Origin of the sequence: Halomonas sp. GXIMD04776 (assembly GCF_049808615.1) — a bacterium.
Lineage (GTDB): Bacteria > Pseudomonadota > Gammaproteobacteria > Pseudomonadales > Halomonadaceae > Modicisalibacter.
Window position 1 is genome coordinate 1 of record NZ_JBNCAN010000015.1, and the last position, 56,160, is coordinate 56,160.

Here is a 56,160-nt window from a genome sequence, read left to right on the forward strand (position 1 = left end):
CGTTCTGAAACCAAAGAACTGATCAAAAAACCATCAAATTAGAGGCTTGGGCGCGGCAACGGCCCGCGCCCTCGGAATCTGGGCGCTGCTGACCAGCCCGGTGCAATATCCGGGCTAGCAGCAGTGCAAGACCGCCGAAGAACTCGCCGCCGCCGGCCAGCAAGGCCATCAGGTAACCCGGCTCGAGGCCCATCGACGCCATTCCTTGTGCAGTGGCTTCCAGACCGTTGCCGCCAAACCAGCCAAACAGTTTCTGGGCGCCATGGGCCATGAAAATAATCCCTGCCGGCACGCGCAAGGCCAGGGGTGCAAAGCTGTCGTTGGTGGAAAGTGTTCTGTTGACCAGTGATGTCTGCATGTCGTATCTCCATGTGTGTTTTGCGATGGAGCCAGGATAGCCCTGGTGCGTGAATGAAAGGGCGCAATTATTGGGACATGAACAACCAATAATTCGATGGGTTGCCCCGATGAACCATCAAACAGGGGATTGGACAGCCGAGAACTGAATCGCCCCTGAGAAAGGGGCGATTCAAGGTGCTTGTTTAAGCTTTTTCCGAAAGGTGCCTGCGCTTTCCCATGCTTGGTCAAGATTTCTCTCGCACGCCCCGCCCCGTCAAACGCTCCCGGTCATGTGGCCGGTCAAGATCGAGCACAGGCCCCTTGGGAACGATGCCGGTAGGGTTGATGGTGCCGTGGCTGTAGTAATAGTGGCGCTTGATATGATCGAGGCTGACGGTCTCCTTGATCCCCGGCCACTGGTACAGCTCGCGCAGGTAGTTCGATAAATTGGGATAGTCCTCGATACGGCGCAGGTTGCATTTGAAGTGGCCGTGATAGACGGCATCGAAGCGCACCAGGGTGGTAAACAGGCGGATATCCGCTTCGGTCAGCCATTCACCGGCCAGGTAGCGCTGCTCGGAAAGCCGGGCTTCCATGCGATCCAGCGCCTCGAACAGGGCAACCACATGCTTCTCGTAAACATCCTGATCGGTGGCGAAACCGGCCTTGTAGACGCCGTTGTTGATATGGTCGTAGACATCGGCGTTGACTGCATCGATGGTCTCGCGCAGATCGTCGGGATAGAAATCGAGACGATTGCCGGTTATCTCGTCGAAGGCACCATTGAAGATCCGCACCAGATCGGCGGACTCATTGTTGAGGATGCGGTTACTCTGCTTGTCCCATAAAACCGGTACCGTGACTCGCCCCGTGTATTCAGGGTTGGTGAGGGTATAAAGCTCACGATGAAATTCCGCCCCGTTGACAGGATCGCCGCTGGAACCCTCATCGACATTGTACGTCCAGCCTTCACCCAGCATCAGCGGACTGACATGAGATGCGCCGATCAGCGAGTCCAGCCCCTTCAGCTTGCGCATGATCAGGGTGCGATGCGCCCAGGGGCACGCCAGTGACACATAAAGATGAAAGCGATCCGCCTCGGCGAGCACGCTCTCCTGGCCCTGCGGCCCCGGCTGCCCGGCTGCCGTCACCCAGTCGCGCAGCTTGGCGGATTCGCGTACGAATTCACCGCCGTGTTTTTTAGTGTCGTACCATTGATCGTGCCATTTGCCATTGATTAACAGGCCCATGATCATTCTCCGTTTGAAAGTTGCCTATGCATTCAGGTGCGATGCACTGATTCAGCGCTACAGGCTGAGCGCTCAATCGAGACCAGGCGCGGGGGATGGGATGGCAAGGGAGGGCAACGCCCTCCCTTGCTCAGGCGGGAGTTAGCTTTTCAGCTTTGCAGCAATTTTGGCCACGTGTTCGCCCTGGAAGCGGGCAATGGTCAGCTCCCGCTCGTCGGGTTGGCGCGAGCCATCACCGCCTGCGATGGTCGAGGCGCCATAGGGTGTGCCCCCACCGACCTGGGAGATATCGAACAGCTCCGGGGTGGCGTAGCCGATCGGCACGAGCACCATGCCGTGGTGCGCGAGGGTCGTCCAGGTGGAGGTAATGGTCATTTCTTCCCCACCGCCGGTGCCGGTGGAGGTAAAGACACTCGCCACCTTGCCGACCAGGCCTCCCTTCGCCCACAGGCCGCCGGTCTGATCCAGGAAGGTGCGCATCTGGCCCGCCATGTTGCCAAAGCGTGTCGGCGTGCCAAAGATAATCGCATCGTATTCCGCAAGCTCTGCGGGCGTGGCCACCGGCGCACCTTGCTCCGTCTTGCCGCCGGCGGATTTGAAGGCTTCGCTATCCATGGTTTCCGGGACGCGTTTGACCGTGACGTCGACCCCTTCCACACCACGTGCACCTTCGGCCACGGTGTTGGCCATGGTTTCGATGTGGCCGTACATGGAATAGTAGAGAACTAGTACTTTGGTCATTTCGGGTTCCTCGTCTGGTGAAGGTCTGCTGTTTTCCGGGCCGCTGAAAAGCCGCGACAGGAAATCGGTAAGTCGTCCCATGCAACAACTCCTTGTATTGTGTACACCAAGATTAGCCGGTCAGGACTCTCTGCCCACAAGAATAACGCCCAGAGCCGGTTGGTTGGCTCTGATTATCAGGACATAACGATCGAAAAAACTGATGTGTTACAGGCCCGTCTTGCCACTCCGGTGCTCGAATCCCGGCTATTGCCTGGCCTGCTTGTAATCACGGCAAACCGTTTGCAGCGCCCGGGCCAGCGCCTGGGTTGCCGGGCCGGCGCTGTCCCGGTTCGCAAAGACCAGATACAGCTCTTCGTGCCGGCTACCGCCCTCGACTAGCGGCAGTGGCTTTAGTATCTCGGCCTCCAGTTCCTTGCGAATATGCTCCACGGGCAACCAGGCAAAGCCCAGCCCCTGGGTGACGAACTGAATCGAGGTCTTGAGCTGGGATACGGTCCAGCGCTCATCCGCGCCCAGCCAGCCTGCGTCCTGGTTGCGCTTGATGCCGGTATCGCGAACCACGAATTGCCGATGGGCCCTCAAATCGTGCTGTGTCAGTTCGCGCCCGATGTGGTGCAGGGGATGCTGCGGGTGAGCGACAGCCACAAACTCGATGGGCAAGAGAGGCTGCCCCAAAAGGCCGGGGGGTGACCGGTTGGTGACGATCAGGTCGGCACTGCCATTTGCCAGCGCCTCATGGGTGCCGGAGAGCACCGACTCGATGAGCTGTACACGAGACGACCGGCTTTCAGGAATGAAGGCAGCCAGCGCTTCGCCCAGAAGCTCGGGCGGGAAGATCGTCTCTATTGCCAGCCGGACCTCCGGTTCCCAATCCTGAGCCAGATTGGCGGCCAGTCGTTCCAGGCTCAGGGCCTCTTCGATGAGCACGCGCGCGCGACGCAACAATGTCTCGCCTGCCTCGGAGAGTTCCGCCTTGCGCCCGCGTATTATGAGCATCTCGACGGGTAGCTGTTCCTGCATGCTCTTGAGGGTATAGCTCACCGCCGACTGGCTCTTGTTGAGCGACTCGGCGGCTCGCGCAAAACTGCCTTCATCAACCACGGCTTGCAACACTGCCCACTGCTCAAGGCTGATGCGAGGAATAGTTGTAGCCATCTGGCGCAGATTCTCCCTGGATTGTTGGCTGGTCATCATAGCGTAGCGGCGATCGAACCATCGCTCACTATTCGACCAGCACTCGCCAGAACACAAAAAGCCTTGATACACTCCCGCACGTCATGCGCCCGATATGATCTTGCACGGGTTTAATTCAAAAGCGGTATGACCCCATTCGTTCACAGCACCCCATATCGTCATAGGTGTGTACTGCTGCCATGGAAGGAGGCTTTTAGCGTGTCGATTTTCCGCCTGACCATTTGCCTGGGGCGCTGGCTGGCCCTCGCGCTGATGCTGATCGTGCTGCCGGCTTTCGCTCAGCAGAGCGAGCCTTCTCAAGAGCCCAATGCCAACACCCCGGCCTATTCCACCTTGGCCGACCTGCTCGAAAACGAGGCATCACGTCAGCGCTTGATCGAGGAGCTGCGCTCCCTGGCCTCGAATCAGCAGGGTGAACCGGGAACGACAGCCGAGGCATCCCAGGCCAGCAATGCCGAGCAAACACCTGAAAAACAAGATGCTCAAGATACGTCCCTTGCTCGACGGCTTGCCGACACCACCAGCTCGGTTGCCGGAGAGATGAGCAGTCAGTTCAAGAACCTTGCCGGTGCGCTAGGGGCACTAATAGCCCCCGCGAGTGGTGGTTTTACATCCAACATCGACATGGCAAACATCAGTCGAGTGGCGCTCAACATGGCGCTGGTCATCGCGGCCACCTTCGTACTGTTTTTTATCCTGCGTGGCGTGGCACGGCCTTTGTTCAACCGGGTGAGCCATTGGACTCAACATGGGGGTGACCGCAGCACACTGCTTAGAACGACGGCAGCGGTCGTTCTAGCGGCGGCCGTGGATGTCATTGTCGTTGCCTTGGCCTATTTGGGCGGTAATCTGATCGCCACCTTTGCCGTTGGCGAGAGTGGCGCACTCTCGACCCAGGCGTCGCTTTTCCTCAATGCCTTTTTGATCATCGAGCTGATCAAGGCGGCCATTCGCGTGCTTTTTGCCTCTCGTCACGAAGGACTGCGTCTGCTGCCCATCGATGCTCAGGAGGCCGATCACTGGAATCGTTGGCTCGCGGTACTGATCGGCTCCGTGGGCTATGGCATGCTGGTCGCCGTTCCGCTGGTCAATGCCAACCTCTCCCTGCCTCTAGGACATGCGCTAGGTCTGGCGATCATGTTGCTGGCCTTTATTTATGCCACCGCCTTTGTCTTGAAGAACCGTCTCAAAGTACGCGCAGCCTTAGAGAAAAAGGCGGCCAATGCCTCCATGGGAGTATCCAGCCTGGCGCTCAGACTGATCGCCCGGCTTTGGCACCTGCTCGCCATCGCCTATTTTCTGGTCGTGCTGGTGCTCAGTATCGTGCACCCCGAGGACGCGCTGCCAAGTGTCATGCTGGCCACCCTTCAGACCCTGATCATCGTGGGGGTGGGTCTATTGCTCTCGGGAATGCTCACCCAGGTAATCGGCAAGCGCATCACCCTGTCCGCTGACTGGCGGCGCAAGCTGCCCAAGCTAGAGGCGCGCCTCAATGCGTACATTCCCACCTTCCTCAAGGTGATCCGAACGCTCATCCTGATCGCTGTGGTGATGCTGGTGTTCAACGCCTGGGGACTGTTCGACCTGGCCGCCTGGTATGCCACCGACGCCGGCTACAACACGATCAGCAAGCTGATCGATATCATTCTCATTCTTGCCGTTGCCGCCGCCTTGTGGATCATTCTGGCCAGTCTTATCGAGCATCGCTTGAATGCCGACACCGGTCGCGGCGAACCTACCGCCCGCGCAAAGACACTCCTGAGCCTGTTTCGCAACGCCTTGGCCATCACCCTGATCACCATGACGGGAATGATCGTGCTGGCAGAGATCGGCATCAATATCGGCCCATTGATCGCCGGTGCCGGGGTGCTGGGTCTGGCCATCGGCTTCGGGGCGCAGAAGCTGGTTCAGGACATCATCACCGGGGTATTCATCCAGATCGAGAATGCCATGAACACCGGCGACGTGGTCACCGTGGGCGGTATCACCGGCACTGCGGAGCGGCTGAGCATTCGCTCAGTGGGCATTCGTGATCTCTCCGGCACCTATCACATCGTGCCCTTCTCGAGTGTGGATACCGTCTCCAACTACATGCGTGAATTCGGCAATCATGTCGGCGAGTACGGCATTGCATATCGCGAGAGCATCGATGACGCCATCGTGCAGCTTGAACAGGCCTTCGAGGAACTCAAGGCCAGCGAAGAGCATGGCTACAAGCTGCTCGAGCCATTGAGTGTCGCCGGAGTCATCGCCCTGGCGGACAGCTCGGTCAATATCCGAGTCATCATCAAGACGACGCCGGGGGATCAATGGGCCGTGGGACGTGCCTATAACCGCCTGGTCAAGAAGTACTTCGATGCGGCGGGTATCGAGATTCCCTTCCCGCATACCACGCTCTACTTTGGTCAGGACAAGGATGGCCTGGCGCCACCCGCCAACCTGCGCATCATGCAGCAGGACTTCCCGATCGATAACAGTCCGGCAGGACAGCCACGCGAGACGGCGCACTCAAGGCTTGTGGAGGAATCATCGACGCAGCATGAGCCCGCGACGCCACCCAAGAAGCATACGCAACCGGATCGGGATAACGACGAAAACACCTAGCCGTTTCATGGAGTTCTGAAATGGCGCCCTCAAGGGCCACCTGCAACGGTGGCCCTTTTTATGTAATGGGGCCCAACAAGCACGTGCGTGTAAAAAAGGGCGCCAGGAAGGCGCCCAGGAGAGCAAAGTGAATCTTTGTCAAGGATTCTGATCGCTTGGCTGGGGTAGTGCCGGAAGCGATCTGTCGAGCAACTCGACGCTCTGACGATAGTAGAGCTGACTCTTGTTGTGCTCACCCAGATTGGCGAACAGCCGTGCCAGCTCGGCACACACGACGCCGCTGGGGCGCTGACGCTGACTGGCCTCGAAATACTCCTGCGCCTTGCCCCAATAGGCATTGCGCAGCGAAAGCCGCCCCAAGGTCAACAACAGATCGGGATCGTTGGGGCGCTCCTGCAGCCATTTCTCGGCATAGACAAGCTGGCGCCGGGCATCGACGTTGAGTACCCCGTAGCGCAGCACCAGGCGACTATCCCAGTGCTCCTTGAGGGTATGACGCAAGAGGCGCTCGGCAAGACCTTCCTCATTGCCACGCACCAGCGCTTCCGTATACAGCCCGACCAGCTCGATGTCGCTGCGCAGGTAGTCGGGAATGTCCGCCCAGAGGCTACGCACTCGCTCGATATCGCTGGGATTACGCGCCGCCTGGATCAGCAATTCCCGATACGCCCGTTTTTCGAGTTCGTGGCGCTCTTCCTGGGTGACCAACTGATGACGCGTCAATCGCGGCATCAGACGACGCAGGCCATCCCAGTCGTTGACGCTCAAGTAGGCTTGCTTGAGCAGCTTGAGTACCTGTGGGTGCTCGGGGAGCTGCCGCTCGAGGCGTGTAAGCGTCGCCAGCGCCTCTTCGAACTGCTGACGATCGAGCATCAACTGCGCCTGCACCATGCCAACGGCAGTATCGGCGCCTTCGGTGCTGTAATGCGCGCGCTTCAACAGCACGTCGGCCTGGTCGTAGCGGCCCTGATAGTGAGCGGCCAACGCTGCGGACAGATAGTTGACCAACGGGGTGCTCGAGTCATCCGCGGCCCTGGTCAGAGCCTTCTCCGCACGCTTCCAGCGACCTTCGGCCAGGGCCACCAGACCACGCACCGTGCGACGCATGGCGTTGCGGTTGCGGTTGCGGCTGTTCCAGATCTTGAGTCGGCTCACCGGCCGGCGCAGGCGCATCAATAGCCGTAGCAGGAAGTGCAGCACGACGAACACCGCCAACAGCAGCACCAGACCGAACCAGAACGAAGTCTGAAACGAAGTATCTCCGACGCGGATCAGCCAATAGCCCGGTACGGATTGCATCAACTGGCCGAACAGTGCGCCGATGGCCAGCCCGAGGACGACGACGAGGATGAGCTTTCTCATGCGTCGGCGCTCCCGCCGTCCTGACGGCGTTTCATAAAGTCTCGTAACTGCTGCAGTGACTGACTGATATCGGGCAGTTCAGGATGTATCGTTCTTTCGGAGAGCGTTGGCAATTGCTCGAGAAGCTTCTTCACGCCGTCGCTATCGGGATCGTAATAGCCTTCGATCAGACTACGGGCCTTTTTCAGACTGGCATCATAGAGCTTGGGATCGGCCTGCAATACCGCCAATTGGGCCTGCTCCAGTTGCAGACGCACGTTCTGGCGCAGATAGGACTCCTGTTGTGGCGTCATCAGCGCCTCCAGGGCCTGATCGTGCTTGCGTACCACGACTAGCTCCTTCAACTCCTGACCGAAGCGCGCAAGCTGTTGTTGCCAGCCACCCTTGACCTGAGACGTATCGCCTCCTTTGGCAGCGATCTGCTCGATATCCTGCTGCAACGGCAGCTTGGCCGCTTGCTCCTGCATTCCCATCAGCGTCAGGTAGAGACCTGTACGATCGACATCGGGTACCGAGTTCAGCTCGCCAAGCTCGGATTGAATGGCACGACGCACCGGGGTCAATGCCGGGTTGTCGATCTCGGCCAGACGCTTGTCGGCGGTGCGCAGAAGCGACAGGGCACCGTTCACGTCTCGTTCGAGTTGCAAACGCTGATTGGCCAGCTTCAGCAAGTACTCGACTTCGGCATAAACCCACTCGTTTTCGTCGGTTTGCTGCTGACTGGAGAGCTGTTCGAGCACGCGATCCAGGGTCTGATTGACGCTGTCACGGTACTCCTGCATCTGCGAATTCAGTTCCTGGTTCAGATCATTCAGCGCCTTTTCGCGCTGCCCATCGCTCTGATCGATCTGGGATCTGAGCTGATCAATGTCGCTGGCGTTGCTCTCGACCTGAGATGACTGAGGCAGTTGCATCAGTCGTTGCTGCTGAGCCGACATCTGCTGCCATAACCACCAGCCCGCGACAACACCCGCCACTGCCAGGATCAACACCAGCACCAGAGCCACGATGCCGGTGATATTGCGTCCTCCACCACCACCATGATGGCCGCTGGCCATGGAACCCGACATGGTGCCACCGCCCCCGCCCGATCCTGGCCTGGAGGCAGCACCAGCAGGTGCGGCAGGCTGAGCAGAACCCTTGGTGCCGGCGCTCGTCGTTCGAGTAGACTCGGTCCCCGTACTTGCTGACGATGTCATGCTGGGGCCTTTCTGACTCGTTTGGGAGCCGGGCGATGCGAAGGCGGATGCAGAAGGTGTCTTACTCGTTTCCGTAGCGTTCTGCTCGCTCGATGCGAGGTTGTCCGTCACCGGCTTGCCCATCGACGAGTTGGTCATAGGCTCCTTACCTGACGATTTACCCTTGGAAGGTTTTCCCGACCCACGCCGACCGGAGGGACGTTTACTGGCCTCGGGCTTGCCATTGCCAGTCGGAGCATTGTTGGCGGTCGCCGCCGTCTCCTGAGAGGGACTCGAGGGCGTCGCTTTCGTGTCCGATGCTGGCGCTGTATCACTAGACGACTTGCTGTTGTCGGCGCCGGCAGACACCCCTTGTTGTTTGTCCTGATCGTGTTCTTGCTTGCTCATCTGTTGCTAGCCTTTTTCAAGATCGTCATGATCGGCGCCCCCCAGGTTACAAACATCGGCCACGGCCACCGCCAACGCGGCAGGCGTGGCACCTTGCGCCACTGTAGGATGCAAAAACCCCAGCGTACAGGCCAGTGTAGCCAAACGCTGACTGGAAACGATTAGCGGTTGGTTCAACGCCACCGGCGTACACCATCCTGCCAGATGTTCGAGCACTTCGCCGCTGGTCACCAGCAGTGTTGAAAAGTTCCCTTCGGCCAAGTGTAACGCGCCTATACCATCAGGTGTCACTAGGTTACGCCGGTATAGCGCCACACGATCCACCCGGGCTCCACGTTGAGCGAGGCTGTCAGCGAGTAGCGTACGCCCTCCCTCACCGGCTACCAGCAACACCCGCCGTTGCTCGAGCCGCTGCAGCGACGGCAGCTGCAGTAATGCTTCGCTGGTGTTTTCCAGGGACGCCGAGGGCACATGCACGCGCACGCCCAGGCGATCGTGCAGCACCTGAGCGGTACCTGCCCCCACCGCGTAGAAGCTGGGTCCCAATGGTAGCTGCGGCCAGTAGCGGTCGAGCCCCTCAGTTAGGCACTCCGCAGCGAAAGGGCTGATAACCACGACCGCATGATACAGATCGAAATCCAGCCAGGCCTGGCGTATGCCCTGACTCTCGGGAAGCACTTCGAGTCGCATGACCTCGAGATTTTCCACTTCGGCCCCCAAGGCTTCGAGTGCACGACTCAAATGAACGCCACGAGCGCCGGGGCGTGTAATCAGCACCCTGGGGCGATTACTCATCTGCTTTCGCCGTAGACCTCAGCCAGGATCTCGCCGGCGCCTTGGTCGAGCAACTCCTCGGCCACGCGGATGCCCAGGGTTTCCGGTTCATGCGCCGATCCACGACCCTCGGCACGCAGCACTCGCGAACCATCCGGCATACCCACCAGCGCACGCAGCCACAGAGTTCGTCCTCCTTCCTCAAGTACCGCATGCCCTGCAATGGGCACCTGGCAGCCCCCATCCAGACGTGTGTTCATGGCGCGCTCGGCCCGTACCCGTGTCGCAGTATCGAAATGATCGAGAGGCACAAGCAAGTCTAGCAGTTCGGGGTCATTGATACGGCACTCGATGCCCAAAGCCCCCTGGCCACAGGCGGGCAAGCTGATCTCTGCCGGCAGCTCCATAGTGATGCGTTCACTGAGCCCTAACCGCCGCAATCCCGACGTGGCAAGAATGATGGCATCGTACTCGCCATCGTCGAGCTTGCGCAGCCGCGTCTGCACGTTGCCTCGCAGGGTGAGCACATCGAGATCCGGCCGAGCCTCGCTGACCTGTAACCCTCGGCGTAGACTGGAAGTACCGACCTTGGCGCCTTCGGGCAACGCGTCGAAGCTGGCGTAGTGGTTGGAAACGAAAGCGTCCGTGGGCTCGGCCCCCTCCAGAATCACTGACAGTCCCAGCCCTTCAGGGAAGTGCATGGGCACGTCCTTCATCGAATGCACCGCGATGTCCGCTCGCCCGTCGAGCATCGATTCTTCCAGCTCCTTGACGAACAACCCCTTCCCCCCGACCTTGGCCAACGGCGTGTCGAGTATCTTGTCACCTCGGGTGGACATGGCCACCAGCTCGACCTCGAGTCCCGGGTGCAGTTCCAGTAGACGCTCCCTCACATGCTCGGCCTGCCAGAGGGCAAGCAGGCTTTTACGGGTAGCGATACGAAGGGTCGTGATGGCGGACACGGCAAGCTCCTGGGGCAGGTGGACGACTTATCCGTCGACCACGATCGATGTCTGCCGCATCAGCGGCATTTGCTCATCATGATAAAGCAGTCGCCGGTTTAGTAAAATCTACCGGCTTATGGCGTGCCGCCCATTCCACGCTGATCTCGCCTGAAACGATGACTCTGGTACAATCCTGGGCAAACTATCACCACGACAGGGCAGGACGCCTTCGCACCATGAGTCAACAAACCAATCAGTCCTGGGGTGGCCGCTTCAGCGAGCCAACCGATGCGTTTGTCGAAAGGTTCACCGCCTCGGTGGATTTCGATCGTCGCCTCTATCATCACGATATACGTGGCTCAAAAGCCCACGCCACCATGCTCGAGCGGGTCGGCGTACTGACCGTCGATGAACGCGACGCCATTCTTGATGGACTCGCCCAGGTCGAGGGGGAGATCGAGGCCGGTCAATTTCCTTGGTCCGTCGCCCTCGAGGACGTACACATGAATATCGAGGCCCGCCTGACCGAGAAGATCGGCACGACCGGCAAGAAGCTGCACACCGGACGTTCGCGCAACGATCAGGTGGCTACTGACATTCGCCTTTATCTGCGTGACGAGATCGACGTCATCGATGCCGAACTGACTCGCCTGCGCAGCGGCATGATCGAGTTGGCGGACCGTGAAGCCGATACCATCATGCCAGGCTTTACCCACCTTCAGACCGCCCAGCCGGTGACCTTCGGCCATCACCTGCTGGCCTGGCAGGAGATGGTGGCCCGCGATCAGGAGCGTCTGCGCGACTGCCGCAAGCGGGTCAACGTCATGCCGCTGGGTGCAGCGGCCCTGGCGGGCACCACCTATCCCATCGATCGTCACGTCACCGCCGAGTTGCTGGGCTTCGAACGCCCCGCCGAGAACTCCCTGGACGCGGTGAGCGATCGCGACTTCGCCATCGAGTTCGTGAGCTTTGCCAGCCTGCTACTGATGCACCTGTCACGGATGAGCGAGGAACTGGTGCTGTGGACCAGCGCCCAGTTCGATTTCATCGATCTGCCGGATCGTTTCTGTACCGGCTCCTCGATCATGCCCCAGAAAAAGAACCCGGATGTGCCAGAACTGGTACGGGGCAAGTCCGGGCGGGTCTATGGCCATCTGATCGGCCTGCTGACCCTGATGAAGTCCCAGCCGCTGGCCTACAACAAGGACAACCAGGAGGACAAGGAGCCGCTGTTCGATACCCTGGATACCGTCAAGGGCTGTCTCAAGGCCTTTGCCGACATGGTGCCGGCCATAGAGCCCAAGGCGAAGAGCATGTTTGAGGCCGCACGCAAGGGGTTTTCCACCGCCACCGATCTGGCGGATTATCTGGTACGCAAGGGCGTGGCGTTCCGCGACGCTCACGAGGTGGTGGGGCAATCCGTGGCCTACGGCATCGAGCAAGGCAAGGATCTGTCTGAAATGAGCCTCGACGAGTTGCGCCAATTTTCCGACGCGATCGCCGACGACGTTTTCGAGGTGCTGACACTGGAAGGCTCGGTGGCGGCGCGCAATCATATCGGCGGCACCGCGCCGAATCAGGTACGCGCCGCCGCCCAGCGCGCTCGGGATGCGCTCACCGCAATGACCAGCCTGAAATCGGCCGGCTCGACATCATCGGGAGGTGCTTGAGGTGCGCACTCTATCGAGTCTTGGTCTCGTTCTGCTGCTTTTGGTGTCGCTGGCCGGCTGTGGCCAGAAAGGCCCGCTTTACTCTCCGGGCAACGAAGAGGCCGCCGAAGAGTATGATCCCGGTGATGAATACGCAGAGCCCGGTCAAGAGGAGGACGAACGCGAAGGCGACACCTCCTCCGGCCAGGGCGATGAGGATGAGCAAGAGCGCTGAGCATGGATCATTTCGACTATCGTGACGGCGTACTCCACGCCGAGAACGTGCCGCTACCCCGGATCGCCGAGCGTTTCGGCACGCCGTGCTACGTCTACTCCCGGGCCACCCTGGAACGGCACTATCGTGCCTACAGCGACGCGCTGGGCGATCATCCACATCTGATCTGCTACGCGGTCAAGGCCAATTCCAACCTGGCGGTGCTCAATGTGCTGGCGCGTCTGGGCGCCGGCTTCGATATCGTGTCCCTGGGCGAGCTCGAGCGAGTGCTGGCCGCCGGCGGCGATCCCGCCAAGGTGGTCTTTTCCGGGGTCGCCAAGCAGGCCGATGAGATGGCCCGGGCGCTGGATGTGGGCATCAAGTGCTTCAACGTGGAATCCCTGCCGGAGCTCGAGCGCCTGAACGAGGTGGCGGCGAATCAGGGCAAGGTCGCGGCGGTATCGCTGCGGGTCAATCCGGATGTCGACGCTCGCACTCACCCGTATATCTCCACTGGCCTCAAGGCCAACAAGTTCGGCATCCCGGTGGATCAGGCCCTGGAGGTTTATACCCGGGCAGCAGGCATGCAGAACGTCAGAGCGGTGGGTATCGATTGTCATATCGGCTCTCAACTCACCGAGCTCTCGCCGTTCCTCGATGCGCTGGACCGCTTGCTGGTGTTGCTGGATCGGCTCGTCGAACAAGGCATCGTCATCGAGCATCTCGACCTGGGCGGCGGGCTGGGCGTGCCCTATCGCGACGAACAGCCGCCACAACCCTTCGATTACGCTCGCGCCCTGCTCGAACGCCTCGAAGGTCGCGAACTCACCCTGCTGTTCGAGCCGGGGCGTTCGATCGCCGCCAATGCGGGGCTCCTGCTGACTCGAGTCGAGTATCTCAAGCCGGGGGAGACCAAGAACTTCGCGGTCATCGACGCCGGCATGAACGACCTGATTCGCCCCTCGCTCTATCAGGCCTGGCAGGCAATCATCCCTGTGGATACCCGCGAGGCCCGGGACACGGCGCTCTACGATGTGGTCGGCCCGGTATGCGAAACCGGCGATTTTCTCGGCAAGGATCGCGAACTCGGGTTGCAACAAGGAGACCTGCTGGCAGTCCGCTCCGCCGGTGCCTATGGCTTCGTGATGGCATCGAATTACAATAGTCGCCCGCGACCGCCGGAGGTCATGGTCGATGGCGAGCAAGTGCATGAGGTGCGTCGTCGCGAAACCATCGAAACGCTGTGGAGCGGTGAAACGATGCTCCCGGAGGCACCGTAATGCTACTTCAATTCACCAAGATGCACGGCCTGGGCAACGATTTCATGGTGATCGATCTGATCACCCAGCGCGCGCGACTCGACGCGGAGCAGATTCGCGCCCTGGCCGATCGTCATTTTGGTGTCGGCTTCGATCAATTGCTGACGGTCGAGCCCCCTCGGTATCCGGAGATGGACTTTCGTTATCGTATCTACAATGCCGACGGCAGCGAGGTAGAAAACTGTGGGAACGGTGCTCGCTGTTTCGCGCGCTTCGTCTGCGATCAGCGTCTGACCCATAAGCGCGAGATCCGCGTCGAGACCGAGGGCGGTCCCCTCACGCTATCGATCGAGGAGGATGGCCGGGTGAGGGTCGATATGGGCAAGCCGCGTTTCGAGCCCGCCGAGATACCGTTCAGTGCCGAACAGGATTTACCGCTGCACGGGCTGGACGCTGATGGCGAACATCTTGAAATCGGCGTAGTGTCGATGGGCAATCCGCATGCGGTTTTGCGTGTCGACGATGTCGATGTTACGCCTGTGGAACGGCTCGGAGCCGCCATCGAGGCGCATCCGCGCTTTCCGCGGCGCGTCAATGCCGGCTTCATGCAGATCGTGACGCGTCAGGCAATCCGATTGCGGGTATTCGAACGCGGCGTCGGCGAAACTCTGGCGTGCGGCACCGGTGCTTGTGCCGCGGTCGCGAGCGGTATCCGCCAAGGGTTGCTGGATAGCCCGGTCGAGGTCAATCTGCCCGGCGGTCGGCTTACCATCGAATGGCCCGGTGAAGACGCCACCATGTTCATGATCGGCCCCGCGACACGGGTCTTCGAGGGTCGCGTTCCGCTCAGTTAATCGCGCATAACAGGTTGCAACGAGGTAGTTCATCCATGTCCCAAGCCCAAGCCCCGGACACCCCCCAGGCACTCGATCCCGAGCATGTGGCCCTGTGGTTGGCGCAGCACCCCGACTTTTTCGTTGGACGCGAAGGATTATTACAGCAACTCAAGGTGCCCCATCCGGATACCGAAGGGGCCGTATCGTTGCTCGAACGTCTTGTCCTCGATCTGCGCAAGCGCGCAGAAAGCGCTGAATGGCGACTCGAACAACTGCTGGAGTCGGCGCGTCACAACGAATCTCAGTATCGCCGTACCCGCGAGCTGGTATTGGCGCTGCTCGAGGCAGAGAGCAACGATGCATTGAGCCAGGCACTGGCCACACAGCTCTCGGAACGCTTTCGCACCCAGTCGGTGGCGCTGTGGTGTGCCTCCAGCTTGACCGATGACGAACCCACCGCCCCTCAGCCTCCGCGCTTCGTACTCGACGACAATGCCGGAACACGTCTGGGCGCATTGCTTGATGGCCGCGCCAGCCGCTGCCGCCGGCTTTCACGCAAGGATTGGCAATTATTATTGCCGCATATCGAGCCGCCGAAGAAGGCCGGTTCCTGCGCCTTGACCCGGCTGACCCTGGGCGAACCGCTGGGCTATCTGATTCTGGCCAGCCACGATACCGAGCATTTTCGCGCCACCCTGGACACGCTGTTCACCGAATATCTGGGCGAGGTCGTCGCGCGTTTACTGATTCACCATAGCCGGCCTCGCTGAGCGCGCCATATCCATGAAAGAACACGTCAGTGCCTTTTTGGCTAAGCTCGCACAAGAGGCCAGCCCGGCAACCGTCGAAGCCTATCGTCGGGATCTTGGCGCGCTTCAGACCTATCTCCACGCGCAGAACATAGTGACCTGGCAGGCCCTGGATGCCGGTCTGATCAAGCGCTTCCTCGGCCAGGAGCGCAGCCGAGGCCTGGCGCCACGCAGTCTGGCACGCCGTCGCGCCGCGCTTTCGCGCTTTGCCGAAGCGCTTACTCAGCAAGGTATATTGACTCATAACCCGGTCAAGCTGGTGCGTACACCGCGGCAACCGCAGCATCTGCCTCGCCCGGTGGATGTCGATCAACTCGCCCGCTTTCTCGACGCCCCCCACGACGGCTCGACGCTGGCGCTGCGCGATCAGGCGATACTCGAGCTACTCTACTCTTGTGGACTGCGACTGGCGGAGTTGGCGGCTCTCGATATCGGCGACCTGGAGGCACGACGCGTGCGGGTGGTGGGTAAAGGCAATAAACCGCGCCAGGTACCACTGGGCAGGCGCGCTCATCACGCACTGGATGCCTGGCAGGCCGTACGCGGACAACTGGCCAATGCCGATGAGCACGCCCTGTTCGTGGGCAATCGGGGGCGGCGCCTGGGCCATCGCGCCATTCAACTGCGCCTGGAACGCCTCGCCATCGAACGAGGCCTACCCGAGCATCTGCATCCCCATCGTCTGCGCCATTCCTTCGCCAGCCATCTGCTCGAGTCGAGTCAGGATCTGCGCGCGGTACAGGAACTCCTGGGGCATGCCAACCTGGCAACCACCCAGGTCTATACCCGGCTCGACTGGCAGCATCTGGCCAGCGTCTACGATGCCGCCCACCCCCGGGCACGCCGCAGCAAAGGCGGTGATGCCGACGACCCGACACCTTGATGCCATGTCCTCTATCTTGCCCACCCTCACGGCCCTGACCTTTGATCTTGATGACACGCTATGGGACAACCATGGGGTGATGATCGCGACCGAAAACGGCCACTATGCCTGGCTCGAGGATACCCTTGCCCAGGCCGATGCCACGCGCCAGCGTCTGAGCGAGCGCTTTCCCTTGAGCACCTATCAGGCGCGTCGCCAGCATATCGCTCAGCGTGAACCGCTGCGGCGCGGTGATTTCACCTGGATTCGACAGCAAAGCCTCTTTGAAATGCTCAAGGAATTCGGACTGCATCCCAATGACGCCGAGGGCTATGCCGCCGCCGCCATGGAACAGTTCATGACCCTGCGGCACCAACTGACCCCCTATCCGGAGGTGGAAGCGCTACTCGACGATCTCGGTCAACGCTATGCCCTGGCGGCGATCACCAATGGCAATGTCCAGGTCACACGCCTCCCCTTGGCACGCCATTTCCCTATCGCCATTGCCGCCGGTGAGCTCCTCGCACCCAAGCCGGATGCGCGACCTTTTCTCGCCGCCCTGGCGCGACTCGCCAGCACCCCATCCCGAACCATGCATATCGGCGATTCCTGGGCGGAAGACGTACTTCCAGCGCTACGGTTGGGGATGCGTGTCGCTTGGATCGACAAGCACGATGAGCACCACGGCGATCTGCCCGCAGGCGTTTTTCGTCTGACTCACATCCGTGAGCTGTCGGCACTGCTGGAACACTTGGAGTAGCCCCTTCATGCCTCGGCAGGCGACAGCCAGTCATCCAAGCGCGCCTGAGCCTCCTCCACCCCCTGACGTTTGAGTGCCGAGAATAGCTGCACGCTGACCAGGTCTTCCCACTCCTGCAGGCGCTGACGCACCTGCAGCAGGCTGCTCTTGGCCGCCCCGGACTTGAGCTTGTCCGACTTGGTCAGCAAGATGTGCACCGCCATATCCTTCTCGTCGGCCCAGCCCAGCATCATCTCGTCAAATTCGCTGAGGGGGTGGCGCACATCCATGACCAGCACCAGCCCTTGCAACGACGTGCGACGCTGCAAATACTCAGCCAGGTGACGTTGCCATTCGAGCTTGACCTTTTCCGGCACCTTGGCAAAGCCATAACCGGGAAGATCGACCAGGCGTCGCGACTCATCCCCCCCGAGGTCGAAGAAATTGATCAACTGGGTGCGCCCGGGGGTCTTGGAGGTGCGCGCCAGTGCTTTTTGCTGAGTTAGCGTATTGATTGCGCTAGACTTTCCCGCATTGGAGCGCCCTGCAAAAGCGACTTCTCTACCCTGATCGGCGGGGCAATGCGCCAGCGTGGGCGCACTGATCATGAAACGGGCGGTGTGATAATTGAGGCGGGTCACGATAAATCTCGTCATAGTTACGATGTTGGAACACCCACCGGCCAAAGGTGCGGCATTATGGCTACGTTTCCGCGGCCGAGTGGATTCGATATACTACCTGCATATTTTATTTCGCGCCGGGTCGAACTAGGATGCGTAAGTGAATTGACGCCTTCGAGCATGGCACTTGCATCATATCGGCAGCGCACCGGTCGAGCAGCATGGCACTAGGCTCGATGCCGGATACCAACACCAGACACAACGAAACGGCATAGTGAAATCGCGATGAGAAAGTTACTGGTAAGCTTGGCAATGGTCATGGGGTTCTCGACAATGGCGCAGGCAGCGGCCGAAGGCGATCCTGCCGCCGGCAAGGAAAAAGCGCAGGTCTGCACGGCATGCCATGGTCAGCAAGGCGTCAGCGCCGCGCCCACTTTTCCCAACCTGGCAGGTCAGCATCCCAACTATCTGATGAAGCAGACTATCGAGATTCGTGACGGCGTGCGCCCGGTGCCGCAAATGGCGGGGATCGTCGATAACCTCGATGAACAGGATATCGCCGACCTGTCGGCCTTCTACGCCAACCAGGAACCCAACCTGGGTCAGGCCGATCCGGCGCTCGTCGATCGTGGGAAAAGCCTGTACAAGTCCGGCGATCTCGCCAAGGGCATTCCCGCCTGTATGGGTTGCCACATGCCCACCGGCGCCGGCGTCAACTCGGCCAAGTTCCCGGCGCTCTCCGGACAGCATCCGGAATACACCGTCTCGACCCTCCAAGCCTACGCCAAGGGCGAACGTAGCAACGATCCCAATGCCATCATGCGGGGTATCGCCTCCAAGATGAGTGACGCGGATATGGAAGCTGTCGCCAGTTATGTGAACGGCTTGCATTGATCCACTGCCGGAAAACCAGGTTAAAAGGCGGCTTCGGCCGCCTTTTGGCATTTTCCGGCATGGCCTTTATCGCCTAAGATAGCTCGACACCAGGATAGGATGACCATCTGCCGTGTCATAATCTTTCTTGAACCGAATCTGTGTGTTTTCAGGAGCGCTGACAAATGTTGAAACAATGGATCGCTATCGTTGCCGGGCTGAGTCTTTCGACACTGGCCGCGGCGGCACCGGTAGCAGGTCAGGATTATCAAGTGCTGGATTCCCCGGTCGAGACTAACGTGGAAGAAGGCCAGATCGAGGTCACCGAGGTGTTCTGGTATGGCTGCCCGCATTGCTACGATCTGGAAGAACCGCTGGACGCCTGGGTTACTGAACTACCGGACGATGTCGTCTTCGAGCGTCTACCGGCAACCATGGGCGATGTCTGGGTTCGTCATGCGACAGCCTTCTTCGCTGCGCAGCAGCTCGGTATACTCGACAAGGTACATAGCGATTTCTTCGACGCCATTCACCAAGACGGCAAGCAGCTGACCGACATCGACGATATCGCGGCGTTCTTCAGCAACTACGGCGTCAGCGAGGAAGAAGCCAAGAAGGCCCTGACCTCCTTTGGTGTAAAAAGTCAGATCAACAGGGCGCATGCCAAGATGCGTGGCTATAAGCTGATGGGAGTTCCGGCTCTGGTCGTCGATGGTCGCTATGTCGTTACACCCAACAGTGCGGGTAGCCTCGAGAACATGCCCCAGATTGCCGGCGAGTTGATCGACAAGGTGCGTAGCGAACAACCCGGTCAGGAAGAAGCACAAGGGGAATGATGCAGTGACGCATGCCCTGGCAACGAGTAGCGATCATGATCTCACGCTACGCTTGCTGACCTTCAACCTTCAGGTCGGCATTCAAACGTCGGCCTATCATCATTATCTGACGCGTAGTTGGCAGCATCTCTTGCCCCATCGCAAGCGCCGTGGTCGGCTGGATATCATGGCCAAGGTGCTGGGCGACTTCGATATCGTCGGACTGCAGGAGATCGATGGCGGCAGTTTCCGCTCGAGCAACGTCAATCAACTCGAATACCTGGCCCAGCGCGCCGGCTTCCCTTACCACTATCAACAGCTCAACCGCAACCTGGGGCGCGTCGCCCAGCACAGTAACGGTCTGTTGTCACGCCTGCAGCCCCAGCATGTTCAAGAGCATCGCCTGCCGGGCACCCTGCCCGGGCGCGGCGCCATTCATGTGCGTTATGGCCAAGGCCCCGACGCCTTGCATGTGTTCGTGGCCCACCTGGCACTGAGCCGTCGCGGAAGGATTCGCCAGCTCGACTATCTGAGTGAACTCATCACGCCTCTGAAGCATGTGGTGGTCATGGGGGATCTCAACTGCACACCGGATCAACTGAATGCGCATTCGCGTTTTTGTTTATCGTTACCGCTTCACCCGGTACGCCCCTTGCTCAGCTATCCTGCCTGGCAGCCTCGACGCGCCCTGGATCATATCCTACTGTCCCCGAGTCTAACAGCGGAAGCGCCCAAGGCGCTGGATCAATTGTTCTCCGATCATCTGCCACTGTCCGTGAACATTCACCTACCGGCGGCTTGCTACAAGGCGGTGTATTTTCCTCACATGCAGTGAATACTTGTGCTGCTGAGGATGCCCTACGCTGCCATTGAACCCAAGTACTGCTTGAGCAGATACAATGTGACAATCGTGCTTGATGCCATACTTGCCAAGCATCGACACGACTTGCACCCCCTTCAAGAGGATTTCATGATGCGCGCCTCCTCTTTGCCCCGCCCCCTGGCGTGGATCGATACCTTGACCGACTATCTGGGAAAGGCGCTGACCTGGCTCGTGCTGATCATGATGCTGACCGAGTTCCTGATCGTGGTACTGCGCTATTTGTTCAACTTCAGCAATACGCCGTTGCAGGAATCCGTGATGTATTTGCATGCGACGGTTTTCCTGCTCGCAGCGGCTTATACCTTGAAGCACGATGGGCATGTGCGCGTCGATATTTTCTATCGCGGCATGTCAGCGAAGAAAAAAGCCTGGGTCGATCTGCTGGGCACGTTATTCCTGTTGCTTCCGGTGATGATCTTCACGCTGTTGTTGAGTCTTGGCTATGTGGACAAGTCCTGGCGCATCCTGGAAGGCTCGCCGGAGCCCGGCGGCCTTCCCGGTGTATTCCTGCTCAAGACCTTGATTCCTCTTTTCGCCGTTTTGATGTCCTTGCAGGGACTCGTCGAACTCCTGCGCAATGCGTTGATCATTCGCGGTTCCAGGCCAATGGATGACGATCCCGACCAGCCCGAGGAGTATCTATGATGCTGGAGCTCATGCCTCTCGTGCTGTTCGCCGTCATCTGTGTAGTATTGATGTTCGGCTATCCGGTTGCCCTGTCTTTAGCCGGTACCGCCCTGGCCTTTGCCGGGCTGGGGATGGGCCTGCAAACGATGGGCATCGACGCGCATTTCGATAGCAGCTTCCTGTCTGCCTTTCCCAATCGTCTTTACGGCATCATGACCAATCAGACGCTACTGGCGGTGCCGCTATTCGTCTTGATGGGCGTGTTGCTGGAAAAGTCCAAGGTCGCCGAAACTCTGCTTGATGCCATGGCCTTGCTGTTCGGGTCGCTGCGCGGCGGCTTGGGTATTTCGGTGACCCTGGTCGGCATGCTGTTGGCCGCGTCCACCGGCATCGTCGGCGCCACCGTGGTCACCATGGGACTGTTGTCGCTGCCGACCATGTTGAAGCGCGGCTACAGCATGTCCTTGGCTACCGGCACCATCTGCGCCACCGGGACTCTGGGGCAGATCATTCCCCCTTCCATCGCTCTGGTTCTTCTCGGGGATGTGCTGTCCTCGGCTTACCAGCAGGCTCAGCTGACGATGGGCATCTTCAGTCCCAAGACGGTCTCGGTGGGGGATCTGTTCATGGGCGCCCTGGTGCCCGGTCTGATACTGGTGATGCTGTATATCGCCTATGTGGCCATCATTGCTTGGCTCAAGCCTGCGGCCGCTCCCCCGGCGAATCGGGATGAACTCATGACCGAACTCGGTCATCAAGGCGGCTTGGGCACCCTGCTGCTCAAAGGGCTGATACCGCCTATCCTGCTGATCATTGCCGTATTGGGATCCATCCTGGGCGGCCTTGCCACGCCGACGGAAGCCTCAGCGGTAGGCGCCTTCGGCGCATTGATATTGGCACTGGCCTATCGCAAGCTGGATTTCGCCACCCTCAAGGACGCGCTGATGTCCACCACCCGTGTCACCAGCATGGTGTTCTTGATCTTGATCGGAGCGGCGCTGTTTTCTCTGGTGTTTCGCGCCTACGGAGGGGAGGAGTTGATACAGGATCTGTTCAACGACATGCCCGGGGGCGTGGTGGGCGCGACTCTGGTAGTCATGCTGGTCATCTTCCTACTCGGTTTCATTCTCGATTTCATCGAGATCACCTTCGTGGTGGTGCCCATCATCGGCCCGATCCTGCTGGCGATGGGTCTCGATCCGATCTGGCTCGGCATCATGATCGCCATCAACCTGCAGACCTCGTTTCTGACGCCACCCTTCGGTTTCGCGCTGTTCTACCTACGTGGCGTGGCACCCGCCTCGGTGCCCACTACCGCCATCTATCGCGGAGTCGTACCCTTCATCATGTTACAGCTCGCCATGCTGGTAGCCCTGGCGTTCTTCCCGGGGCTGGCCACCTGGCTGCCGAATAATTTCTGAATACAAACATTTATACATCGATTTCCTAGCCTATGCGGGTGGCGGCCAGTAGCTTAACCCACTCCACCATCGGCGCAGGGAAAAGCCCCAGCAATACCATCAATAGTGCCAAGCCAAGCACTACCACGCCACCGGCCCGTACACCCCAGTCGTGCGGGGCATCGCGGCTTTGCATGCCGGGCTCGAGCAGAAACAGCGTCACCATCACGCGCAGATAATAATAGAGCCCGATGGCGCTGCCCAGGATAATGCCGCCGACCAGCCACCAGCGCTGGGCCTCGACGCCAAGGGCAATGACGTAAAACTTACCGATAAATCCGGCGGTGGATGGAATTCCTGCCAAGGACAGCATGCTCACGGTCAGCACGGCGGTCAGATAAGGACGCCGCCAGAATAGGCCGCGATAGTGATGCAGCGCTGAGGCATCCGCCCCACCGTAGGGGCTGGAGATCAAGGTGATGACACCGAACGCGGCCAATACCGTCACGACGTAGGTAATGAGATAGATGCCCGCGGTTTCCAGCGCCAGACCGTCGCTGACCACCAACGTGATCATCAGATAACCGAAATGAGCGATCGATGAATAGGCCAGCAGGCGCTTGAGATCGGACTGGGTCAGGGCCAGTAGATTACCGATGATCATGGTCAGCAATGCCAGCACGGTCAGCGTCTGATGCAGCCACTCCCCCTGAAAGGCGGGCGCGGCGATGACCAGACGCACTAGAACAACGAATGCGGCGACCTTGCTGGCGGTCGCCAGGAACGTCGCTGCGGGCCCCGGGCCACCTTCATACACATCCGGCGCCCACAGATGAAACGGCACGATGGAGAGCTTGAAGCCAAGGCCTACCAGCATCATGCCGGCACCTGCCAGCGCCCAGATATCGGTATTGTTCCCAAGGCCCGCCGTCAAGCCCGCCAGATCCAGACGTCCACTCTGAGCATACAGAAGCGCCATGCCGAAGAGCAGGAAGGCGGTTGCCGCTGCGGAGAGGATCAGATACTTGATGCCCGCTTCCAGGGAGCGGCGTTCATGAAAAGCATAGGCCAGCATGCCGTAAAGCGGCATGGACAGAAGCTCCAGCCCGAAGAACAGCGTTGCAAGGTGCTGGCTCGACGCCAGCACCATGGCACCGGCGACAGAACACAGCAGCAGCAGATAGAACTCTTCGGCAGGGCCCTCGTAGTGCTCCAGATAAGCATGTCCCAGAGTGGTACAGGCCAGGGCCGAGACCAGAATCAAGGCAGCGGCAAAGATGCTCAGACCATCGATGACCAGCAGTGGCGTTTCGATGGGCGTTACCCGCCAGACGATCAGCAACGAGAGTAGAGCCAGGTTGAGCCCGATGGCGGTGACGAGAGCCGAGGCAGCATGATGGCGACGCCAGGCGATACCCAGCATCACCACGATGGCCGTCGCGCACACCAGAATCAATGGCAAAAGCGCAACCAGATGGGTCGTCGTCAACGTCATGAGGCCCTCGTCGGCAAGATGGTGGACGTAAGCGCCGGATCAGCGAACAGGCGTTGGATTTCACTCATGGCGGCGCCGCTGGTCTCGAGCAGCGGTTGCGGATAAAGGCCGAACAACAGCACCAACGCCAGTATGCCCAGCAACATGACATATTCTCGGTGATCGAGTCCTGCAAGCGGCTCCTCACTCTTGGCGGGGCCATAGTGCACGCGCTGCATCAAGAACAGCGAATAGATAGCCGCCAGCACCAATCCGACACTGGAAATAGCCACCACCCAGGGCGCTACTGGAAAAGTGCCGAACAGCACCATGAACTCACCGATGAAGTTCGCTGTACCCGGCATCCCCAGGGATGCAACAACAAAGAACAGGGAAAATCCTGGCAGACTGCCCAGACGACCCCATAAACCACCCATCTGGGTCATATCGCGGGTATGCAGTCGCTCATAGATCTGCCCACTCAGAATGAACAACCCTGCGGCAGAGAACGCATGGGCCACCATCAGCATTATGACCCCCTGCAGTGCCAATTGGGTGCCGGCATAGATACCAATCAGGACGAAGCCCATGTGCGAGATACTGGTATAGGCGATCAGACGCTTCATATCCTGCTGGCCGCAGGCCAGCAGGGCGCCGTAGAAGATGCCCACCACCCCTAGCGCCATGGCGACCGGCGCGAAGGCCTGGGACGCTTCGGGAAATAAGGGCAGAGTGAAACGCAGCATGCCGTAGGCAGCGGTCTTGAGCAGAATACCCGCCAGATCGACGCTGCCCGCGGTAGGCGCCTGAGCATGAGCGTCCGGCAACCAGCCGTGCAGTGGGACCACCGGCAGCTTGACCGCAAAGGCGATGAAGAAGCCCAGCATCAGCCACATTGCCAGCTCGTCCGACAGCGGCGCATTGCGCAAGTCGTCGTAGCTGAAGGAATAGACACCTGTCGTGGCATGGTGAGCAAAGGCCAGACCTAGAATGGCGACCAGCATCAACAAGCCGCTGGCCTGGGTATAGATGAAGAACTTGGTAGCAGCACCGATACGTGTCTTACCCTTGGAACCGCTATGCCCCCAAAGGGCAATCAGGAAATACATCGGCACCAGCATCAGTTCCCAGAAAAAGAAGAACAGGAACAGATCGATCGCCAGGAACACGCCGACGACACCCCCGAGAATCCACAGCAGATTGAGATGGAAGAAGCCGACACGGCCAATGATCTCCTTCCAGGAACACACGACCGCCAGAAGACCAAGAAAGCCGGTCAGGGCAATCAGGATCAGTGACAGTCCATCCAGCGCCAGGTGAATGTCGATACCGAAACGCGGAATCCAGGGAGTCCGCCATTCCAGGACCCATTGGGTCGCTCCGTCGCTGCCCATCTGAGGCAGTTGAAAATCGCCGCCCCACCATAGCCACAGCGTGAGCAACAATTCTAACGCCATGGTCCCCAGGGCAAGCCACCGAGGCGCCATGTTGCCTAGCCGTTCGGCTTGCCAACACAGCAGCCCACCAATAAAGGGAATCAGGATCAGCCAGACCAGCGTCATATGCGTCGTGTTCCTTGTTCGTGTGATCTCAACTCACATCCTTGCATGTTCTGTACCGCAGGTTTTCAGCGCACTTTTCTTCATCGCTTCAGGGCACCAGGGCCAACGCGAGCAGGATGAGCGTCGCGCCGGCGACCATCGACGTGGCGTAGAAACGCAACTTGCCGGTCTGCGTCTTTGAAAGCCCTCGATGCAGCAACCAGGCAAGTCGGGCGAGGAGGGTGAAGGTTCCATCGATGGTGTCGCCACGCATGATCCTGACCAGACCGCGATAGGGTTTCACCAGCAATCGATCATAGAGCCCGTCGATGCCCCAGGCACGATTCCAGAACGACCATAGCCAGGTGCCCCAGCCACTCGCCGTGCACTTGGCAAGCCAGCCGCGCCGACGCAGATACAGCCAGGCGCCAACGGCAATACCACCGACTGCCACCACTGCCGCGACGATCTCCAGCATCAGATGCCAGAACTCTTCTCCCTCGGCCGGAGCCGGCAATACATTCTCCAGCGGCGGTGTAATCCAGGCGCCCAGAAAGGTCGAAAGCAGTGCCAGTACGATCAGCGGCAATCCGTGTACGAAGCCGCGTCCAGCCTTGGCGTGTCGGGCATTGTCACTCTTCGAGTCGCCATGAAAGGTCAGGATGATCAGGCGCACGGTGTACAGGGAGGTCAAGAAAGCGCCGATCATGCCTGCCAGCAATAGCCCACCGTGATCAGTAACCAGCTCCTGCCAGAGAATCTCGTCCTTGCTGTAGAAACCGGAGGAAACCAGCGGCAACGCCGCCAGCGCGGAACCGCCGATGAGGAAGCCGGCATAGGCCAGGGGCAGCCGTTTCCATAGCCCGCCTAGACGACGCATGTCCTGCTCGTGATGACAGCTGATGATGACCGCCCCGGCGGACAGGAACAGCAGCGCCTTGAAGAACGCATGGGTCATCAGGTGGAAGATCGCCGCATCGAAGGCGCCTGCCCCCAGCGCCAGGAACATGTAGCCGATCTGGCTCATGGTTGAGTAGGCCAGTACACGCTTGATATCGGTCTGGGCCAAGGCGGCAAAACCAGCCATCAATAGCGTTAGAGCACCGATGATACCGGTCAACTCGAGGACGTCCGGCGCCAACAGGAACACCCCGTTCATGCGCGCGATCAGGTAGACCCCGGCGGTCACCATGGTGGCCGCGTGGATCAGTGCCGAGACCGGAGTCGGACCGGCCATGGCGTCCGCCAGCCAGGTATGCAGCGGTAACTGCGCCGACTTGCCTACAGCGCCACCCAGCATCAATAGTGCTGCCAACTCTACCGTCGGATCGCCTTCAGCCCATACTTCGGGCGCGCGCCGAAGGATTTCGGCGATGTCCAGAGTGCCGAGTTCGAAGAACAGCAGGAACATGCCGATGGCAAGAAACACATCACCGATGCGGGTGACGATGAAGGCCTTGAAGGCGGCCCAGCCATTGGCGGAGTGCTGATAGTAGTAGCCGATCAGAAGATAGCTGCACAGGCCGACCCCTTCCCAGCCGAGGAACAGCAGCAGCAGATTGTCGCCGAGTACCAATAACACCATGCTGAACACGAACAGGTTCATGTAGGCATAGAAGCGGGTGATGCCTTCCTCGCCCTGCATGTACCAGGCGGCGAACAGGTGGATCAGAAAACCGACGCCGGTGATGATGCCCAGCATGGTCATGGACAGGCCATCCAGCGCCAGCCCGATGCTTGGCTGGAAGTCTTCCACACTGATCCACTGCCACAGGGTGACATTGTAGACCTGCGGCTCGGCGATGAATTGCAGCGCAATAAGCAGCGTGGCCAAAGCCGACAGGCCCAGACTCGCAACCCCTACCGTAGCGCTGGCGCGCTCATTCAAGCGCCCATTGGAGAGCGACAGGATCAGAGTACCCGCGAGCGGCAACAGAAACGTCAAGGACAAGAGTAGCGACATCGAGAGTTCCATCATCCACGCATCCTGCTGACGGCATCGGTATCAAGCGTTCTGAACCGGTGATTGAGCTGCAACAACAAGGCCAAGCCCACACTGGCTTCCGCTGCGGCCAGGGTAATCACCAGCAGGAACATGGCCTGGCCTTCGGGTTGCCCCCAGGCCGTTCCACCCACGATGAAGGCGAGTCCCGCGGAATTGAGCATGATCTCCAGGCTCATCAGGATAAAGATCATGTTGCGGCGAAACATCAGCCCTGCCAGGCCCAGCGTAAACAGCATTGCCGCCAACACCAGGCCATGTTCCATCGGTACACCGCTCATGACGACTCCTTCCGCGCGCCGGTTTCCTTGTGCATTGACGGCTTTTCCGGTGCCGACAACCGTCCCACATGGGACGCCGTCACCAGAGCCGCCAACAAGAGCATTGCCGCCAACTCGACGATAAGCAGCCAGGGCCCGAACAGCGTCGTGCCCACTTCCTTGGCGGTCAGGGTATCGCCCTGAATGACCTTGCCGATGTCGCCTAACCACAAGGTGGCGATCAGCGTCAGCAACAGCACTGCCGCCAGCACTGATGGCCCTAGCCAGGCCTTAGGCTTGAGCCAGGCGCGCTCCTGGGCCACCACCGCCTCCCCCAGATTGAGCATCATCACCACGAAGACAAACAGCACCATGATCGCGCCGGCATAGACGATGATCTCGAGCGCACCAGCGAAAGGCGCTCCAAGCGCGAAGAACACGATGGCCACGGCGATCAGTGACACGATCAGATAGAGTAGCGCATGAACCGGGTTGGTATTGGTGATGACCCCGAGCGTTGCCAGCACCGCGACGAGACCACTGAGATAGAAGGCGACTTCCATTTTTGCTTTCCCGCTAGTGAATCCAACTTATGGCAGAAGCGACGTGACGTTCACCGGCTCTTCTTCGTTCTGCGCGCGGCCCTTGTCCTTACCGGCGATGGCAAGGCCGGCCACCTTGTAGAAGTGGTAGTCGTGATCCTTGCCTGGGCCGCTGATGAGCAGATCTTCCTTTTCGTAGACCAGCTCTTGCCGACGATACTCGCCCATCTCGAAATCCGGCGTCAGTTGAATCGCAGAAGTCGGACACGCCTCTTCGCACATGCCGCAATAAATGCAACGTGAGAAATTGATGCGAAAGAACTCGGGATACCAACGCCCATCGTCCTTCTCGCCCTTCTGTAGTGAAATACAGGCTACCGGACAAGCCACCGCGCACAGGTTGCAGGCCACGCAGCGCTCTTCACCATCCGGGTCCCGGGTCAGCACGATGCGACCGCGATAGCGCGGCGGTAGATAGACCTTCTCTTCCGGATAATTGAGTGTTTCCCGTTTGCGAAAGGCATGCATGAACATCATGCCCAGGGTACGCAATTGTGACCAGGTACCTTTAAACAGCCAGGTAAGCATTGTCAGTCACTCCTCGCTCATTCCGGCGCCGCGAGCAGAATCGCCGCGCCGGTTATCAATAGATTGATCAAGGTCAGCGGCAGGCAGATCTTCCAACCGAAACTCATCACCCGATCGTAGCGCGGCCGGGGCAGCGACGCCCGCACCAGGATGAACAGCACCAGGAAAAACCCGGTCTTGAGTGCGAACCAAACGATCGGGGGCAACAAGGGGCCATGCCAGCCGCCAAAAAACAGAGTGACGGTCAGCGCCGACACCAGCACCATGCCGACATACTCGCCAATGAAGAACATACCGAACTTCATGCTCGAATATTCAACGTGGTAACCGTCCGCCAGCTCTTGTTCCGCCTCGGGCTGATCGAAGGGATGGCGATGCACCACCGCGAAGCCGGCGATGATAAAGTTGCAGAAGCCTAGAAATTGCGGAACGACATACCACAGCCCTTGCTGGGCGTTAACGATCTCCCGCATGTTGAAGGAGCCGGCCATGGCCACCACGCCCATCAAGGCCAGTCCCATGAACACCTCGTAGGAAATCGTCTGGGCCGAGGAGCGCATGGCGCCGATCAGGGCATACTTGTTACCGCTGGACCAGCCGCCTAGCAGGACCGAATAGACATTGATGCCGCCCATGGCCAAGAAGAACAAGAGACCAATGTTCCAATCCGCCACATACCAGTTCGGCGTGAACGGGATGATGATGAAAGACAGCAGCAACGAGGCCATGGCGATGGCCGGCGCCAGAATGAACAAGGTGCGATCGGCGAAGGGCGGTATCCAATCTTCCTTGAAGAAGATCTTGATCATGTCGGCGATCAGCTGCAACGAGCCGAACGGCCCTACTCGATTGGGTCCGTAGCGATCCTGCCACAGCCCCAACAGGCGCCGCTCGATTACGGTCATGACGGCACCGAGCAAGACGGCAGCAAGCATAATGACCAGCGCCTGAGCCATGGCCACGAAGACCGCAATGACTTGAGGAGTCAGCCAGCTCATGAACGATCTCCCGCACCACCCGCTTGCGCGTCATCTTGTCGAGGATTGTCGCCCGTGACAACCGGATGCTTCTGTCCTCGGGACAGACGTGCCCAGTCCCCACTGTGCAGCGCACTGGTCGTGCCCTTCGGCACCCCGATCACCCCGGCAGGTAGCGCCGCGTCAAGGCACAACGGCAGAACGAGTCGACCAGTCGACGTTTCCACCATGAGAGGTTCTCCCTCGGCAACCCCCAGGCGTTGAGCATCATCCACGGAAAGCGTCAGGGTCGCGGGAGGAGTGCGCTCGGCAATCGGCTTAGCTCGGGAAGATGTTTCGTCACCTCCGAACAGACGCGGTAGACATACCACCTGCCATTCGTCATCGCGGGTACTGAATCCTTTCGGCACCCCTTGCGCATACTCGTATTGTCCGGGACGAGGGTGCAACAGCCGTATCCCAGGATCGCCGGCACGTAGATGGCCACCCACCTCGTCGGTGAACTTGTTCCAGGCCTGAGGCGAATTCCAGCCCGGCGCCCAGGCGAAGGCCACTTCCTTGCGTGGCCGATCGAAGCCGTTATAACCCTCCATGGAAAAGGCGAAAGGAGTGTCGGGATCCTGAGGTACCCGCGGCTCGCTGACACTCAGATTGGCACGCATCGCAGTGCGACCACTATAACGATGCGGCTCTCGGGCCAGCTTGAGTCCTTGCACACGATAGTCGGCGTTTCGGGACGCCTCGACGATATCCGCCAGGGCTGGACTCTGCCGCGCGCAGGACTCGATCACGTCATCGAGGACCACACGCTTGGATTCGTACCGGGCCAGGCTTGCTCCCAGGGTGTACAGCCAGCGCCAGCTCTCGTGGATACGGGTTTCAGGACGGATATAGCGTGGATCGAACACCTGGAAGAAACGCTGCGCCCTGCCCTCGAAATTGACCAGGGTGCCGTCGGCCTCGGCGAAGCTCGCCGCCGGCAACCCCAGGTTGGCGTGTTCCCAGATCGCGGTACGCTGATGATCGAGAGCGATGACGGTGTCGGCTGCCTTCAAGGCCGCTTTGATTCGCGCCTGAGGCAGGCGCTGATAGAGATCGTTTTCGAGCACCACTACCGCATCGGCGTTGTGCGCCTCCAGCTCGTCCAGCGCCCACTCCAGGGACTGGCCACCCAACAGCGCCAAGCCGGTACTATTGACTTCATTGCGGATCAGGGACAGTCCACCTCGACGCGCGCGCCGTGCCAAGGCCCGCGCGATATTACCCGCCGCCTCCAGTATGGCCAGCGAGCCCAAGGAGCCACCACTGATGACCAACGGACGTTGGGCCGCCAGTAGTGCTGCGGCGATGCGCTCGGCCTCGCTACGCATGGCCTCATCGAGATCCTCGACAGCCGGCGCCGAATCATCGATGGCATGGGCGATCGCAAAGCCGAGCCGGGCGATATCGTCCACCGCCAGCGCCCAGCTCGATTGGCTGATCTGATCGAGCCCGGTACAGGTTGGATAGGCGCTAAACAGCGGATGACGCGCATCCTGGCCCAGCGTCTTGACGGCTTCGGCATTCCAGTCCGGGATACTACGCCCTTGAGCCAGTTCATCACGACGACCAAGCACTGCCTGACGGACTGCCAACCCCACCCGGGCGGCGCTCTGAATCAGATCCTCTCCCAGCACCAACACCGCATCATGTTCTTCGATATCGCGCAGTGTCGGCGTGGGTAGTCCAGACTCGCGATTGAGCCGAGCCATGGTCTCAAGACAGGCCTGCTCATTGGCGACGATGCCGGTTGAAAAGTTCTCCTCTCCTACCAGTTCGCGTAGCTGATGATTGCTCTCGAGACTTGCCCGGGGCGAGCCGATGCCGATCACCCGGCGCGCGCTGCGCAAGAGATCCGCGCCCCGATCCAGGGCGGCGTCTACTTCCAGGGTGACACTCTCGTCCTCCATATCGCTGCGCCATTCCGGCAGTCGCGGACGATCGGCGCGATTGACATAGCCATAGCCGAAGCGCCCCCGATCGCATAGAAAATAGCGATTGAGCTCGCCGTGATAGCGATTCTCGATGCGACGGATATCGCCGTAGCGCTCGCCGGGACTGATGTTGCAACCCACCGAGCACTGATGGCAGATGCTCGGGGCAAATTGCAGATCCCACTTGCGGGTGTAATGGTCAGAATGGGTCTGATCGGTAAACACCCCGGTGGGGCACACCTCGGTCAGGTTGCCGGAAAAGACACTTTCCAGTACGCCCTCTTGGTAGCGCCCGAAATAGAGATTGTTGTTCATACCGAAGACGCCGAGATCGTCGCCGCCGGCATAGTCATTATAGAAACGCACGCAGCGATAGCAGTTGATGCAGCGGTTCATCTCGTGGCCGATGAAGGGGCCCAGATATTGATTGCGGTGGGTGCGTTTGCGAAAGCGATAGCGACGGCGATCATGACCGGTCATGACCGTCATGTCCTGCAGATGGCAGTGCCCCCCCTCCTCGCAGACCGGGCAATCGTGAGGGTGATAGGTCATCAACCATTCGATGACATTCTTGCGAAACGCCTTGGCCTCCTCGTCGTCGATGGAGATCCAGGTGTCATCCGTCGCCGGGGTCATGCAGGACATCACCAGCATGCCCTTGTCGTCATCCTTGTCCTTATACTGCTTGACCGCGCACTGCCGGCAGGCGCCGACACTACCCATGGCCGGGTGCCAACAAAAATAAGGAATATCCAGCCCCAGGGATAGGCAGGCCTGGAGCAGATTATCCGAGCCGTCGACCTCGAAGGCCTGGCCATCCACATGAATCGTTGCCATCTACAATGCTCCCAGGCTGTTCTTCATACCTCACCCACAGGAATCGGATCCTCATGAGCGGCGCGCCGACGATGCGCGATACCCGCTTCGAACTCATGACGAAAATGCCTGATCGACGACTCCAGCGGCATCGCCGCCCCGGGCGCATGGGCACAGAAGGTCCGTCCCGGCCCGAGATCCGTGGCCAGGCTCTCGAGTAGTTCGATGTCGCCCTGCTCGCCCTCGCCCCGTTCCAGGGACTGCAGAATCTTGTGCGTCCAGGGCAGGCCGTCGCGACAAGGCGTGCACCAGCCACAGGATTCCCGGGCGAAGAAGGCCTCGAGGTTGCGCACCAGGGAGACCACGCTCTGATCCTCGGTCACCACGGTCAGAAGGCCGGTGCCTAGGCGACTGCCGTATTGGCCGATGGTATCGAAATCCAGCGCCAATTCGAGGTGCTCGGGCAATAGAAAGCCGGTACTGCCGCCGCCAGGCAACCAGGCCTTGAGTGCCCGATCGTCCTGCACGCCCCCAGCGCGATCGAGAAGTTCCGCCGCGCTGGTCCCGATCGGCAGCTCCCATAAGCCGGTGCGATTGACCCGCCCGGAGACACCGTAAAGTTTGGTTCCGCCGTCATCGCTCAAGCCACCGGAGAGTCCCTGATACCATTTAGCACCGTGCTGCATGACCGCCGGCACGTTGCACAAGGTCTCGACGTTGTTGACCACCGTCGGCTTGCCCCAGGCCCCGGACTGACCGGGAAACGGCGGCTTGTTGCGAGGGTTGGCGCGCTTGCCTTCCAGAGAATTGATCAGCGCCGTTTCTTCACCACAGATGTAGCGCCCTGCACCGGTATGCAGAGCGATGTCGAAATCGAAGCCGCTACCGGCGATATCCTTGCCCAGCCAGCCCGCGGTCCGGGCTTCATCAATCGCTCGGGCCAGGGCGTTGGCGGCTTCGATATATTCACCACGCAGAAAGATATAGCCGTAGCAGGAGTTATTGGCGTAGGCGCCGAGGATCATGCCCTCGATCAGCAGATGAGGCTGCTGCTCAAGCAAGAGGCGGTCCTTGAAGGTGCCCGGCTCCATCTCGTCGGCATTGCAGACGATATAACCACGAGGCAGGTCGCCGCCCTGCATGGTCAGGCTCCATTTCACCCCGGCAGAGAAACCACCGCCACCGCGCCCACGAACATTGGCCTCTTTCATGGTGTCGATTACATCCGAAGACGATAGCTCACCGAGCACCTTCTTGACGGCGGCATAGCCTTCCTTCTCGACGTACTCGTCGAGGCCTATCAGCGCGCCATCCTCGCGTAGTCGCCAGGTAAGCGGATGGGACTCGGCACGGCGCTCGGAGGCACTCTGGCGCAATTGGCTATGATAACGAAGGGACGCACGAGATGAGGTCATGAATACTCCTTCAAAAGCTCGGCCACGGCATCCGACGGAACGGGGCCAAAGGTATCGTCATCGATCATCATGGCCGGCCCACGATCGCAGGCGCCCAGGCAGCACACCGGCAGCAAGGTAAAGCGGCCATCCGCGGTCGTCTGGCCGAAGTCGATGCCCAGCTCGGCGGTGATGGCATCGCGCAGCTCATCGAATCCGGTCAAGAAGCACGAGCTGCTGTCGCAAATCAGGATGACATGTCGCCCCACCGGTTGCCGAAAGATCAGGCTATAGAACGTGGCTACACCCTCGACCGACGCAGTCCCCACCCCAAGCACCTCGGCAATGGCGGGAATCGCCCCGTCCGGTACCCAGCCATGACGGCGCTGAACGATCTTCAGTGCCTCGATGCAGGCCGCCTGGGGCTGCTCGTAGTGGTCACGTTCGTGCAGGATGGCAGTGCGATCCTCATCGTGCAGAACAAATCCATCGCCGTCGCTGGCGATTGCGGAATGGACATTGAGAGAGGCGTCGTCGTTCATATTCAGCGATCCACGTCGGCCATGACGAAATCGATACTGCCCAGGTGGGCAATCAGATCGGGGACGAAACCGCCCCGCATCAAGGCTGGAATATGCTGCAGATGCGGGAAGCTCGGGGTGCGAATCCGGGTACGATAACTCATGGTATTGCCGTCACTGGTCAGGTAGTAGCTGTTGATGCCCTTGGTCGCCTCGATCATTTGCATCGATTCATTGGGCTTCAGTACCGGCCCCCAGGAGACCTGTAGAAAGTGCGTGATCAAGGTCTCGATGTGTTGCAGCATACGCTCACGAGGCGGGGGCGTGGTCAAGGGATGATCCGCCTTGTAATCCCCCGCCGGCATATGATCGAGACACTGCTGAATGATACGCAGGCTCTGACGCATCTCGTCGATACGCACCTGGCCACGATCGAAGGCATCGCCGTTGTTCCCGGTCGGAATCTCGAAATCGAAGTTCTCATACCCCGAATAGGGGCGCTGCTTGCGCAGATCGAAGTCGAGTCCGGTGGCGCGCAGATTGGGGCCGGTGATACCCCAAGCCAAGGCTTCTTTCGTATCGTGGGCGGCTATGTGGCGGGTACGCTCGCGCACGATGGCGTTCTCCATCATCACTCGCTCGTACTCCCGCAGGCGCTTGGGCATCCAATCCAGGAACCCCTTGACCAGTCCTTCCCAACCCTTGGGCAGATCATGCGCCACGCCGCCGATGCGATACCAGGCCGGATGCATGCGAAAGCCGGTGATCGCCTCGATTACCTCGTAGCCCTTCTGACGGTCGGTGAAGGTAAAGAAGACCGGCGACATGGCGCCGAGATCCTGCAGATAGGTGCCCAGAAACAACAAATGACTGGTGATGCGGAACATTTCCGCCATCATCACGCGAATGGTCTTCGCCCGTTCCGTCACCTCGATGCCGGCGAGTTTCTCCACTGCCAGCACGTAGGGCAGGTTGTTCATCACCCCGCCGGTATAGTCGATGCGATCGGTATAGGGGATGAAACTGTGCCAAGACTGCCGCTCTGCCATCTTCTCGGCACCGCGATGGTGATAGCCGATGTCCGGTACGCAGTCGATGATCTCTTCGCCATCGAGCTGCAGCACGATGCGAAAGGCGCCGTGGGCCGAGGGGTGGTTGGGCCCCAGATTGAGAAACATGAATTCGCTGTCGTCGTGCCGGCGCCGCATCCCCCAGGCCTCGGGATCGAACTTGAGCGCCTGTTGCTCCTTGTCCTGGCCTTCGACGGTCAGCGTGTAAGGATCGAATTCGGTGGCCCGGGCGTGATGATCCTTGCGCAGCGGATGTCCGTTCCAGGTCGGCGGCATGAGGATGCGCGTCAGATGAGGATGTCCCTGAAAGGTGATGCCGAACATGTCCCACACTTCCCGCTCGTACCAGTTGGCGTTGGGATAGAGCGATACGATGCTGGGGAGCGACAGGTCGGCCTCATGGAGCGCCACCTTGAGAATCACATCCCGGTTACGCGATGCCGAAAGCAGATGATAAAAGACGGTGAAATCCGCCTCAGGCAGGCCCCGGCGATGACTACGCAGACGCTCGTCGACCGCCGACAGGTCATAGAGCATCTCGAAGGCCTGGGTCTTGTCGCGCAGAAACGCGAGCACGTCGGTCAGTTTATCGCGCGCCACCCAGATCACTGGCCAGCCAGTCAGGGTGGCCTGCTCCAGTACGAATTGTTCACCGAAGCGCCGTTTAAGCGCCTCGAAGATATCAGGGCTGGTCTTGAAGGTGTCGGATGACGATGTCACGACGCTCATGAAGATGAAAGCTTCCCTGGCTTGGCAATGAAACGGAGCAAATGCGCCAATTTAGATGCTATCCGGCGTACGCAATTCGGTGGCCTGAATGCGCTGCTCCCTATGCTTTTCCCGTTGTGAGGGCATCTCGGCACGATAGACACCCTGATCGCCGACCACCCAGGAAAGCGGCCTGCGCTCCTCCTGGATCGAATCCTGCAACAGCTGCAAACCATGCAGGAACGCCTCGGGGCGAGGCGGGCAGCCCGGTATATAGACATCCACCGGCAGGAACTTGTCGACCCCCTGCACTACGGAGTAGATATCGTACATGCCCCCGGAATTAGCGCAGGAGCCCATCGAGATCACCCACTTGGGCTCAAGCATCTGATCGTAAAGTTGCTGAATGACCGGCGCCATCTTGAGAAAGCAGGTACCGGCAATGACCATGAAATCCGCCTGACGCGGGGAGGCGCGAATGACCTCGGCGCCAAAGCGTGCAATATCGTGGGGTGCGGTAAACGCTGTGGTCATCTCCACGTAACAGCAGGAAAGACCAAAATTATAGGGCCACAGTGAATTCTTGCGTCCCCAGTTGACCGCCGAATGCAGCACTTCTTCGAGCTTTCCGGTAAACACGTTGCGATGAATCTGCTGTTTGACCGGATCTTCGACCCGACGACGTTCGTTCAAGGGGTAGCGGGAATTATCCGTGGCAATCGCATCGGTCGCGCGGGTCAAGGTGTAAGCCATTAGACTCCTCCAGCGAAAATCCAGCACAAGTATATGAGCGAGCGGGCCGGCATGAAAAACCGCGGAGCGCGGGGCGATAGGTCGTTATGTGGCGCCGTCACTACGACGTTGTTTGCCACCCCGCCCAGCGGGCGCCCAGTCCAGAGCACCTACGCGACTGTCGTAGATCAACCCCGCCAGCAAGATGAAGATGAATATTGCCGCCCCGACAAAGCCGGTCCATCCGACCTCGCGCACCGAAATGGCCCAGGCAAAAAGAAATACCGCTTCGATGTCGAAGATGACGAAGAGCATGGCGACCAGATAGAACTTGATGGAGAAGGGCTGGCGGGCACTGCCGGCGCCGAGAATACCGCCCTCGAAGGGAATGACCTTGCTGCGCCCTTGGCTTCGACCGCCCAACAGCATGGAGGCACCCATCATGAACATGCACAAGGCGAGAACCGCAAAGATGAAAAAACCGACTCCCCAGTACTCGGCAACTAGTGCAATGCTCCGATCCATGGACACGTCCTCACTCGACCAAGCGTTACTTTATACTGCCTGAACCATCATGCCTGGATGGCATGTCGCGTCAATCGCGCTGCTTTGCAGCATAGAGAATGGCGCTGGTTATTTCAGGCAATAAGTATAGAGGAATACAAGAAATTTACCAGAGGCCTAGCCTGCTACGATTTAGCATAATGGCAGTAGCCAGGCCTGGGCCAACGCTAGCAGTAGTGCATAGCGCGCGCCTTTGGCAATAACGATCAACAGCGTCGCCCGCCACCAGGCCATGCGCAATACACCCGCCGCTACCACGAGCGCATCACCTACGACCGGCGCCCAGGATAGCAACAGGCTCCACCCACCGAAGCGTCGATACCACCGCTCGGCCCGAAGCAGACTGCCTGGCGACACGGGAAACCAGCGTCGCTGCTGAAAACGCCGCGCATAGCGGCCCAGAGCCACATTGATCAAGCTGCCGAGACTATTGCCAGCCGTTGCCACCAGCCATAAAAGCAGCGAAGATTCCCCGGCACACCACTGGCGCGCCAGCCAAACCTCAGAGCCTCCCGGCAGCAGGGTGGCGCTCGCCAGCGCGACCAGAAACAGACTCAGCATGGCTTATACCTACCCGATTGCTTTAGGCTATGAGCTTTCCAACCATTCAAGACTATTTCTGCGATGACCACTTCGCCTTTCATTCCCAATGTGCTGACCATCGCGGGCTCCGATCCTTCGGGCGGTGCCGGCATCCAGGCGGATCTCAAGACCTTTTCGGCGCTAGGCGCCTATGGCACCAGCGTGATTACCGCCCTGACGGCGCAGAATACGCAGGGTGTTACCGGCGTGCACATAGTGCCTACCGATTTCATCGCCACGCAGCTCGATACCCTGCTGGACGACGTGGATATCGAGGCGGTGAAGATCGGCATGGTGGCAAGCGAGGAGATCGCCCTTGTCATCCGGGATGCTCTCCAGCGCCGACGCCCGAACTGGATCGTGCTCGATCCCGTCATGGTCGCGAAGAGTGGCGACAAACTGGTCGACGAAGTCGGTATTCGTGCGGTTCGCGAAATTTTGGTGCCCCTGGCGGATCTGATCACTCCCAATCTTCCGGAGGCCGCGGTACTGCTTGGAGGCGCGGTGGTGCAGGATGTTGCCGGAATGGAGGCACTCATGCCTCGCTTGATGACCTTGGGCGCCCCCAACGTCCTGCTCAAGGGAGGACATCTACGCAATGATCGCTGCCCCGACCTCCTGGCCTCGTCTCACGCAATGCACTGGTTCGATGCAACACGAGTCGACACCAACAACCTGCATGGTACGGGCTGTACGCTCTCGTCGGCGATCACGGCACACCTCGCCCACGGCCTCGAGCTACAGGAGGCAGTTCAACAGGCCAAGACCTGGCTCGGCCAGGCATTGAGTGCAAGCGAACGTCTTCGGGTAGGCAAAGGGTGCGGCCCCGCGCACCATTTTCATGCCTGGTGGTGATGTGGACATGGAAAACGACTATAGAAACACCCAGCACTCGGGTCTTGAAAGGGCTTGTCAGGCGCTTGTCAAGGCGGCAAAAAACCGCGCTCAGTCTTCTCCGACACTATCATCTTCATCGGCACTATCATCTTCCTTGGCACTATCATCTTCCTTGGCACTACCGCCTTTCTCTTTCTCTTCTGCGCGTAGTTCCCTGTCCAGGATCTCGAGAATCTTCTCGCCGCGCTCCCCCGCTTGCTCGATATAAGCGTCACGCACCGGCAGGCTTTTCTCCCGGAAAGCCTGGCGCTGCTCCTCGGAGAGGGTGATCATCTCGATATCGCCATTCTCCTTGATGGTCTCCAGCCGCTGCTGGTTGAGCTCTTCCTGCTTGTCGAAGATATAGCGGCGCATTTCATCGGTGACGTCATCAATCATGGTCTTCTGCACGTTAGGCAGATTCTCATAGAACCCCTGGGCGGCGATCAGGGTGGTGATGAACTGCGCCGGTTTGGCCTGGATCAGGTAGTCCTGGACCTCATAGAACTTCATCTCCTCAATGGCGAAGATCGGATTGACCTGGCCCTCGATCTGCCCTGATCGTAGATTGGAATAGACCTCGGCGTAAGGCAGCGGCTCCGGATCAGCCCCGTAAGCCCGATAGGACTCCTCCAGAATCGGCGAGGTCATGGTGCGGACCTTGAATCCCTCCATATCCGTCGGAGACTCGATGGCACGGTTGGCGGTCCACACCATCCAGCCTTCAGGAATGATGCCTAATAGCTGCAAGTCCTGCTCGTGATAGGCTTCTTGCAGCAACGGGCGAGCCTCGGTAGTGGCCAGCACCTGCTCGTTGATCTTGTTGTCGTCGGAAAGCAGAAAGTGCAGGGTGAACACGCCAACCTCCGGAATCACCGAACCCAGATGACCCGCCGAGGCGAAGGCCAACTGTATGGCATCCTGCTTGATCAGCGCAGTCAGTTGCGGGGACGTCCCTAGCGACCCGTAAGGGTATATTTCAATGGTAATATCGCCATCGGAGCGCTTCTCGATACGCTTCTTGAATTCCTGGGCGTAGACGTGCTGAACGCTGCCCTCCACTTCTTCCAGGGCGAAGCGCCACATGTCGGCAACCGCGGCACTGGAAAGGGATATCCCTGCGGCGGCTATCGCCGTCACCCAACCGGCTTTCTTGAGCATATTGTTATTCTCCCTGCTTGAAGTAGTGATATCGCCAACAGCATGACAGGTACGATATGAAGGCATTGATACAGCGGGTCAAGCGCGCCAGCGTCGAGGTCGAAGGCCATTGCATGGGCGCCATCGATCAGGGCTTGCTGGCGCTGATCGGGGTGGAAAAGCATGACGACGAGACCCGCGCCGACAGGCTGCTACACAAGCTATTGCATTACCGGGTGTTCGGCGACGATGCCGGCAAGATGAATCTCGATCTGCAACAGATCAATGGTGGATTGTTGCTGGTCTCCCAATTCACCCTGGCGGCGGATACGCGCAAGGGGTTAAGGCCGAGTTTCTCCAGCGCCGCGGCACCGGACGAAGGGCAACGGCTCTACCACTACTTGCTACATCAGGCCGAAAAGCGTTGGCCAAAAGTTGCCAGCGGCGAGTTCGGTGCCGACATGCAGGTCAGCCTGATCAACGATGGCCCGGTCACCTTTCTGCTGGAAACCTGAAGGCTCGCCTATCCTTTTTTAGGATGCCACTTGTCGTCGTCGCCCTTTTCGTACTTCTCCTTGACCGCGGCCCAGGCGACTCGATGAGCGGTTTCCTCGCGAGAGGCATTTCCCCGGCGATCCTCGGGCTTCTCGTACTCGTCCCAAGCGCTGTTGAAGGCTTCCTTGTAGATGGTCTGCGCCTTGGGCGGCAAGACATTCTTTACGCTGTCGGGCAGTTCTTCCCGATTGTCGTAGGGCATGTCGACCTCCTGTCTGACACTGATTGAACGCTACAAAAACAGTCTACCCAAGGCACAGGACGACGGCCAAGCCTCTCGATCGTAACGAACTGCGCCCGGCCCGCCGTATCACCCATCCAGTGCCGCCTCATGCTGCTCCAGCGCCTCTTCCGCCTCCAGCCAGGCATGTTCCAACGCCTCAGCACGACTTTTGAGTTCGCCTTGCCGAGCCAGCAGTGCGGTCAGTTCTTCCTTGCGTGCGGTATCGGTATAGAGCTCGGTATCACCCAGCTGCGCCTCTACCCTGGCAAGTTCGTCGTTCGCACGGGTCATGTCGCGCTCAATCCGGTCCCGTTCACGCTTGAGCGGGCGAAGTTTCTCGCGCAGCTCCGCGGCGGCCTTGCGCGCTGCCTTTCGATCCGGTATCGAGGCATCGTGGGCGGTCTTTTCCGAGCGAGCATCGCGACGTTCGCTTTCGAGCCGCGTCTTGAGCCAAGCACGATAATCCTCCAGGTCGCCATCGAAGGGCGCGACCTTGCCGTCCGCCACGCACCAGAACTCATCCACTGTGGCCCGCAGCAGATGGCGGTCGTGGGAGACGATGATCACCGTGCCCTCGAAGGCCGCCAGCGCTTCGGTCAGCGCTTCGCGCATTTCCAGGTCGAGGTGGTTGGTGGGCTCATCAAGGAGTAACAGATTGGGTTTTTGCCAGGCGACCAGGGCCAGCGCCAAGCGCGCCTTCTCGCCCCCGGAGAAACGCCTCACCTTGCCGAATATGTCATCTCCATGAAAACCGAAGCCGCCAAGGAAATTACGGATAGACTGCTCACTGGCAGTCGGTGAAAGACGCTGCACATGCAGAAAAGGCGAGACCGTGAGGTCGAGTCCTTCGAGTTGGTGCTGAGCGAAGTAGCCGATGGCCAGGTGTTCGCCGGCGACCCGCTTACCTTCCAGCAGGGGCAGCTCGCCGGTCAGCGACTTGATCAGCGTCGACTTGCCGGCCCCGTTAGGCCCCAGCAGGCCAATGCGCTGGCCGGGGAGCAGCGTCAGCTTGACGTCTTTCAATAACGCCGATTTGTAACCCAACTGAGCCTGATCCAGCACCAACAACGGATGCGAGGTCTTGTCCGCGGAGGGCAGCGTAAAATGAAACGGCGAATCGACATGGGCCACGGCAATGGTTTCCATGCGTTCGAGCATCTTCAAGCGGCTCTGGGCTTGGCGCGCCTTGGTCGCCTTGGCACGGAAACGCGCCACGAAACGCTCGATCTCCTCGCGACGGGCCTGCTGCTTGACGGCCTCGGCCTGCTGCTGAGCCAGCTTTTCCGCCCGGGTGCGCTCGAAAGAGCTGTAGTTACCGCGATAGAGCACCAGTCGATGACGATCGAAATGCAGGATGTGGTCGCACACCGCATCGAGGAAGTCGCGGTCGTGGGAGATCAGCAGTAGAGTACCGGGGTAGCGTATCAGCCACTGCTCGAGCCACAAGAGCGCGTCGAGATCGAGGTGGTTGGTAGGCTCGTCGAGCAACAACAGGTCGGAAGGCATGAACAGAGTGCGCGCCAGGTTGACACGCATGCGCCAGCCCCCGGAAAACGCCGCCAGGGGCTGGTCTAGCTGGGTTTGGGTAAAACCCAGGCCTACCAGCAGCTGTGCCGCCCGGGCCGGGGCGCTGTAACCGTCGAGGGCTTCGAGCTTGCCATGCAGCTCGGCCTCGCGATGGGACTCGCCGTGCGCCTGAGCAGTTTGCAGGGCCGCCTGAGTAGCGCGCAGCTCGATGTCGCCGTCGAGCACGTAGTCATGTATCGAGCGCTCCAGCGCCTCGATTTCCTGGGCCATGTGGGCGATGCGCTGCCCATCGGAAAGTTCTACCTGGCCCTTGTCCGGGGTCAGTTCCCCCAACAGCAGCTTGAACAGGCTCGACTTGCCGGCGCCGTTGGGACCGACGATGCCAGCCTTGTGGCCGGAATGCAGCGTCAGTTCCGCTTCCTCGAACAGGGGTTGCGTTCCGCGTTGCAAGGCCAGTTGACGCAGTGCGATCATGAAAGCTCCCGAGCGTGGATTGGATGGCGCAGCCAAAAATGGACAATCATTCTACCCAATTTTCGACACGATTATGGGACTACGCGCTGACCCTCTATGCGCATCCAGGAGTAGCCAATGCGTGTCTGACGCTACAGGACAAGGCCGGCGCGGACGTATGCGAACTCTTATGGCTGTGCTGGTTGGATCGTCTCGGGCTGACCACGGATGCCCATGCCGCCGCCGTCCTGGCGCCGATACGCGACTCCCAAACGACGCTGACCCGCTTGTTGCGCGAGCGCCGCCGCGAACTCAAGCCGTTGGCCACACCCGGTTCACGCCTCGCCGAATGGCGGGCGGCCATCAAGGGTGCCGAACTCGCCGCCGAGCGCGGTACCCTGGTGCAGCTACAAGCGCTGACAGAACATGGCCGAGGAGTTCGTCCCTTGCACCAAGACGATGCCGCATTGATCACTCGCCTTATTCGGCATATAGGCTGCCGACGTTCAGCCGTCAGCGACCCGTTGAGCATCCTGGTAGCGACAGCTTCAATCAGACCAAGTAACGATAGCACCCCAGCACCTAAACCTTGACGAGTGGCAAGGTTTTAGCGAACCCTATAGGTTCAATAAGAGAGTCAGGCAGCTCCACTCTCTCACTAGCACCACGCAAGACGGACCACCGCTGCCTGGCAAACGTTGGCCTTTGATTCAAGACAATTGCCGCTCGCCTGCGACCGGCCAGCCATTAGGTGGACCAACGCTATGACGCAACAACAAGAACCCAATAACAACGACAGCCCTGTGGCATCCAATCGGCACAACGGCCTATTCCGCGCGCTCGGCGCGATCGATCGTGGACTCGGTGTGCTCGAGTCCGTGGTGATCGCCGGCTGCGTACTCGCCATGGCCGCGCTGATGAGCGCTCACGTGGTGGGCAACCTACTTTTTCAGCAGGGCGTCCCGGGCACCTACGAGGTCACCGAGATGCTCATCGTGGTGATCACCTTCATTGGCGTCAGCTACGCGGCCCGGCATGCGCGTCATATCAGCATGACCGCCATCTATGACCAGCTCGGTGGCCGCTTGCGCAAGCTGCTACTGATCATCCTGTGTGTCGGCACTGCCGTGCTGATGTTCTATTTTGCCTACAAGTCGGTGGACTACGTCCTGACCCTGCAGGAGCGCGGTCGAACCAGCGCGGCGCTGGGTATCCCCATGTGGATGGTCTACCTCGCGCTCCCCATCGGTTTCACCCTTGCCGGAGTCCAGTATCTGCTGACCACGGCGCGCAACCTCATAAGCGACGACATCTATCGCTCCTTCAACGAGAAGGAGGAATATTCCGATGTCCCCATGGATGACTCCGACCAGACCCACGACACCAACGAGCATCGCGGAGTCTGATCCGTGATCGTAAGAACGACAACAATGAATATAAGGATAATCGAATGCTGATCTTGCTGGGTGTGATCATGCTCGTGCTTCTGCTGCTCGGGTTCCCCATGATGGTGCCGCTGGCCGTGGGCATGCTGTACATGATGTTCACCGGCATGACCTTCTTTGGCCCTGACCAGGCCGTTAGCTGGATGATCAGCGGGGTAGGCAGCTGGGTTCTGGCCGCGGTGCCGATGTTCATCTTCGCCGCGGACATCCTGACCAAAGGCCATACGGCCAACCGCCTGTTGGACCTGGTCGACGTTTTCACGCGCCACTTCCGTGGCGGCCTGCCCATCACGACGGCGGCATCCTGTGCCCTGTTCGGCGCCGTATCCGGCTCCACCCAGGCCACCGTGGTCGCCATGGGCGGACCGATGCGACCGCGCCTGCTGGCCAAGGGCTACCCGGACAGTTTCGCTCTGGCGCTGATCATCAATGCCAGCGACATCGCCCTGCTGATTCCGCCCAGCATTGGCTTCATCATCTATGGCGTGGTCATGAAGACCTCGATCGGCGACCTGTTTCTCGCCGGCATCCTGCCCGGCCTGCTGATTCTGGTGATGTTTGCCATCTACTGTTATATCGGTGCCCGCATCAAAGGCATCGAGGCGGAGCCCCGCGCTTCCTGGGGCGAGCGGCTACAGGCGATACGCAAAGTCATCCTGCCCCTCGGCTTTCCTGTGCTGGTGGTCGGCGGTATCTATGGGGGCTTTTTCAGCGCGGTCGAAGCCTCCGCCGTTGCAGTGGCCTACGCGCTGATTCTGGAAGTCGTGATCTATCGCCAGGTCTCGATTCGCGATCTTGGCAGCCTGGCGCTATCCACCGGCATGATCACGGCGGTGGTGTTCATTCTCGTTGCCGTGGGCGCCGCATTTTCACAGACCCTCGGCACCGCGGGGATACCGGAACAGATTCTTGGTCCGGTGATCGACGGCATCGGCGACAACCAGATCCTGGCCCTTGCGCTGATCGCCGCCGCGTTCTTCGTCGGCTGCATGTTCGTCGACCCGATCGTGGTGATCCTGATTCTGGTACCGATCTTCAAGCCGCTGGTGCAATCCGCAGGCCTGGATCCCGTCCATGTCGGCGTCATCGTGACCCTGCAGGCGGCCATCGGCTCCGCCACCCCACCGTTCGGCTGTGACATCTTCACCGCCATCGCTGTCTTTCGTCGGCCCTACATGGACGTCATTCGCGGCACGCCGCCCTTCATTGCCATCCTGTTGCTGGCCACGGTCATCCTTATCGTTTTCCCGGAAATTTCGCTGCTGCTTCCTTCCTTGGGAGGCGACTAATACCAAAAACCAAATGGGCCGACAGCGTCTTGACTGTCGGCCCATTCGGTTTTCTTTGTTATCGCAAGCACTACTGCCAGTGCCTGCGACAAGTGGGTCAGTTACTGTGACTCGGAACCCTCGCTGGCCTTGACCTGCTCGAGTAGAGTATTGAGTGCTTGCTCGCCAAGCTCGCCGACTTCGTCGATGAATGTCTGGCGCACTGGTTCAGCGAGCTTACGGAACTGATCACGTTCCTCTTCACTGAGCTCGATGATTTCGATGTCACCCTTTTCCTTGATGGTGTCCAGACGTGTTTCGTTGAGCTCGGACTGGATATCGTGACCGACCTGGACCATCTCGTCGGTGGTTTCATCGATCATCTGGCGCTGCTCGTCCGACAGACCCTCGTACCAGTCCTGGTTGGCAATGACGTTGCCCACGAACTGCGCCTGCTTGGCAAAGATCATGTAGTCCTGAACTTCGTAGAAGCCCATCTCTTCATGGGCGAACACCGGCTGGATATTGCCATCCGCCTGCCCCTGCTGGAGTGCGCTATAGAGCTCGCCATAGGAGATGGTGATCGGCGAAGCCCCGTAGGCCTTATAGGTCTCGCGCAGCAGACTGTTGTCCATCACGCGGATCTGCAGGTTCTTCATGTCGTCGGGTGTATGGATTTCACGGTTGGCAGTCCATACCTGATAACCTTCCGGCACGGCGGCCAGCGGCACCAGGCCGCGATTGCGGTACGCCTGCTGCCAGGCATCGCTTTTCATGAAGGCATCGGAGTTCAATATCTTGGCGGTTTCGAGCTCGTCCGCCGGCATGATGAAGTTCAGGCTCATCAGTTGGCTTTCCGGAACGGTCCCACCGAGGAAGCCCGAGCCGAAGCTCAGCGGAATGGAGCCACTCTGAATCGCGTCGTAGAGCGTCGAGTAATCCGATCCCCACTTGCCGTAGGGCAATATCTCGACAGTGACATCGCCGTCACTCTTCTCTTCGATCTTCTTCTTGAACTCCTCGGCATACCCGTGCTGTACGCTGCCCTCGATCTCTTCGAGACCAAAACGCCAAGTGTCAGCATTGGCGGTAGACACCATACCGGCCAGACTGATCGCCGTGATACTGAAAGCAAGATTGCGCAATTTCATCGCAGTTCCCTTTGTTGTTGACGTATTTTCAGGGAAGAGCAAAGCGTCACCGATGTCAAGCAAGCCATCGTTTGTAAAGCGGACGCTGCCTACTTGACTTTGAGCGCCCAGGAATTCAACGCCGGTAGATCCATCGGCTGGATGCGGAACTCGGAGCACCCTGTTAGAGTCGCAGTTGACTGACTTTTCTCACTCATCGCACAGGTCATGGCATATGACCCGAGGATTCCAAGGAGCCTTCATGAAAACATTGGTGACCGCCGCTGCCTTTACTGCCGTTCTCGGCGCTGCACCGCTTGTGCTTGCCGCCCCCGAGAGCGAACAGGAAAAACTCAGTTACAGCATCGGCGTGACCCTGGGTCAGAGCCTTTCCCAGGATATCGAGGATCTCGATGTCGATGCCTTTTCTCAGGCGCTCGAAGACATCTACGCCGGCAATGAACTTAAGATGAGCGATGAAGAGATGGCCGAAGCGCTCACTCAGTTCCAGCAGCAGAAGATGGCAGAACAGCAGGAAGAAGCCCAGAAGGCCGCCGAGGCCAACCGCGCCGAAGGCGAGAAGTTCCTGGAGGAGAATGCCGACAAGGAAGGCGTCGAGGTTACCGACTCGGGCCTGCAGTACAAGGAACTCGAATCCGGTGATGGCGCGACCCCGGATGCCAAGGACACCGTCAAGGTGCACTACGAAGGCAAGCTGCTCGATGGCACCGTCTTCGACAGCTCCTATAAGCGTGGCGAGCCGGTCGAGTTCCAGGTCGACCAGGTGATCGAGGGCTGGCAGGAAGCCCTGCAGATGATGAGTGTCGGGGACACCTGGATGATCTATCTCCCCTCCGATTTGGCCTATGGCCAGGCGGGTACCGGCGGCCCCATCGGCCCCAACGAAACGCTGACCTTCAAGGTCGAGCTGCTTGATGTCGTGCAAAGCGACAGCGACGATAGCGACGACGCTGATTCGCAAGACAGCGACGAATAAGCATTGATAAAAGCACTCGCGGTCTTCGCGCTAGCGCTGGCAGCCCTGCCGGCGCTGGCCGAGGAAGCCCTCCGGGAAGGGTCAGAGAACAAGGCGTCACCGCTGGCGGTACTCGATATCGAGCCCGAGACCATCAGCGTGATGGGCGTCTCCTCCGGCGGTTACATGGCCGCCCAGCTTGCGGTGGCCTGGCCGGAGCAATTCTCGGGGCTGGCGGTATTTGCCGCTGGTCCCTGGGGATGCGCCCAGGGCGCGTTGGCGCTGGCGCTGACGCAATGCATGAACACCCGCCTGGGCTTACCCGAACAGGACGACTTGCAAGGCCGCTATGATGCCTATCTGGAGAAGGAACTGGTCGGGTCGTCGAAGGCACTGGCCGAACAGCGCCTCTATCTGTGGTCGGGTGAACAGGATAGCGTCGTCGATCCTCGGTTGATCGGGGTATTGGCAGACCAATATCGCCACTGGCTGGCTGACCCAGAGACGCAGCTCAAGCAGACACATAGCGAGACGGCAGGCCATGGCTGGCCTGTCTCAGCCGATACCGCCACGGCCAGTACCGCTGACGCCATCGAACCAGCCCCCTGCACTGAAAGCGGCAGTCCGTATTTGTTGGACTGCGATTTCGACGGAGCCGGGCAGGCGTTGAAATGGCTGTATGAGGAGCGCGTGCAGCCACCACAGGGTGATGGTCGCGGCATGCTGATGCGCTTCGATCAGACGATGTTCTACGATGGTGGGCTGGCGGAAACGGGGTATGTGTTCATTCCCAAGACCTGCGAGGAAGGCGCCCCCTGTGCCTTGACCGTCGCCCTGCATGGCTGCTCCATGAGCGCCGAGCAGATCGGCGAAACGTTCGTGCGCCATTCCGGGCTCAACGAGTGGGCGTCGGAAAACCGCCTCGTGGTGCTCTACCCACAGGCTAGACCCAGCCTGCCCAATCCCAAGGCCTGCTGGGACTGGTGGGGGTACGACGAGAGCAGCTGGCAGCGCGATGCGCCTTACGACAGCCGCCAGGGTCAGCAGGTTCAGGCGCTCAAGGCGATGGTGGAGCATATCGCCGGATCCGACGCTGATTGAACGGGTCGAGGCCCCTGAGATACTCTCAACTCTCGCTGAATACCTGTTCCAGGGCGCTGGTCAATGCCTGAGGCACCGGCGAGTAGACGACCTGCTTGAGTATGTCACCCTCGTTATCGACGATGAACAGCGACGCGCTGTGATCGACGGTGTAGCCCATCGCCGAGTCATCGGTGTCCACCTTGCGCCAGAACACCCCGTAGCGCTCCGCAATGTCCTCGAGCTGCTCTTGATTGCCGGTGGCGCCAATGAACTGGGGTCCAAAAAAGCCTACGTACTCCTTCAAGCGCTCGATATCATCGCGCTCCGGATCCACGGAAATCATCAACGGCACCACCCGCTTTCGTTCACCATCGTCGAGCCGCGCCAGGGTCTGACGCACAACCGCCAGGCTCAAGGGGCAGACATCCGGACAGTGGGTGTAACCGAAAAACACCACCGCCACCTGGTCATCCGCAAGATCGCTCAACGAGAATTCGCCTTGAGTGGATGTCAGGATAATCGGTCCCCCAGGCGGGACTTCATAGCCATCTTCGCGCTGTTGCTGTTGTAACCAGATCAATACCGCTATCGCGATCAGGGCAACGACGCCCAACGCCATACCCAGACGCATGCCTCGGTTCATAGCACTCATCAAGACCTCCGCTGTACGTCAATATCGAACCAGCTCCCCAGTCGTCCTTGAGCGCTTTCGACCAACACCTTGATGCGCCAGGGCATGACCTCGAGGCTACAGACACCGAACTGCCCCAGCCCGCGAAAGTGGCCATCACCCACGTCATCCAGCACGAAGCGATTGATGCCCATGTCCATATCCCGGCCATCGAACATCACCACGACACGCTCGGCCTCGATATTCTGCAGCCACACGTCGATGATCACTGGCTCGAGCGGGGCGATCTCGCGTTCCAGAGCCAGACGTAGATCACCATGTTCGCCTAACTGTGCATGGCAGGCATCGCGATGAAGATCGCAGGATGTTTCGGAAGGGTACCATGCGATATCCTTGCCGCCACCACGTAGCGTCTCATTGAGTGCATACCACACGGCAATGACGAGGATGATCAGTGTCGCGGTCATCAACACCTGCAGCAGCGGAAAGCGCGCGCGATCGTCGACTCTTTGTTGCATGGTGATGAAGGGAGACCCAAGCCGTTGAAGAGTGCTGAGCTTATCAATGCTTCACCCATTTAGGAGCATGTCTCGATGTCGCAGGGCAAACATACCGAGCAGCTACCATGAGCGCCATCGACGAGGCGCTCGGACCGCTGTTTCTGTTGATACTGCTCGGTGCCTTTCTTGGCTGGCGCCGCTGGCCTGGCGACGCATTCTGGCCACATCTCGAGCGCTTGATCTATTTCCTGCTCTTTCCCGCCATGCTGCTGGCCACCCTGGCAACGACCGATGTCTCCCAGGTGCCGGTGGCAAAGATGGGACTGGTACTGCTCGGCACCTTGGTCGTATTCGCCATTCTGTTGTGGGCGTTGCGCGCCCGGCTCAAGCTCGATGCCGCCGCGTTCACCTCGGTCTTTCAGGGGGCGCTACGCTTCAACACCTATGTCGGCGTCGCCGGGGCGGCCGCCTTGCACGGCAACGCTGGCGCGACGACAGCGGCGGTTGCGGTGGCCCTGATGGTGCCGGTGGTCAATGTGCTCTGCGTGGGAAGCTTCGTCGCCGCCGGCACCCTGGGACCTTCGAGCATCACCAAGAGCCTGGCCGCGCTTGCGCGTAATCCGTTGATTCTGGCTTGCCTGGGAGGTATCGCACTCAACGTCAGCGGTATCGGCCTTCCCGGCTGGAGCGAAAAGACCGTCTCGCTTCTTGGTCGTGCGGCCTTGCCATTGGGCCTTGTGACCGTCGGTGTCGCATTGCGTCCTCAGGCGCTGATGCGCCTGGATGCGGGCGTGTGGACCGCCAACCTGGTCAAGCTGATCCTGATGCCCACCATGGTGCTGATGCTGGCCCTGCTTCTGGGACTCGATCCGGTGAGTCGCGATATCGCGCTTCTATTCGCTGCCCTGCCGACAGCCACCTCGGCATACATTCTGGCGCGGCAACTCGGCGGCGATGCGGAACTGATGGCGGCGCTGATCACCGGCCAGACGCTGCTGGCGATGCTCACGCTTCCTATATGGCTTTCTCTGTCGGGATAATCAGCACCAAGCTAAATAAAAAAGATTCGCATTTTCCTTGACGCATCAAATGAGAATGATTATCTTGACGGTGTGGCGTTCGCCAGACGCCACTATCCATTGCAGAGAAGGCTGATCACAGTATCGAATTCTTTGCCATGGTTATCTCCTCATCATGCTAGTCACGGTCTTATGCGGCGACTCCGATAGAGTCGCCGCTTTTTTTATCCCATGAATTACGCCATCAATTGCGCCGATCCCCTGAGGCGCCACCGCGAATGGCAAAAGCGCTATTGTCCGCCCGCTCACCGGGCCAGGGCGCGCGTTGGTGAAAGCGCTCCCGCAGTAACGCCGCCAAGGCCTCGACCGCAGGCCGCGAGTCCTTGGCGATGCTGCGCCCGAAATAGAGCTTGGCTTCGCCGCCGATCAAGGTTGGCAGGCCGTCATTTTCGTCCAGCACTCGCATCGCCGGGGTCAGGCGCTGACGATCGAGAATGCCGATGGCAAGCCCCGCCTCCACTGCCGTCTCCAGAGCGTGAATGCTGGTGCAGGTGAATACCGCATACCAGGAACGCCCCATCGCTTCCAGCGCTTCGAGTCCCAGGGCGCGATAGGGGCAGTTCACCGGGTGCAGCGCCAGGGGCAAGGGCTGTTCGCCATCGATTCGCGCCTCTCGAGCAGCGGCCCACACCGGTGCGGTACGCCACATGGGCTCCCCCCCGCGTAAGCGATTTTGTCGATCGAGCAATACCGCCAGCGCCAGCTCGCCTCGCTCGAGCAGATGGGTAAGCTCGCCGCTGGTCGCCGTGACGGCCTCTAACAATACATCCGGGTGAGTCGCCAGAAACTCCGGTAACACCTGGCCCACCAGTTCGCGAGCGTAGTCTTCCGGCAACCCAAAACGCACCTTGCCACTCAAGCCGCGCCCGGTGAAACGTGCCAGCAGGTTATCGTGCTGACGCAAAAGCTCTCGGGCCTCACGCAGCAATGTTTCTCCGGTGGGGGTGGGGCTAACGCCGCGGGCACCACGAAACAATAGCCGCGTGCCCAGGCGCTCCTCCAGACGCTTGATCTGCATGCTGATGGCGCTGATGGTGCGATGACGCTGTTCCGCCGCCGCCGCCAGAGTGCCTAGCTGAGTGACGATCACGAAACTGCGCAATGACTCAAGATCCAACGCTCCCAACGAGACTTCAGACATATTGAAGGCTCCATGCAATAAATATCGATTCCTTGAATACTTTATAAGGTCCAGACTTGCCTCGCTACCATTCATCAACGAGGGAGGCTGTTCATGTCAGACACTTATCGGCGCGAGCAGCATCTCGCGTTGCCAACATCGTCCATCAAGTGGCCGTTGACCAGTGCCGTCGTGGCCACGGGATTCGTGCTGTGCTGGAGCAGTGGCTTCGTGGGTAGCCGTCTGGCGGTGGCGGTGGACACGCCACCGGTGGCGCTCTATGCCTGGCGTTTTGCCCTGGCCACGGCGCTGGCAGGACTGTGGTGGCTGTTCAGCACGCTGCGTCGCGGCGGCGAGACCGTCGGCTGGCGCGCCCTGACGCGGGAAGCAGCGAGCGGTAGCCTGACCATGGGGTTCTATCTGCTGGCCATGTTGCTGGGCATCCAGCAGGGTGTGAGCGCTGGAGTGGCGGCGCTGGTCGGCGCCCTGCAGCCTCTTTTAGCGGCGGCGCTGGCCGCCCTGTGGCTGCGTGAGATGAGCTCCCGCGCCCAGTGGCTGGGCATGCTGGTGGCGACCCTGGGCGCCGGTCTTTGCGTGCTGGACGATGCTCAGGGCATGGGTGGCGCAACGCCCTGGGCCTATCTACTGCCGGTGTTGGCGGTGGGCGCGGTGACCCTGGGCAGCCTGATGACGCCCCGGCCCGATGAGCGCATCCTGTCCCTGCCGGCGCGCCTGACCGTGCAGCTGGCCACCACCACGGTGTTGTTCTTTGTTGCCGCCGGATTGCTCGAGGGCGGCGATCTGGCGCCGCCAGCCCCGACCCTGGACAATGCCTTGATCATTGCTTTTCTGGTGGTACTGGCGACCTTTGGCGGTTACGGCTTTTTCGTGAAGGGACTTTCGCACTTTGGAGTGACGCGGCTTTCGACGCTGATCTATCTGACGCCTGCGGTGACCATGGGCTGGGCGGCGCTGATGTTCGGCGAGCTGCCCGGCCTGCTGGGGCTTGCGGGTATGGCGGTGGTGGCGCTAGGCGTGCTGCAGGCGCTGCGCGCTCGGCCGCACAACCGGAGCGGCGCCAACATACGCGCGCCTAGACGCGAACCCGCAGCACCCCAGGGCTATGCGACGCGGGTGAAGATCAAGTCCCAGACGCCGTGGCCGAGCCGCTCGCCGCGCGCTTCGAACTTGGTCAATGGGCGAAATTCAGGTCGCGACACATAAGGTGACGTCTGCGCCTCGGCGGTGTTGCGATAGCCCGGGGCGTTTTTCATCACCTCGGCCATGAATTCGGCGTAGGCTTCCCAGTCGGTTGCCATGTGCAGCACACCGCCGGGTTTCAGCCGTGTGCGCACCAGTTCGACGAAGGCCGGTTGGACGATACGCCGCTTGTGGTGCTTCTTCTTCGGCCAGGGATCGGGGAAGAACAGCTGTACCGCATCGAGGCTGGCCTCCGGGAGGCAGCGGGAAAACACCTCCAGTGCATCGTCGCGGTAGACTCGCAGGTTGGTCAGGCCGCGCTTGTCGGCCTCGTCGAGCAGCTTGCCGACGCCGGGTGCATGCACTTCGATGCCGATGAAGTCCGTTTCAGGATGTGCTTCGGCCTGTTCGACCAGCGATGCCCCCATGCCGAAACCAATCTCCACTATGCGCCGATGCGCCGAGCGAGCGAACAGGCGATCCAGATCCTGCAACCCCTCCTCTACGCTCAATCCCCAGCGTGGCCAGACCTCTTCCAAGCCGCGCGTCTGGGCAGCGGTCATACGCCCGGCGCGAAGCACATAACTCTTCACGCCCCGCTTTGGTCGTGGATTAACCTCAGCATTGCTATTCGTTGCGTCACTCAAACCAGCTTCACTCATACGACGTTCTTGCGAATCAGGCATTGATACGCCCGGCCATGGGAGATGATGCCTCGGCGTACTGCCGACGCGGCATGCGCCCGGCGAGAAACGCCTCGCGCCCCGCCTCGATAGCTTTTTTCATCGCACCGGCCATGACGATCGGCTGGCGGGAGTGGGCGATCGCCGAATTCATGAGCACGCCGGAGCACCCCATCTCCATGGCCAGCGCCGCATCGGAGGCAGTACCGATACCCGCATCCACCAGAATCGGCACTTCGGCATTCTCGAGAATGATGGCCAGGGTGTGCGGGTTGAGCAGCCCATTACCGGAACCGATCAACGAGCCCAGCGGCATGACCGCGCAGCAGCCGATCTTCTCGAGCTCCTTGGCCACGATCGGATCGTCGCTGGTATAGGCCATGACATCGAAGCCGTCGCGGATCAGCTCCTCGGCGGCCTTGAGGGTCTCGACCACGTTGGGATAGAGCGTGCTGTCCTCGGCCAGCACCTCGAGCTTGACCAGGTTGTGGCCATCAAGCAGTTCCCGAGCCAGCTTGCAGGTACGCACCGCTTCCCGGGCGTTATAGCAGCCGGCGGTATTGGGCAGCAGGGTATAACGCTTCGGTGGTATGGCATCGAGCAGGCTTGGCTCATTCGCGTCCTGCCCGAGGTTGGTGCGGCGCACCGCAAAGGTCACCACCTCGGTGCCACTGGCGGCGATGGCGGCCTTGGCCTCGTCGTAATCCTTGTACCGCCCGGTCCCCACCAGCAGGCGGGAGGTGAACTCGCGACCAGCGACGGTCCAAGACTGATCGATTGATTGTGTTGACATGATGACCTCCTGTATGGCAGCGACAATCAGCCACCACCAATGGCATGGACGATCTCAACACGATCGCCGTCACTCAGATAAAGCGCGGCATGCTGGCTTCGGGGCACGATCTCTTCATTGACCTCGACGGCAATGCGCCGCCCCGCCAGGCCCAACGAATTGATCAGCTCGCTTACCGTGGACGCACGCTCGAAAGCTCGGGCCTCACCGTTAAGCTGAATTTGCATGACGACCTCCGCACAGGCTGCCGATGGATGAATCCGCAAAATTGCGGGCCAATAGTGTACCGTCAAACCGTGCTATCGACACCCTTCTGATTCGGCGGCCATACATCGCCATCGACCAGTTCGGGCCTCTTGAGCACCTTGGGATCGAAGACCGGCTCATCGTTTCCTTCGCGACGCTGGCGCTCGTAGTCCTTGAGCAGCAGAAGACCGACGGGCGAAAGTAGTAGAATGGCGATCAGGTTGGTGGTGGCCATCAGGCCCATGGAAAGGTCGGCGAAATTCCACACGAAGGAGAGCTGGGCCACCGAGCCGATCATCACCATGGCCAGTACCACCCAGCGAAAGATGTGATCCGCCTTCCTGGCATGGCCGCGAAAGAGGTATTCGATGTTGACCGAGGAGAAGGAGTAGTTGGCCAGTACCGAAGTATAGGCAAAGAACAGAATGATAATGGCGATGAATATCTCACCGAAATAGCCGAGATGATCGACCATGGCGTCTTGGGTCAGCTTGATGCCTTCGATGGACGATCCGGCGGCATTGCTCAACAGCTCGTCATAGACCCCGGACATCAGGATCACCACCGCGGTGCAGGTACACACCACGATCGTGTCCACGAACACGCCGAAAGATTGTACCAGGCCCTGGGCGGCCGGATGTTTGACGCTGGCCTGGGCGGCGGCGTTGGGGGTGGAGCCCATGCCAGCCTCGTTGGAGAAGAGTCCGCGCTTGATGCCGTTCTCCATGGCTACCTTGATCGAATAGCCCACCGCGCCGCCGACCGCCGGGCCATAGCCGAAGGCGCTCTTGACGATCAGCGTCAACATGTCCGGCACCGCGGTGAAATTGGTGAACAGGACCCATAGCGCGATGAGCAGATAGGCGATGGCCATAGCCGGCACGATCTTCTCGGCGGTGCGGGCCACCGACTTCAGGCCACCGAAGATGACGATCGCCACCAGCACCACCAATACCAAACCGGTGATCCAATTGGGCACGCCGAAGGCTCCATTCATGGCCTGAGCGATGGTATTGGACTGCGCCGCGTTGAAGGCGAGCCCGTAGGCGATGATCAGAAACACCGCGAACAGGGCCCCCAGCCAGCGCCAGCCCAGGCCGCGTTC

At 60.0% G+C, this 56,160-nt stretch carries 55 protein-coding genes and 1 pseudogene (1 of these 56 only partly in view); 22 read left to right on the top strand and 34 right to left on the bottom strand.

Features of this window, described 5'->3' with window-relative positions; all coding sequences use genetic code 11:
• Nucleotides 1-94: 94 nt before the first annotated feature.
• From ACPF7Z_RS11315 to ACPF7Z_RS11330, 4 genes and pseudogenes are all read right to left on the bottom strand, one after another.
• A pseudogene (locus ACPF7Z_RS11315) lies at nt 95-358 on the bottom strand (DoxX family protein); the annotation flags it as partial.
• A gap of 226 nt (nt 359-584) precedes the next feature.
• Complete coding sequence (locus ACPF7Z_RS11320) at nt 585-1,589, bottom strand: glutathione S-transferase family protein (RefSeq protein ID WP_425193351.1); 1,005 nt, start codon at nt 1,587-1,589, stop codon at nt 585-587.
• A gap of 141 nt (nt 1,590-1,730) precedes the next feature.
• Entirely contained in the window at nt 1,731-2,330 is a 600-nt protein-coding gene (gene wrbA, locus ACPF7Z_RS11325) for an NAD(P)H:quinone oxidoreductase (RefSeq protein WP_425193352.1), read from the bottom strand.
• Nucleotides 2,331-2,576: 246 nt separating this feature from the next.
• The gene (locus ACPF7Z_RS11330; RefSeq protein WP_425193353.1) at nt 2,577-3,488 is read right to left on the bottom strand and encodes a LysR family transcriptional regulator; all 912 of its coding nucleotides are present in this window, start codon (nt 3,486-3,488) and stop codon (nt 2,577-2,579) included.
• Nucleotides 3,489-3,779: 291 nt separating this feature from the next.
• Between ACPF7Z_RS11330 and ybiO the strand changes: the two genes are divergently transcribed.
• Entirely contained in the window at nt 3,780-6,131 is a 2,352-nt protein-coding gene (gene ybiO, locus ACPF7Z_RS11335) for a mechanosensitive channel protein (protein WP_425193445.1), read from the top strand.
• 138 nt (nt 6,132-6,269) lie between these two features.
• Here the strand turns inward: ybiO and ACPF7Z_RS11340 are convergent, their stop codons facing one another.
• From ACPF7Z_RS11340 to hemC, 4 genes are read right to left on the bottom strand one after another with little or no spacing between them, the layout of a single operon-like run.
• Entirely contained in the window at nt 6,270-7,493 is a 1,224-nt protein-coding gene (locus ACPF7Z_RS11340) for a heme biosynthesis protein HemY (RefSeq protein WP_425193354.1), read from the bottom strand.
• Nucleotides 7,490-9,079, bottom strand: a complete 1,590-nt coding sequence (locus ACPF7Z_RS11345; RefSeq protein WP_425193355.1) for a uroporphyrinogen-III C-methyltransferase — start codon at nt 9,077-9,079, stop codon at nt 7,490-7,492. The genes ACPF7Z_RS11340 and ACPF7Z_RS11345 overlap by 4 nt, the downstream gene beginning before the upstream one ends.
• Before the next feature lie 6 nt (nt 9,080-9,085).
• Nucleotides 9,086-9,874: a uroporphyrinogen-III synthase gene (locus tag ACPF7Z_RS11350; protein ID WP_425193356.1), complete on the bottom strand. Its 789-nt coding sequence runs from the start codon at nt 9,872-9,874 to the stop codon at nt 9,086-9,088.
• The gene (hemC, locus tag ACPF7Z_RS11355) at nt 9,871-10,815 is read right to left on the bottom strand and encodes a hydroxymethylbilane synthase (RefSeq protein ID WP_425193357.1); all 945 of its coding nucleotides are present in this window, start codon (nt 10,813-10,815) and stop codon (nt 9,871-9,873) included. The genes ACPF7Z_RS11350 and hemC overlap by 4 nt, the downstream gene beginning before the upstream one ends.
• A 218-nt stretch (nt 10,816-11,033) precedes the next feature.
• Here hemC and argH point away from each other — a divergent pair, with 218 nt between their 5' ends.
• From argH to ACPF7Z_RS11390, 7 genes are read left to right on the top strand one after another with little or no spacing between them, the layout of a single operon-like run.
• Complete coding sequence (gene argH / locus ACPF7Z_RS11360; protein WP_425193358.1) at nt 11,034-12,467, top strand: argininosuccinate lyase; 1,434 nt, start codon at nt 11,034-11,036, stop codon at nt 12,465-12,467.
• A 1-nt stretch (nt 12,468) separates the two neighbouring features.
• Nucleotides 12,469-12,681 (top strand): LPS translocon maturation chaperone LptM, encoded by a 213-nt coding sequence (lptM, locus tag ACPF7Z_RS11365; RefSeq protein ID WP_425193359.1) that lies wholly within the window; start codon nt 12,469-12,471, stop codon nt 12,679-12,681.
• Between the two features lie 2 nt (nt 12,682-12,683).
• A complete protein-coding gene (gene lysA / locus ACPF7Z_RS11370) occupies nt 12,684-13,940 on the top strand; it encodes a diaminopimelate decarboxylase (protein ID WP_425193360.1) in 1,257 nt (418 codons plus the stop codon).
• Entirely contained in the window at nt 13,940-14,773 is an 834-nt protein-coding gene (gene dapF, locus ACPF7Z_RS11375) for a diaminopimelate epimerase (RefSeq protein WP_425193361.1), read from the top strand. Before lysA ends, dapF begins: the two co-directional genes overlap by 1 nt.
• A 35-nt stretch (nt 14,774-14,808) precedes the next feature.
• Nucleotides 14,809-15,525 carry a DUF484 family protein gene (locus ACPF7Z_RS11380; RefSeq protein WP_425193362.1) on the top strand — a complete coding sequence of 239 codons (717 nt, stop codon included), beginning with the start codon at nt 14,809-14,811 and terminating at the stop codon, nt 15,523-15,525.
• Nucleotides 15,526-15,538: 13 nt separating this feature from the next.
• The gene (locus ACPF7Z_RS11385) at nt 15,539-16,447 is read left to right on the top strand and encodes a tyrosine recombinase XerC (protein ID WP_425193363.1); all 909 of its coding nucleotides are present in this window, start codon (nt 15,539-15,541) and stop codon (nt 16,445-16,447) included.
• A complete protein-coding gene (locus ACPF7Z_RS11390) occupies nt 16,425-17,186 on the top strand; it encodes an HAD family hydrolase (RefSeq protein ID WP_425193364.1) in 762 nt (253 codons plus the stop codon). The genes ACPF7Z_RS11385 and ACPF7Z_RS11390 overlap by 23 nt, the downstream gene beginning before the upstream one ends.
• 5 nt (nt 17,187-17,191) lie before the next feature.
• On the opposite strand, the gene yihA is transcribed toward ACPF7Z_RS11390, so the two are convergent.
• Entirely contained in the window at nt 17,192-17,821 is a 630-nt protein-coding gene (yihA, locus tag ACPF7Z_RS11395; RefSeq protein ID WP_425193365.1) for a ribosome biogenesis GTP-binding protein YihA/YsxC, read from the bottom strand.
• 249 nt (nt 17,822-18,070) lie between these two features.
• Between yihA and ACPF7Z_RS11400 the strand changes: the two genes are divergently transcribed.
• The 5 genes from ACPF7Z_RS11400 (at nt 18,071) to ACPF7Z_RS11420 (ending at nt 22,404) form a co-directional block, all read left to right on the top strand.
• The gene (locus ACPF7Z_RS11400; RefSeq protein ID WP_425193366.1) at nt 18,071-18,679 is read left to right on the top strand and encodes a c-type cytochrome; all 609 of its coding nucleotides are present in this window, start codon (nt 18,071-18,073) and stop codon (nt 18,677-18,679) included.
• Between the two features lie 164 nt (nt 18,680-18,843).
• Nucleotides 18,844-19,494 carry a thiol:disulfide interchange protein DsbA/DsbL gene (locus ACPF7Z_RS11405; protein WP_425193367.1) on the top strand — a complete coding sequence of 217 codons (651 nt, stop codon included), beginning with the start codon at nt 18,844-18,846 and terminating at the stop codon, nt 19,492-19,494.
• 4 nt (nt 19,495-19,498) lie between these two features.
• Nucleotides 19,499-20,308 (top strand): endonuclease/exonuclease/phosphatase family protein, encoded by an 810-nt coding sequence (locus tag ACPF7Z_RS11410; protein WP_425193368.1) that lies wholly within the window; start codon nt 19,499-19,501, stop codon nt 20,306-20,308.
• A gap of 135 nt (nt 20,309-20,443) precedes the next feature.
• Nucleotides 20,444-21,001, top strand: coding sequence for a TRAP transporter small permease subunit (locus ACPF7Z_RS11415; protein WP_425193446.1), 558 nt, complete (start codon nt 20,444-20,446; stop codon nt 20,999-21,001).
• Complete coding sequence (locus ACPF7Z_RS11420) at nt 21,001-22,404, top strand: TRAP transporter large permease (protein WP_425193447.1); 1,404 nt, start codon at nt 21,001-21,003, stop codon at nt 22,402-22,404. The genes ACPF7Z_RS11415 and ACPF7Z_RS11420 overlap by 1 nt, the downstream gene beginning before the upstream one ends.
• Nucleotides 22,405-22,429: 25 nt before the next feature.
• On the opposite strand, the gene nuoN is transcribed toward ACPF7Z_RS11420, so the two are convergent.
• From nuoN to ACPF7Z_RS11490, 14 genes are all read right to left on the bottom strand, one after another.
• Complete coding sequence (nuoN, locus tag ACPF7Z_RS11425) at nt 22,430-23,878, bottom strand: NADH-quinone oxidoreductase subunit NuoN (RefSeq protein ID WP_425193369.1); 1,449 nt, start codon at nt 23,876-23,878, stop codon at nt 22,430-22,432.
• On the bottom strand, nt 23,875-25,419 hold the full coding sequence (nuoM, locus tag ACPF7Z_RS11430) for an NADH-quinone oxidoreductase subunit M (protein WP_425193370.1): 1,545 nt from the start codon (nt 25,417-25,419) through the stop codon (nt 23,875-23,877). Before nuoM ends, nuoN begins: the two co-directional genes overlap by 4 nt.
• Before the next feature lie 88 nt (nt 25,420-25,507).
• Entirely contained in the window at nt 25,508-27,376 is a 1,869-nt protein-coding gene (nuoL, locus tag ACPF7Z_RS11435) for an NADH-quinone oxidoreductase subunit L (protein ID WP_425193371.1), read from the bottom strand.
• Nucleotides 27,373-27,681: an NADH-quinone oxidoreductase subunit NuoK gene (gene nuoK / locus ACPF7Z_RS11440; RefSeq protein WP_425193372.1), complete on the bottom strand. Its 309-nt coding sequence runs from the start codon at nt 27,679-27,681 to the stop codon at nt 27,373-27,375. The genes nuoL and nuoK overlap by 4 nt, the downstream gene beginning before the upstream one ends.
• Entirely contained in the window at nt 27,678-28,223 is a 546-nt protein-coding gene (gene nuoJ, locus ACPF7Z_RS11445) for an NADH-quinone oxidoreductase subunit J (RefSeq protein WP_425193373.1), read from the bottom strand. The genes nuoK and nuoJ overlap by 4 nt, the downstream gene beginning before the upstream one ends.
• Before the next feature lie 27 nt (nt 28,224-28,250).
• Nucleotides 28,251-28,790, bottom strand: coding sequence for an NADH-quinone oxidoreductase subunit NuoI (gene nuoI, locus ACPF7Z_RS11450; RefSeq protein WP_425193374.1), 540 nt, complete (start codon nt 28,788-28,790; stop codon nt 28,251-28,253).
• A 17-nt stretch (nt 28,791-28,807) separates the two neighbouring features.
• Nucleotides 28,808-29,788: an NADH-quinone oxidoreductase subunit NuoH gene (gene nuoH, locus ACPF7Z_RS11455; RefSeq protein ID WP_425193375.1), complete on the bottom strand. Its 981-nt coding sequence runs from the start codon at nt 29,786-29,788 to the stop codon at nt 28,808-28,810.
• Nucleotides 29,785-32,577, bottom strand: coding sequence for an NADH-quinone oxidoreductase subunit NuoG (nuoG, locus tag ACPF7Z_RS11460; RefSeq protein WP_425193376.1), 2,793 nt, complete (start codon nt 32,575-32,577; stop codon nt 29,785-29,787). The genes nuoH and nuoG overlap by 4 nt, the downstream gene beginning before the upstream one ends.
• 23 nt (nt 32,578-32,600) lie before the next feature.
• Nucleotides 32,601-33,971, bottom strand: coding sequence for an NADH-quinone oxidoreductase subunit NuoF (nuoF, locus tag ACPF7Z_RS11465; protein ID WP_425193377.1), 1,371 nt, complete (start codon nt 33,969-33,971; stop codon nt 32,601-32,603).
• Nucleotides 33,968-34,492 (bottom strand): NADH-quinone oxidoreductase subunit NuoE, encoded by a 525-nt coding sequence (nuoE, locus tag ACPF7Z_RS11470; protein ID WP_425193378.1) that lies wholly within the window; start codon nt 34,490-34,492, stop codon nt 33,968-33,970. The genes nuoF and nuoE overlap by 4 nt, the downstream gene beginning before the upstream one ends.
• A gap of 2 nt (nt 34,493-34,494) precedes the next feature.
• Nucleotides 34,495-36,270 carry an NADH-quinone oxidoreductase subunit C/D gene (nuoC, locus tag ACPF7Z_RS11475; RefSeq protein WP_425193379.1) on the bottom strand — a complete coding sequence of 592 codons (1,776 nt, stop codon included), beginning with the start codon at nt 36,268-36,270 and terminating at the stop codon, nt 34,495-34,497.
• 51 nt (nt 36,271-36,321) lie between these two features.
• Entirely contained in the window at nt 36,322-37,002 is a 681-nt protein-coding gene (locus ACPF7Z_RS11480; RefSeq protein ID WP_425193380.1) for a NuoB/complex I 20 kDa subunit family protein, read from the bottom strand.
• A gap of 84 nt (nt 37,003-37,086) precedes the next feature.
• Nucleotides 37,087-37,506, bottom strand: coding sequence for an NADH-quinone oxidoreductase subunit A (gene ndhC / locus ACPF7Z_RS11485; protein WP_425193381.1), 420 nt, complete (start codon nt 37,504-37,506; stop codon nt 37,087-37,089).
• A 171-nt stretch (nt 37,507-37,677) separates the two neighbouring features.
• Nucleotides 37,678-38,106 carry a YqaA family protein gene (locus tag ACPF7Z_RS11490; RefSeq protein WP_425193382.1) on the bottom strand — a complete coding sequence of 143 codons (429 nt, stop codon included), beginning with the start codon at nt 38,104-38,106 and terminating at the stop codon, nt 37,678-37,680.
• A gap of 63 nt (nt 38,107-38,169) precedes the next feature.
• Between ACPF7Z_RS11490 and thiD the strand changes: the two genes are divergently transcribed.
• Nucleotides 38,170-38,982, top strand: a complete 813-nt coding sequence (thiD, locus tag ACPF7Z_RS11495) for a bifunctional hydroxymethylpyrimidine kinase/phosphomethylpyrimidine kinase (RefSeq protein WP_425193383.1) — start codon at nt 38,170-38,172, stop codon at nt 38,980-38,982.
• Nucleotides 38,983-39,072: 90 nt separating this feature from the next.
• Here thiD and dctP (ACPF7Z_RS11500) read toward each other — a convergent pair whose 3' ends face one another.
• Complete coding sequence (gene dctP / locus ACPF7Z_RS11500) at nt 39,073-40,164, bottom strand: TRAP transporter substrate-binding protein DctP (protein WP_425193384.1); 1,092 nt, start codon at nt 40,162-40,164, stop codon at nt 39,073-39,075.
• A gap of 56 nt (nt 40,165-40,220) precedes the next feature.
• Here dctP (ACPF7Z_RS11500) and dtd point away from each other — a divergent pair, with 56 nt between their 5' ends.
• Nucleotides 40,221-40,658, top strand: coding sequence for a D-aminoacyl-tRNA deacylase (dtd, locus tag ACPF7Z_RS11505; RefSeq protein WP_425193385.1), 438 nt, complete (start codon nt 40,221-40,223; stop codon nt 40,656-40,658).
• Between the two features lie 8 nt (nt 40,659-40,666).
• Here dtd and chaB read toward each other — a convergent pair whose 3' ends face one another.
• Together chaB and ACPF7Z_RS11515 are read right to left on the bottom strand one after the other, a co-directional pair.
• Nucleotides 40,667-40,900 (bottom strand): putative cation transport regulator ChaB, encoded by a 234-nt coding sequence (chaB, locus tag ACPF7Z_RS11510; protein WP_425193386.1) that lies wholly within the window; start codon nt 40,898-40,900, stop codon nt 40,667-40,669.
• A gap of 108 nt (nt 40,901-41,008) precedes the next feature.
• Entirely contained in the window at nt 41,009-42,922 is a 1,914-nt protein-coding gene (locus ACPF7Z_RS11515; protein ID WP_425193387.1) for an ABC-F family ATP-binding cassette domain-containing protein, read from the bottom strand.
• 38 nt (nt 42,923-42,960) lie between these two features.
• Here ACPF7Z_RS11515 and ACPF7Z_RS11520 point away from each other — a divergent pair, with 38 nt between their 5' ends.
• The 3 genes from ACPF7Z_RS11520 (at nt 42,961) to ACPF7Z_RS11530 (ending at nt 45,635) form a co-directional block, all read left to right on the top strand.
• Complete coding sequence (locus ACPF7Z_RS11520; protein ID WP_425193388.1) at nt 42,961-43,494, top strand: TIGR02444 family protein; 534 nt, start codon at nt 42,961-42,963, stop codon at nt 43,492-43,494.
• 171 nt (nt 43,495-43,665) lie between these two features.
• A complete protein-coding gene (locus ACPF7Z_RS11525; protein WP_425193389.1) occupies nt 43,666-44,307 on the top strand; it encodes a TRAP transporter small permease in 642 nt (213 codons plus the stop codon).
• A 44-nt stretch (nt 44,308-44,351) separates the two neighbouring features.
• Entirely contained in the window at nt 44,352-45,635 is a 1,284-nt protein-coding gene (locus tag ACPF7Z_RS11530; RefSeq protein ID WP_425193390.1) for a TRAP transporter large permease, read from the top strand.
• Between the two features lie 101 nt (nt 45,636-45,736).
• Here ACPF7Z_RS11530 and dctP (ACPF7Z_RS11535) read toward each other — a convergent pair whose 3' ends face one another.
• Complete coding sequence (gene dctP, locus ACPF7Z_RS11535) at nt 45,737-46,765, bottom strand: TRAP transporter substrate-binding protein DctP (RefSeq protein WP_425193391.1); 1,029 nt, start codon at nt 46,763-46,765, stop codon at nt 45,737-45,739.
• A gap of 241 nt (nt 46,766-47,006) precedes the next feature.
• On the opposite strand from dctP (ACPF7Z_RS11535), the gene ACPF7Z_RS11540 reads away from it, so the two are divergent.
• Nucleotides 47,007-47,741: an FKBP-type peptidyl-prolyl cis-trans isomerase gene (locus ACPF7Z_RS11540; protein WP_425193392.1), complete on the top strand. Its 735-nt coding sequence runs from the start codon at nt 47,007-47,009 to the stop codon at nt 47,739-47,741.
• 3 nt (nt 47,742-47,744) lie between these two features.
• A complete protein-coding gene (locus ACPF7Z_RS11545) occupies nt 47,745-48,821 on the top strand; it encodes a poly(3-hydroxybutyrate) depolymerase (protein WP_425193393.1) in 1,077 nt (358 codons plus the stop codon).
• Between the two features lie 25 nt (nt 48,822-48,846).
• Here ACPF7Z_RS11545 and ACPF7Z_RS11550 read toward each other — a convergent pair whose 3' ends face one another.
• Nucleotides 48,847-49,455 carry an SCO family protein gene (locus ACPF7Z_RS11550; protein ID WP_425193394.1) on the bottom strand — a complete coding sequence of 203 codons (609 nt, stop codon included), beginning with the start codon at nt 49,453-49,455 and terminating at the stop codon, nt 48,847-48,849.
• Nucleotides 49,455-49,952, bottom strand: a complete 498-nt coding sequence (locus tag ACPF7Z_RS11555) for a hypothetical protein (protein ID WP_425193395.1) — start codon at nt 49,950-49,952, stop codon at nt 49,455-49,457. The genes ACPF7Z_RS11550 and ACPF7Z_RS11555 overlap by 1 nt, the downstream gene beginning before the upstream one ends.
• 107 nt (nt 49,953-50,059) lie before the next feature.
• On the opposite strand from ACPF7Z_RS11555, the gene ACPF7Z_RS11560 reads away from it, so the two are divergent.
• Nucleotides 50,060-50,974 (top strand): AEC family transporter, encoded by a 915-nt coding sequence (locus tag ACPF7Z_RS11560; protein WP_425193396.1) that lies wholly within the window; start codon nt 50,060-50,062, stop codon nt 50,972-50,974.
• Between the two features lie 223 nt (nt 50,975-51,197).
• Here ACPF7Z_RS11560 and ACPF7Z_RS11565 read toward each other — a convergent pair whose 3' ends face one another.
• Nucleotides 51,198-52,154, bottom strand: coding sequence for a LysR family transcriptional regulator (locus ACPF7Z_RS11565; RefSeq protein ID WP_425193397.1), 957 nt, complete (start codon nt 52,152-52,154; stop codon nt 51,198-51,200).
• A 93-nt stretch (nt 52,155-52,247) separates the two neighbouring features.
• On the opposite strand from ACPF7Z_RS11565, the gene ACPF7Z_RS11570 reads away from it, so the two are divergent.
• Nucleotides 52,248-53,357, top strand: a complete 1,110-nt coding sequence (locus tag ACPF7Z_RS11570; RefSeq protein ID WP_425193398.1) for a DMT family transporter — start codon at nt 52,248-52,250, stop codon at nt 53,355-53,357.
• Here ACPF7Z_RS11570 and trmB read toward each other — a convergent pair.
• The 4 genes from trmB to ACPF7Z_RS11590 form a co-directional block, all read right to left on the bottom strand.
• Nucleotides 53,255-53,995, bottom strand: coding sequence for a tRNA (guanosine(46)-N7)-methyltransferase TrmB (gene trmB, locus ACPF7Z_RS11575; protein ID WP_425193399.1), 741 nt, complete (start codon nt 53,993-53,995; stop codon nt 53,255-53,257). The two genes, ACPF7Z_RS11570 and trmB, sit on opposite strands and share 103 nt — an antisense overlap.
• Before the next feature lie 16 nt (nt 53,996-54,011).
• The gene (locus tag ACPF7Z_RS11580) at nt 54,012-54,809 is read right to left on the bottom strand and encodes a thiazole synthase (RefSeq protein WP_425193400.1); all 798 of its coding nucleotides are present in this window, start codon (nt 54,807-54,809) and stop codon (nt 54,012-54,014) included.
• A 26-nt stretch (nt 54,810-54,835) separates the two neighbouring features.
• The gene (gene thiS / locus ACPF7Z_RS11585) at nt 54,836-55,036 is read right to left on the bottom strand and encodes a sulfur carrier protein ThiS (protein ID WP_425193401.1); all 201 of its coding nucleotides are present in this window, start codon (nt 55,034-55,036) and stop codon (nt 54,836-54,838) included.
• Between the two features lie 62 nt (nt 55,037-55,098).
• A protein-coding gene (locus ACPF7Z_RS11590; RefSeq protein ID WP_425193402.1) for an alanine/glycine:cation symporter family protein crosses the window boundary here: on the bottom strand, nt 55,099-56,160 show its 3' portion. It continues 438 nt past the right edge of the window; only the last 1,062 of its 1,500 coding nucleotides appear in the window; the start codon falls outside the window, past its right edge; it ends in the stop codon at nt 55,099-55,101.

Coding starts and splice junctions, on each gene's coding strand:
- ACPF7Z_RS11555 (WP_425193395.1), bottom strand. CDS start 49,952: ATGCAACAAAGAGTCGACGATCGCGCGCGCTTTCCGCTGCTGCAGGTG.
- ACPF7Z_RS11580 (WP_425193400.1), bottom strand. CDS start 54,809: ATGTCAACACAATCAATCGATCAGTCTTGGACCGTCGCTGGTCGCGAG.
- dtd (WP_425193385.1), top strand. CDS start 40,221: ATGAAGGCATTGATACAGCGGGTCAAGCGCGCCAGCGTCGAGGTCGAA.
- ACPF7Z_RS11345 (WP_425193355.1), bottom strand. CDS start 9,079: ATGAGCAAGCAAGAACACGATCAGGACAAACAACAAGGGGTGTCTGCC.
- ACPF7Z_RS11330 (WP_425193353.1), bottom strand. CDS start 3,488: ATGGCTACAACTATTCCTCGCATCAGCCTTGAGCAGTGGGCAGTGTTG.
- ACPF7Z_RS11565 (WP_425193397.1), bottom strand. CDS start 52,154: ATGTCTGAAGTCTCGTTGGGAGCGTTGGATCTTGAGTCATTGCGCAGT.
- ACPF7Z_RS11530 (WP_425193390.1), top strand. CDS start 44,352: ATGCTGATCTTGCTGGGTGTGATCATGCTCGTGCTTCTGCTGCTCGGG.
- nuoM (WP_425193370.1), bottom strand. CDS start 25,419: ATGACGCTGGTCTGGCTGATCCTGATTCCCTTTATTGGTGGGCTGCTG.
- ACPF7Z_RS11540 (WP_425193392.1), top strand. CDS start 47,007: ATGAAAACATTGGTGACCGCCGCTGCCTTTACTGCCGTTCTCGGCGCT.
- thiD (WP_425193383.1), top strand. CDS start 38,170: ATGACCACTTCGCCTTTCATTCCCAATGTGCTGACCATCGCGGGCTCC.
- ACPF7Z_RS11420 (WP_425193447.1), top strand. CDS start 21,001: ATGCTGGAGCTCATGCCTCTCGTGCTGTTCGCCGTCATCTGTGTAGTA.
- ACPF7Z_RS11520 (WP_425193388.1), top strand. CDS start 42,961: ATGGACAATCATTCTACCCAATTTTCGACACGATTATGGGACTACGCG.
- wrbA (WP_425193352.1), bottom strand. CDS start 2,330: ATGACCAAAGTACTAGTTCTCTACTATTCCATGTACGGCCACATCGAA.
- dctP (WP_425193384.1), bottom strand. CDS start 40,164: ATGCTCAAGAAAGCCGGTTGGGTGACGGCGATAGCCGCCGCAGGGATA.
- nuoK (WP_425193372.1), bottom strand. CDS start 27,681: ATGAGCGGTGTACCGATGGAACATGGCCTGGTGTTGGCGGCAATGCTG.
- ndhC (WP_425193381.1), bottom strand. CDS start 37,506: ATGGATCGGAGCATTGCACTAGTTGCCGAGTACTGGGGAGTCGGTTTT.
- dctP (WP_425193391.1), bottom strand. CDS start 46,765: ATGAAATTGCGCAATCTTGCTTTCAGTATCACGGCGATCAGTCTGGCC.
- ACPF7Z_RS11390 (WP_425193364.1), top strand. CDS start 16,425: ATGCCGACGACCCGACACCTTGATGCCATGTCCTCTATCTTGCCCACC.
- nuoN (WP_425193369.1), bottom strand. CDS start 23,878: ATGACGTTGACGACGACCCATCTGGTTGCGCTTTTGCCATTGATTCTG.
- yihA (WP_425193365.1), bottom strand. CDS start 17,821: ATGACGAGATTTATCGTGACCCGCCTCAATTATCACACCGCCCGTTTC.
- trmB (WP_425193399.1), bottom strand. CDS start 53,995: ATGAGTGAAGCTGGTTTGAGTGACGCAACGAATAGCAATGCTGAGGTT.
- ACPF7Z_RS11570 (WP_425193398.1), top strand. CDS start 52,248: ATGTCAGACACTTATCGGCGCGAGCAGCATCTCGCGTTGCCAACATCG.
- ACPF7Z_RS11480 (WP_425193380.1), bottom strand. CDS start 37,002: ATGGCTTACACCTTGACCCGCGCGACCGATGCGATTGCCACGGATAAT.
- thiS (WP_425193401.1), bottom strand. CDS start 55,036: ATGCAAATTCAGCTTAACGGTGAGGCCCGAGCTTTCGAGCGTGCGTCC.
- ACPF7Z_RS11380 (WP_425193362.1), top strand. CDS start 14,809: ATGTCCCAAGCCCAAGCCCCGGACACCCCCCAGGCACTCGATCCCGAG.
- ACPF7Z_RS11560 (WP_425193396.1), top strand. CDS start 50,060: ATGAGCGCCATCGACGAGGCGCTCGGACCGCTGTTTCTGTTGATACTG.
- ACPF7Z_RS11350 (WP_425193356.1), bottom strand. CDS start 9,874: ATGAGTAATCGCCCCAGGGTGCTGATTACACGCCCCGGCGCTCGTGGC.
- nuoE (WP_425193378.1), bottom strand. CDS start 34,492: ATGAACGACGACGCCTCTCTCAATGTCCATTCCGCAATCGCCAGCGAC.
- nuoG (WP_425193376.1), bottom strand. CDS start 32,577: ATGGCAACGATTCATGTGGATGGCCAGGCCTTCGAGGTCGACGGCTCG.
- nuoL (WP_425193371.1), bottom strand. CDS start 27,376: ATGATGGAACTCTCGATGTCGCTACTCTTGTCCTTGACGTTTCTGTTG.
- ACPF7Z_RS11405 (WP_425193367.1), top strand. CDS start 18,844: ATGTTGAAACAATGGATCGCTATCGTTGCCGGGCTGAGTCTTTCGACA.
- nuoJ (WP_425193373.1), bottom strand. CDS start 28,223: ATGGAAGTCGCCTTCTATCTCAGTGGTCTCGTCGCGGTGCTGGCAACG.
- ybiO (WP_425193445.1), top strand. CDS start 3,780: ATGCTGATCGTGCTGCCGGCTTTCGCTCAGCAGAGCGAGCCTTCTCAA.
- ACPF7Z_RS11400 (WP_425193366.1), top strand. CDS start 18,071: ATGAGAAAGTTACTGGTAAGCTTGGCAATGGTCATGGGGTTCTCGACA.
- ACPF7Z_RS11490 (WP_425193382.1), bottom strand. CDS start 38,106: ATGCTGAGTCTGTTTCTGGTCGCGCTGGCGAGCGCCACCCTGCTGCCG.
- ACPF7Z_RS11320 (WP_425193351.1), bottom strand. CDS start 1,589: ATGGGCCTGTTAATCAATGGCAAATGGCACGATCAATGGTACGACACT.
- nuoC (WP_425193379.1), bottom strand. CDS start 36,270: ATGAGCGTCGTGACATCGTCATCCGACACCTTCAAGACCAGCCCTGAT.
- argH (WP_425193358.1), top strand. CDS start 11,034: ATGAGTCAACAAACCAATCAGTCCTGGGGTGGCCGCTTCAGCGAGCCA.
- nuoI (WP_425193374.1), bottom strand. CDS start 28,790: ATGCTTACCTGGCTGTTTAAAGGTACCTGGTCACAATTGCGTACCCTG.
- chaB (WP_425193386.1), bottom strand. CDS start 40,900: ATGCCCTACGACAATCGGGAAGAACTGCCCGACAGCGTAAAGAATGTC.
- nuoF (WP_425193377.1), bottom strand. CDS start 33,971: ATGACCTCATCTCGTGCGTCCCTTCGTTATCATAGCCAATTGCGCCAG.
- ACPF7Z_RS11550 (WP_425193394.1), bottom strand. CDS start 49,455: ATGAGTGCTATGAACCGAGGCATGCGTCTGGGTATGGCGTTGGGCGTC.
- nuoH (WP_425193375.1), bottom strand. CDS start 29,788: ATGAGCTGGCTGACTCCTCAAGTCATTGCGGTCTTCGTGGCCATGGCT.
- lysA (WP_425193360.1), top strand. CDS start 12,684: ATGGATCATTTCGACTATCGTGACGGCGTACTCCACGCCGAGAACGTG.
- ACPF7Z_RS11515 (WP_425193387.1), bottom strand. CDS start 42,922: ATGATCGCACTGCGTCAACTGGCCTTGCAACGCGGAACGCAACCCCTG.
- ACPF7Z_RS11340 (WP_425193354.1), bottom strand. CDS start 7,493: ATGAGAAAGCTCATCCTCGTCGTCGTCCTCGGGCTGGCCATCGGCGCA.
- ACPF7Z_RS11385 (WP_425193363.1), top strand. CDS start 15,539: ATGAAAGAACACGTCAGTGCCTTTTTGGCTAAGCTCGCACAAGAGGCC.
- ACPF7Z_RS11415 (WP_425193446.1), top strand. CDS start 20,444: ATGATGCGCGCCTCCTCTTTGCCCCGCCCCCTGGCGTGGATCGATACC.
- ACPF7Z_RS11525 (WP_425193389.1), top strand. CDS start 43,666: ATGACGCAACAACAAGAACCCAATAACAACGACAGCCCTGTGGCATCC.
- dapF (WP_425193361.1), top strand. CDS start 13,940: ATGCTACTTCAATTCACCAAGATGCACGGCCTGGGCAACGATTTCATG.